We start from the raw sequence: 57,671 nt of genomic DNA, 5'->3' as shown, positions 1-57,671 counted from the left end.
GACTTCCAGTTGACCGGATGGTCCTCGCCGAAGGTGGCGTCGGCCATCCGTGCGATGATCACCGGTTCGGCGAGCAGGTGCTCCGAGACCGGCTGCAGTCGGCCTTGGGTGGAGTGGACCACGGACATGGAGTCTTCCACGGAGAGGAACTGGGCGCCGCCCGGGTGCTTGTCGTCCTTGTCCGTCCGCCCCGCCGTCGGCAGGATCAGCGACGTGCGGCCGTGGACTATGTGGGAGCGGTTCGGCTTGGTGGAGACGTGCACGGTCAGGCCGATCCGCTGCATCCCGGCTTCCAGGGTTTCGGTGTCCGAGCAGGCAAGGGAGAAGTTGCCGCCCATGGACACAAAAACGTCCACCTCGTCCCGTTCGAAGGCTTCCATGGCCTCCACGGCGTCCACGCCGTGGCCGCGCGGGGAGGTGATGCCGAACTCGGTGTCGAGGGCCTCCAGGAGCCATTCCTTGGGCTTTTCCCAGATGCCCACGGTCCGGTCGCCCTGGACGTTGGAGTGCCCGCGGACCGGGCAGGCGCCTGCGCCGGGCTTGCCGAAGTTGCCCTGCAGGAGCAGGACGTTGACCATTTCCTTGATGGTGTCCACCGAGTGCGGCTGCTGCGTCACGCCCAGGGCCCAGCAGAAGATGGGTGGCCTTGGACCGGATCAGCATTCCGGCCACGTCCTCGATCTGGGTCCGGGCCAGTCCGGTGGCCTTCTCGGTTTCGTCCCAGTCCAGCTCCTTGCGGGCGTCGCGGTAGGCGTCGAAGCCGTCCGTCTGAGCGTCGATGAAGGAGCGGTCGACGACGGTCCCCGGGTTCCGCTCTTCCTCGGCCAGGAGCAGGTGGGCGAGGGCCTGGAACAGGGCTAGGTCACCGCCGACCTTGATCTGCAGGTATTCATCGGCCAGCGGCGTGCCGCCGCCCACCACACCGGAGACGGTCTGCGGGTCCTTGAAGTTGAACAGTCCGGCCTCGGGCAGCGGGTTCACCGCCACCACCTTGCCGCCCTTGTCCTTGCACTCCTTCAGCGCCGAGAGCATCCCGGCATGGTTGGTGCCCGGGTTCTGCCCGACGACGAAGATGAGCTCCGAGTCGTGGATGTCGTCCAGCGAGACGGTGCCCTTGCCGATGCCGATGGTGGGGTTCAGCGCCGAACCCGAGGATTCATGGCACATGTTGGAACAGTCCGGCAGGTTGTTGGTGCCCAGTGCCCGGGCGAACAGCTGGTACATAAACGCCGTCTCGTTGGCTGTGCGCCCCGAGGTGTAGAAGACGCAACGGTCCGGCGTGGAGGCACGGACATGCTCGCCGATGAGTTCGAACGCGTCCGCCCAGGAAATCGGCGAATAGTGCGTCTCGCCTTCGCGGATCACCACCGGCTCGCTGAGCCTGCCCTGGTTGCCCAGCCCACTCGGTCTTCGCCGAGAGTTCGGCGATGGAATGCTTCGCCCAGAACTCTGCCCCGACCGTGCGCAGGGTGTTCTCCTCGGCGACGGCCTTGGCGCCGTTCTCGCAGAACTCGGCCACCTTGCGCTTCTTGTCCGACTCAGGCCACGCGCAGCCCGGGCAGTCGAAACCGCCGCGCTGGTTCAGGCGCAGCAGCGACTGCGCCGTGCGGGTCAGCCCGGCCTGCGCCACGGCGCGCTCCAGCGCAACCATCACCGCCTTGACACCGGCCGCTTCCGTTTTGGGCTTGTGGACTTCGAGGTTGGCCTCGTTGATGTCCGCAACGGGAGCGGGCTGCTTGCCGAACTTCACTGGGTTACCTCTACTCCTTGCGGAACCAGGCTGATCCTTTGGGCAACTCAGCTGGGCCTGGTTTAGCCGCCACATGACTCAGAAGGCGTATCACGAATTCGAAAAGCCGCGCAGTCAGCAACACCCTGTACTGCCCAAACCGGCGTGGCCTGAAAGGGGGGGGATAGGAAGACTAGGTGTGGTTCAGTCTGATGCGGCGACCGATGACTGTTGAGGGCTGCGGCTCCAAGGTGCTCCGGTTCGATGGTCATGCCCATTGCAATCACATGGGAGTCGTTCAAAGACTTGCACCACAATGTGGGGCCGGTTGGCTCGGCTAAAAGCCGTGACACCTGGGGCTATTATCGATGAGGACGCCTTACACATTGCGAATCCTGCGCCTTGAGACCCACGGAGACCCGCCGAACGATGCGTGTTCCTCGACTCCTCCGCGGCCCCTGCAGAAATTGCAAGCGTCGTCCGGCTGCGGATCTTCGGCGATGGTGTCTTGGGCACTTAGATGGCGACGGCACGTGGTGTCGGCTGGTAGGCCAGGAACTTCCACTCGCCAGCGTCCTTGATCCAGACTGCAAGAAAGCTATTGTCGAGTGCCTTGCTTGCGCCGAGGACGATGGCGTCCGCGGTCATGCGGCCTACGACAAGGGCGGTATCCCCGACCTGCACAATGTCCTCGATGTGGTGGTCAATGCGACGGTATCTGAGGAGACCGCTGCGGAGTTTAGTCATGTAGTTTGCCAGTGAGTCGCGGTTTCCGCCGGAATGTCCATAGGTTAGATGGTCGTGGCACAGCCCCTCGAAAGTGTTGTAATCGTGATCGAGGACTGCCTGATAGCGCTTTGTCTCGAGGTCCCGGATGGTGGCTTCGGTCGTTGTCGTCTGCAAAATTGTGCTCCTGGGTGTAGGTCGTCCGTGCAGAGGGCTGCCGGATGGACGGGCCCGGCATCTGCCTTGATATCGCTGGAGTCAGGAACCTGGCGGCGCCATCTTTTTGCGCATGTTGCGATTATCGGTAGCACTGGAACGACGTGCTAGATCTCAGACAAGGTGCTCACCGCGCAGACTGCACCTTCGGCGCTGCGCGCCTCGGCACCGTATTCCAGACCATGCGGCCCCGGGACGATGGAGAATGTCTGAGGCTTGGTCATCGGGGAGGCAAGCCTGTACCCGAAGGTCTTCCCAACCAGGTCGATCCCTTCGCGGCGCATGTGTTCACCCATCATCAGAGCCAGAAGAGGCCCGTGGATGACCAGACCGTCGTAGCCCTCATTCAGGCACCAGTCACGGTCGTAGTGAATTCTGTGTGCGTTATAAGTCAGCGCGGAGAACCGGAAAAGCAGGCGTTCGTCGGCTGCTTGCTTCAACACCGGCCCCGCGGGCGGAGCCGGCGGAGTCGGAGCTTGAGGCAGGGAACCCGTTCCCTGAGCGCGGTAGACGATGTCCTGTTCTTCACGAATCAGCACCTCGTCGGCCTGGAAGATCTCGTGGCGAACGGTAGTGAAGGTCAGCGGTCCGGTCCGGCCGGCCTTCTCGACTGATCTAGCCACGGAAATGACCTTTGTTGCCGGCGCACCAACCTCCAGCTGCCCGAACGTCGAGACTCGACCACCGGCGAACATTCTGCGCCGGTCAGGTCCTGGAGGTGCAGGAATACCGAGTGTGGGATGCCCATCCGGCCCGAGCTCACTCTCGCGGTTGCGCTCCAGAAGATAGAGCCAATGCCAAAGCGGAGGGACGGTAGCGCCCAGTCCGAAGGGCATCTCGATGTTCATGACGGCGGCGAGGGATTCCACTGGTTCCCCGGCGATATATTCCGTGCGCTCGATGCGGTCGGTCAAGGTACTTGGTGTCATGTTAGGTCTCTATCTTGGTCGCGTATGTAGGTAGCGGTGAGGGCAGCGATCAGGTTGTCGATGGAGGATGAAGAATCAAGATTCTCCACCGCATCGATCAGCTTCGCGGCCGCTTCCTTGCCGTATGGGCGAAGGAGAGCATGCGCCTTGGCGACGACCTCAGCGTGCGTCATGGGGTTCTTCTCGGAGCCCTTGGCGTCCGTCGGATTCCCGGCTAGGAGAGTGATATGTTCGCCATCAGTCAGTTCGATATCAAGGCGGGGGCCGTCCTCGAGTTGGATCGATTCGTCGAGCACCATCGAGATCTTGGCCAAGATCTCTTGGATCTGGGGCTCCGAGATGCGGGGCCGATCGAATTGTTCCAGACCGACAGAACGGTTATCCAGTGCGACGCTGATCGCGTAGGGCAGGCTGAATTGGGCATCAAACACGGTCTCAATCGGGTCGACGTTGAGCATGTTGATCGCTGTCTCTCCGGCGGTCACGGTGATGGAGCGGACGTTAGAGGGGCGCAGATCACGTTCGGCGATCAGTTTCATCACTGCATCAATCGCCGAGTGGCTGCCTCGACAACATGCGTAGGGCTTCAAATAAGATGTGGAGACGTTGAAGGTCTCCCCAAGACCAGCAAGGACTCGCTCGGGGAAACCTTGGCCGTTCCCGTAAGTGGCATAGATTCCACCCCATGGTGCTTCGAAGATCCGGTGGGGGCCGGTGATACCCGCCCTAGCGAGGAGGGCAGCGTCAATCCCTGATTCTCCGGCTTTGCCCGGGTGCACACGCTTGGTCCAGGCACCGTCCTCGATGAAGGCCCAGATGCCTCCTGTGAATGATCCAGCGATGCCGAGGGCATCGGCGAAGGTGGTCGCGTCAAGCTGCAAGATCTTGGCGCAGGCGGCCGCAGCGGCGAAGGTGCCAAAGGTACCTGTGGAGTGCCAACCGCGGTCGGTGTGGGCGGCGAAACCGCCGATGCCCTGCAAGAGTCGATAGCTGATGTCGTATCCGGCGCAGGCGGCAACGATTAGTTCCTTGCCGCTGGAGCCACTGAGTTCCGCTGCAGCGATCGCCGCGGGTAGAGTCGCCGACCCTGCATGCCCTGGGCCGCCCCCATCATCGAAGTCCCGGGCGTGGGCCGAGGTTCCGTTGGCGAGGGCCGCGTGTGCGGGGTTCAGGCGTTCGGGGGTTCCCCAGACGAGGCTTGGACCGCCGTTCGAGATGCCTGTGAGCGCTTGACGGACGCGGCGTGATTCCTCGGAGGGGACTCCGGCCATGGCCACGGCGAGTGTGTCGAGGATGTGATCTTTGATTCCGGAGACCACATCGCGTGGGAGGTCCTCGTAGCTGGTTCTGGACCAATATTCGGCGAGCCGTTCCGTGATGGACTGCTGCAATTCAGGTGTGAGTTCCATGGAGTACCTTAGCGTCGGGGGCCTAGGTCGACGGTGAGCTGTTTGATCGTCCACCGCCCGGCGGTCTGGCTTATTGCGGATTCGGTTTCGACGACGCGGGCCTGTGGGTAGTGGCGGACGAGGTGACCGACTACCTCTTCGATCTCCACCTTGGCCAGTCCTTGTCCAAGGCAGTTGTGCGGACCCGTGCTAAACGTGAGTGGCTGGTTCCGCTCGCGGCCCAGAACGAATTCACCGGGGTTTTCGAACCGCTCAGGGTCGCGGTTGGCGGACCAGACGGCCACGTGCACGTCGGCCCCGGCGGGGATAGTGATATCGCCGACCTCGATGTCCTCCATAGCAATCTTGCTCACAACGCCGGTTCTCGGATAAAGGCGAAGCGCTTCTATGACTGCGGTAGGAATCCACGTCGGGTCAGCGACGATCTGCTGCCAGACTTCTCGATTGCGCAGCAAATTCCATACCACCAGGCCGATTTGGTGGCCCGTATTCACTGAACTCGCTTCGAGCATCGAGGTTGCCTCGTCGAAGAGTTCCTGCTCGGTGAGCTTGCCGTTGTCGGCGAGCGTCATCAGGTGGGAGAGCATGTCGTTGCCGAGACCGTGGGAGCGCTTGCGTTCCATCAGATTGCTCAGATATTCGAACAGTTCGTCGTAGGCGGCGAGGATATCGGGCTTCAGGCTGGGGTCCCTGGCCAGCAGGGCCAGAGTCCGCTCGGAAAGTTCCTGCACCTTGGGGGCGTCGGTTTGCGGAGCACCGGCGAGATGACAGTAGACCAATGACGGGATGCGGCGATCAATACCGGCGTGAAAGTCCACTGGCTTCGTGTCGTCGAGTTCGCCCACGATGCGCGCCACAATGTCAGCGAGCACATCACGGGTGTTCTGCACTGTCGCGGGGCCCATGAAACGGGCAAGCGGGGTGCGCAGGCGCAGTTGTTGCGCTCCGTCCTGCATGATGATGCTGCGAGCTCGAAAACCATGTACGGCGCCATCGTTGATGCCGAACTCTTCCATCAGGCGCAGGGCAGAGTTCGCGAACCGTGGATTGCGGAGCACGTCGGTGGCCAGCCGGTAGGACAAGACAGCGTACCCCTCGGAGCCGGAAGCGATGCCTCCGTCGGGAAGCGCGCCACCAGGGTGATCGGTCGCGTTTGGGGCGAATAGTTCGAATGCGGGAACGATGGTGGTCATGAGCGCGAAATCGCTCCCATCGGGCAGCACAGGATGACTTCTTCGAGCTCATCCTCGCGCTCCTCCCCGACCTCTGAAAGCAGCTGTTCGAGCGTGCCGTCCTGGTCGATCCGGAATACGTCCGGCATCAGGGCAGCGCAGGTGCCATTGGCATCACAGCGCTGCATGTCCACGTTAAGTTTGATCATGGGGGAGGCCCTTCGTCGGGATCATCAGGCCGAAGCAAGCCCTACGTCTGAGAAGGGATGCGATCGGCCAGGTCGGTGTTTTATCGTCTACCTTGCGGTCCCATGAAACATTTCACAAATACCAATATGGCGCCCTATCCATCTATTCCATGTATGTCCCGAGTCGCACGCTCACCGTTTAGGGGAGGCAGGGGTGTACCGGTTGCCTGAGATTGATCGTTGAAAAACAACGCTGTGAACCGTTCGGCAACCGGAGTCACGACTCCATCTCGTCGCCTCACGATCGCGATGGGCACATTTGGCCATCCCCCGATTACGGGGATCTGGGCGACATCGGGGTGAATCCGGGCCATCTCAACACTGGAAAGGGATACCCCCACCCCGGCACCGACCAGCTGCGCGGCAGTCATGACCGTGGGCACCGGAATGACCCCTGTCGGGTTCGCCCCCGTCGACGAGAACTTGTCGGTCCAGATCCGCCAGAGGATGCGCACCCCCGGGATTCTGGCGGGCAGGATCCATGTAGCGTCGACCAGCGTGGCCACGTCGAGTGGCGTGCTCTCATCGAGCCCCCAGGACTTCGGGGCGATAAGAGTCAGTGGCAGTTCATCGACAATTTTCACGTCGAAATGCACCCCGTTGATGGGCTGGAGTGGCTCCTCGGCCACGACCGGCATGATCGCTAAGTCCAGGGTGCCGTCGGCGAGCCGGTCCAACTGCACCTTGGGATTGGCGTCAGTCAGATCCAGCGTCACGTTGCGGTAAATGGAGAGGAATTCGGAGATCTTAGTGCTGCCGATCCGCCACAGGCACATCGGTTCACACCCCAGCTGGAGTTCCCCAGCCAGCCCTTGGCCCATTGATCGCAGCGTGTCCGAGATCCTGCGCTCCTCGGCCAGCAGGCGCTGACCCGCGTGGTGAAGATACTCGCCGGCGGACGTGAGTTCGATGCCGCGGGGTTTGCGCTCGAATAACGTCACCCCGACCTCCTTCTCGAGCTTGGCCATCGCCATGCTCAACGGCGGCTGCGAGATGCGCAGGGCGTGGGACGCCTCTGTGATAGAGCCGTTCTCAGCGACGGCGATGAAATAGCGAACATTCCGAAGATCCATGCATTGAGCATATGGGAACCTCTACAGATTGGTATTTGATGTATGCCGCGATCTGGGTGACGGTTGAGGTGAGGGCGGTCACGCTCAACTCTCTAAGCACGTCCACAACGGAGGCAGCATGAAATACCAGCAGCAGGTGATCGTGGCCGGAGCCGGCCCTACCGGTCTGCTCAACGCGCTGGGCCTGGCACAGCAGGGACTCGACGTCACCGTCGTCGAACGCGCATCCGGGCCACAGGATGCCCCCCGGGCCATCCTGTACCACTGGTCCACTCTCGACGGTCTTGAACGGCTCGGCCTTTTCGAGGATGCCACCCAGGCCGGGTTCCTCAAGCAGGACTATGCCCATTACGTACGGGACACGGGAGAAACCATCAACTACGGGCTGCAGGCGCTCGAGGGCCGCGTCACCCATCCCTATAACCTCCACCTGGGCCAGGACGCGTTGGCCAAGATCATCTTGCGCCACCTTGAGCAGTTCCCGAATGCGCGAGTGCTCTGGGGACACAAGGTCACCGGGGTCACTCAGGACGGCGAAGTGGTGACCGTCACCGCCGAGCACGAGGGAAATCCCGTGAAGTTGCGCGCTCCATGGCTTATCGCCGCCGATGGTGCAAGCTCCGCTGTCAGGAACGCCCTGGATCTTCCCTTCGAGGGATTCACGTGGCCCGAGCGGTTCGTTGCCGCCAACATCCGGTTCCCGGACGACCGTAGGGGCTGGGCCCAGACCACGTTCTATGTCGACGACGTCTTCGGTGCGATCATCGTGAAAATCGACAACTCGGGTCCGCACGGACTGTGGCGCTACACCTACATGGAAGACGCCGTTCTGCCAGAAGAAGGGGTCGTGGATCGACTCCCGCGCTTCCTCGAGCAGATCTTCGGGCCCGAGGTGGCCGCGGGCACGACGCTAGACGCCATTGCCCCCTATCGCATGCATCAACGCAGTGCTCCGACGTACCGCGTCGGCCGCGTCCTGCTGGCCGGCGACGCCGCTCACGCCACGAATCCCACGGGCGGCTTCGGACTGACCATGGGTCTATTCGACTCCTATGTTCTCAACGAGGCCCTGGTCGCCGTGATCTCCGGGCACGCGGACGCTTCCGTCCTCGATGCGTACGCCGATTTGCGCCGCACCGCCTTCATCGAAAAGGCCAGTCCCCGCGCCACGTCCAACAAAAAATTGATCTTCCACTCTTCGGACCCGGTCCAGAGGGACAAGGACCTAGACCTGTTCCGCCGCATGAGCACCGATTCCAAGCTAGCTGCCGAAGTCCTCTACTTCACCAAGACCCTAGAGACACCCTCGCTGCTGCGAGTCTAATAATTTCTTCCAAGACCACCGAACCAGCCAGCCATCCGGCATCACAAACAGGAGTCGATAACATGCTTCCTCTGAGCGGCCTCACCGTCGTCTCGCTCGAACAGGCAGTCGCCGCGCCGTTCGCAACGCGCCAACTCGCCGACCTGGGCGCTCGGGTCATCAAGATCGAGCGCCCCGGTCCTGGCGACTTCGCCCGCGGATACGACGAAACCGTCAAGGGCATGGCCAGCCACTTTGTCTGGCTGAACCGGTCTAAAGAGTCGGTGGCACTGGATTTGAAGAGCCCCGAGGGCAACCATGCCGTTCACGAGTTAGTGCGCAGCGCCGATGTCTTTGTGCAAAACCTGGCTCCCGGTGCCGCAGCGCGCCTCGGGCTCGGTGCCGAAGCACTGCGTGGCGAGCGTCCTGAGCTGATCCACGTATCGATTTCCGGCTACGGCGCCGACGGCCCGTATTCAACGAAGAAAGCATACGACCTGCTTGTGCAGTGCGAAGCCGGCCTGGTCTCCATCACCGGCGCCGGCCCCACCCCTTCCAAGGTCGGGATTTCGATAGCAGATATCGCCTCTGGCATGTACGCATACTCAGGCATCCTCACCGCGCTGATCCAACGCCAGCGGACCGGGGAGGGGGCCACCATCGAGTTATCCATGCTCGAGGCGCTGGGCGAGTGGATGGGCTTCCCGATGAACTATGCCATGTACGGTGGGACCGCGCCGAAACGCACAGGTGCCTCGCATGCTGCCATCGCCCCCTACGGTCCCTTCACTTGCGGAGACTCGAAGAAGGTTTTCTTAGGGATCCAAAACGAACGCGAGTGGGCCACTTTCTGCCACCGGGTCCTCGGCCGCCCGGAAGTGGCTGAAGACGAGCGCTTCGCTCGCAATTCCCTGCGCGTGGAGCACTCCACGGACCTCACCTCCGTGATCGAGCAGACACTGGCTCGGCACACGGCAGATGAGGTCGTGGACTTGCTCGAGGAAGCAGGCATCGCGAACGCGTTACTACGCGACATGCAGGGGTTCGCGGACCACCCCCAGCTTGCAGCGCGCAACAGGTGGCGGGAATACGACTCACCAGTCGGACCCTTGCGGGCCCTGATTCCGCCAGCTACCTTCGTGGGACAGGAGCCGGTGATGAACCGCGTCCCCGAAGTAGGAGAAGACACCGAGCGGATTCTGACCGAGTTCGGGGTGCTGGAAACTACATGAGCCCGCTAAGCATTCAGGATCCAGTAACTACGCTCCAGAGCGCTCGTTCATTCCTCTTCGTCCCGGGGGACCGGCCCGAGCGGTTCTCGAAGGCAGTGGCCTCTGGGACTGATGTGGTCATCGTCGACCTGGAAGACGCTGTCAGCACACAGAACAAAGACTCGGCGCTGCAAGCGGTCACAGCCTGGCTGTCAGGAACTGGTCATGCAGTGGTGAGGATCGGACGGGACAAGGACGTCGAGGCTTTGATAGGCCTTCCCGGTCTCTTGGGGGTAATGGTCCCCAAGGCCGAGATCCCAGGAGGTCTGTTGCGGATTTCCGAGGCGGTGGAGCGACCCGTGATCGCGCTCATCGAGTCGGCTTCCGGTGTCCTAGCAGCCAACTCTTTGGCAAGTGTCCCCGGCGTGGCCCGGTTGGCGTTCGGAGAGCTCGACCTGGCTGCGGACATCGCAGCACAGCCGAACCAACGCTCGATGCTGCTGGCGCGATCGCTGTTAGTGCTCGCCTCCCGCTCCCAGGGGCTCCCCGGGCCGCTGGACGGCGTGACCGCGAAACTCGACGACGACTCCATGCTGAACGAGGACCTGCACGCCGCTCTCGAGTTGGGTATGTCCGGAAAGCTGCTAGTACATCCGCGTCAGGTCGGCATAACCCACAGTGTTTTCCGTCCCAGCGACGAAGAGGTCAAGTGGGCGCAGCGCGTCGTGGAGTCCGTCAAAGGGGGACAAGCTGTGGTCAAGGTCGACGGTGTGATGGTCGATGCCCCCGTGCTGCTTCGGGCACAAGCCATTCTCGCGCGCGCCGCCTGCAACCCCTAAGCACCACCCGACCACCACGTTTGCGGGCACACGGTGAACTGCAGTTCACCGCCTACCCGCAATCAAAAACCGTCAAAGGCCAATCGAGAACTAAACGCCGCGAGGATCACGGCGAAGGAGGACACATGAGTAGGCACGTCAACGAGCGACCGGTCGCTGTAATCACCGGGGGCGGGGGTGGTCTTGGCAACGACATCGCAGATCGTCTCGCAGATGACGGATTCGACCTTGCACTGCTTGACGTCTCCAAACCAGCACTCGAAACCGCAGCAGCCCGGCTTGGTGCCAGATCCCCCGGCAGCAAAGTCCTCACAATCGCGGGGAACCTGTCCGACGAATCCGTAGTCGGCGACGCGTTCACCCGTATCGAGAACGAGTTCGGCAGGATCGATGCACTAGTCAGCGCAGCCGGAGGCAGCGGCACGGCCATAGTGCGCGAGCTATCCGAACTCAGCGGGCAGATCTGGCGCTCCGTCCTGGAGAGCAACCTAACCAGCACGTTCCTGTGCGCCCAGCACGCCGTCCCGGTCATGCTGAAGCGTGGCTATGGCCGCATCGTGAACTTCTCTTCCCTCGTCGCCGACGGCCTCGATGGCCCTTCCGGAACCGTGGGGGCCCGTCTGGCCTACGCGGCCTCCAAGGGAGGCATCGTCAGCCTCACCAAGCAGCTCGGCAAGGACCTCGGTAGTACCGGAATCACCGTCAACGCCATCGCCCCGGGCCTCATCCTCCCCACGACCGGCCGGGTCCGGGCCACGTTCGAATCCATGGGTGCGGAAGAGAAGACCGCCACCGCCGCCGCCATCCCCGTGGGCAGACCCGGAACCGGTCGCGAGATTGCCGCGGCCGTCGCCTACCTGGTCTCCGAGGGGGCCTCGTTCACCTCCGGCACGGTGCTGCACGTCGACGGCGCCGCATCCTGACCACCACTCACACTGACTCGAAACGGAGAACCCCCGTGACACATCCCCAGCTAGTCATGATTCCAGCCCTAGGCGCCGACTCCCGCCTGTGGCAGCCGGTCATAGACGAACTCGGCGCCGAGTTCGACTGCACGGTCATTCGCGGTGAAGGGAGGACGATTCAGGCCATGGCAGATCATGTCCTGTCCAAAGCCCCGAAGGAATTCATCCTGATCGGGATCTCGATGGGAGGGTACGTCTCCCTCGAGATCGCTCTGCGGAACACCGGCAGGGTGAAAGCCCTGGCATTGTTCAACACCTCGGCCATCGCCGCTCCGGAGGACCGCCGGAAAAACTCGATCGACCTGATCTCCCTCGTGGAATCCGGGGGCTTCCGAACGGCAATGGATCGCACGACTTCGGCGGTGTCACGCGGGATCCCCGAGATCCAGCGCGTCGTGGCAGCGATGACCGAAGACCTCGGCGCGCGGGTTTTCGTCGACCAGCAGCGCGCCGTCATCGACCGTTCGGATCGACGGGCCGAACTCAACACCATCACGTGCCCCACCATAGTTGTGGGCGGCACCGAGGACATCATCACCCCGCCGGACCTGAGCGAGGACCTTGTACGCCGGCTCCCTGATGCGCGCCTTGTCCTTGTCAAAGGCAGCGGGCACTTTACGCCGCTGGAACAACCGGCCGCAGCCGCGGCTGCGCTGGCCGATTTCGTTCGCGCCCAGACAGAACGTGCAGACCAGGATGATCGGAAGATTGCGATCACATAAGTCTTGGTCAGCGGGCACTCTTCAGCGCTGGACGGTCAACGCGGAACCGGAGAACATCCGGGACCTAGGCGGCCCGCGCACCTCCAGGAGCGAGCCGCCTAGACCGTCCCGAGGACGCCGCCGGAATCGTGGCCCGCCTGGGCTCCCCACTCGAACTGCCCGGCCGCCGCTGATCGACGTCGGAATGCTCTATAACTAAGCGCTTGCCGGGAAAGCGGGCGGCGCCTGTTCCCAGCTTCAGGCCTACCACCCGGAGCCTGACCCATCACAGAAGCCCAACAGAAGGGAACCCCCACCATGACCACTGACCTGGGGCCCGAATCGCTCACCGCCGCCGTCATCGACAGCTTCAAGAACACGCCCGACCAGCGGCTGAAAGCCGTGCTGGAAAGCCTCACCCGCCATCTCCACGGGTTCGTCCGCGAAGTGGCCCCCAGCATCCAGGAGTGGGAAGCAGCCATCGAATTCCTAACCGTCACCGGGCAGAAATGCGACGACGTACGGCAGGAATTCATCCTGCTCTCCGACATCCTCGGAATCTCGATGCTGGTCGAGACGATCAATGACGAAGAAACCCCGGACGCAACGGATTCAACAGTTCTCGGCCCCTTCCACATGGTCAAGTCCCCGGAACGGCCCCTGGGCGAGGACATCTCGGCCGAGAGCGAAGGCGACGTGTGCGTGGTCCGAGGACGCATCACTTCGGTCACCGGCGAACCGGTGCCCGGCGCCAGGATCGATGTCTGGCAGGCCAACGCCAAAGGCTTCTACGACGTCCAACAGCCCGGCATCCAAAGCATCGGCAACGGGCGGGGCATGTTCACCGCCGACGAAAACGGCGAGTTCTACTTCCGCAGCGTCATCCCCAGCTACTATCCGATCCCGACCGACGGGCCCGTGGGCGACCTGCTGCACGCCACCGACAGGCACCCCTACCGCCCCGCCCACATCCACTTCATCGTCGCCGCTCCTGACTACAAGAAATTGACCACCCACATCTTTGTTGGCGGCAGCGAATACATCGACTCGGACGCAGTGTTCGCGGTCAAGAAAAGCCTCGTCAAGCCTTTCACCGCCAACACGGATCCCGAAGCAGCCGCCACCCTCGGCGTGGCCGCGCCCTTCGTCGAAGGCGTCATCGACATCGTCCTGCACCCCGAAGCCCGCCCACACGCACCCACCAGCGAAACCATCAAGGAGATCACCCGATGAAGGACTTCCAGTACCAGGCCCAGCCGATGCGCGTCTCCTTCGGAGCCGGTTCGCTCAAGTCACTGCCCGACGAAGTCCGCAGCCTCGGCCTGCACCGGGTACTGGTCCTCTCCACATCCTTCCAGGAGGACCTGGCCCGGGAAGTGTCAGATCAGCTCGGGGAGCTCAGCGCCGGCGTGCACTCCGAAGCCGAGATGCACGTTCCGGTCGAGTCTGCCCACCGCGCACGCGAAGTGGCCACGGCCGCGGGAGCTGACGGGTACGTCGCCGTGGGCGGCGGCTCCACCACCGGACTGGGCAAGGCCATCGCGTTGGAGTTCGGGGCCCCCATCATCGCGGTGCCCACCACCTACGCCGGCTCCGAAATGACCCCCATCTGGGGCCTCACCGCCGACGGTGAGAAAAAAACCGGCCGCGATCCCAAGGTGCTGCCCGCCAGCGTCATCTACGACCCCGAACTGACCCTGACCCTGCCCGTGGGCATGTCCGTCACCAGCGGATTCAACGCCATCGCCCACGCGGTCGAGGCGCTCTACGCGCCCGACGGATCCCCGATCATCTCCCTTATGGCAGAGGAAGGCACGCGCGCCATGGTCAACGCACTGCCGCGGATCGTGGAGAACCCGGCCGACCCGGAGGCCCGCTCAGATGCCCTCTACGGGGCCTGGCTCTGCGGAGCCACCCTGGGAGCGACAACCATGTCCCTCCACCACAAGCTCTGCCACACACTCGGCGGCACGTTCAACCTGCCGCACGCCGAAACGCATACCGTCGTTTTGCCCTACGCGCTGGCCTACAACTCCGCACACGCTCCTGAGGCCGTCGTCGCGCTGCAACGAGCTACAGGAGCGCAGGAACCCGCCGCCTTCTTGCGCCAGCTGAGCCTGGATCTGGGAGCGCCAGCGTCCCTGCGCGAACTCGGGCTAACCGACGCCGATGTCGAAACCGTCGTCGAACAGGCTACCCGCAACCCCTACGCCAACCCGCGACCAGTCACAGCAGACGGCATCCGCACCCTGGTCGCCGCCGCGCTCAACGGCTACGCCGTCTAACAATCGATCCCAGAGCCGCCTGAACGACAACGGACCGGCCCGGGGGTCCTCTGCCTTCCCTGACAGAGCCGTCTACCGGATGGAGCACTGGCCTGCGGACCAGCGTGTCGCGACACCCAACCAGGAGTCGCACCCGGTCTTCAGCGGGCGAGGATTCTCCGCCCGTCCCCTCTGGACGACAGAACTTCAGCCTGCTCCCACTGCACCTGGCCAAGGACCCCAGCCATACATTGGATAGATGGGTAAGGCTGGATATTGGTATTTGTGAAATGTCTCATACGACCGCAAGGTAGACCGTAAGGGCTGCTTCACCCTCATAATCCTGACGAAAGGCGTCTCTCCCCATGATCAAACTTAGCGTGGACATGCAGCGCTGTGATGCCAATGGCACATGTGCTGCCTTGATGCCGGACGTGTTCAGGATCGACCAGGACGGCACGCTCGAACAGCTGCTTTCCGATGTTGAGGAGGAGCGCGAGGGTGAGCTCGAAGAGGTAATCCTGTGCTGCCCGATGGGAGCGATCTCGCGATCATGACCACCCACTCTCAACTCCCAGAATCCAGATAGGAAGTACGACTATGCTCCAGACCGCTACGGACATCGTCATCATAGGTGGGTCCACGGCAGCACTGCGCGCTGCTGAGACCGTTAGTCGCCGGGCCCCGGAACTGGAGATCACCATCATCAGTGCTGAGGTGCATCTGCCCTACGAGCTGCCGCCGTTGTCGAAGATTCCCTTGAAGGATCACCTCGATATCGAGTCTCTCGTTTACCCGGTGGCCCGTGATCTGCGGGCGAAGGGCGTCGATTACCGCCTCGGAGAACGTGCCACGGCCATCGATCCGGTGGGCCGGGTCGTCAGCACTGATACCGGTGAGGTCAGCTACCGGGCCGCTATCATCACGACCGGTTGCGAACCGATCGTGCCTCCAATGTTCCGAGGCCAGCAGGACGTGTTCGTGCTGCGCCGGTTCGACGACTCGGTGGCGCTGCGCAAAGCCGTAGAAGATCGTCATCGTTCCGTGGCCATCGTCGGCGCCGGCTTCATCGGTGGCGAATTCGCTTCGACCTTGATCAGCGACGGCCGCGAGGTTTCGCTGGTCGACCTATCAGCGCACCCCTTGATCCGCTTCGGTGAAGCGGTCTCCGACGTTTATGAAGAACTCCACCGCAGCAGGGGAGTTGCAACGTTCTTCGGCGTGGGAGCAACCGGGACGATCGAGCGGGGTGGCCGCCGGTTCTTGGAGCTCAGCGATGGGCGCGAGGTCGCAGCCGATGTGATTGTCGTGGGAGTGGGCGTGCGCCCGGCCGTTTCCTGGCTGGATTCCTCGGGAATCCAACTGGATAACGGCATCATCGCCGATGAGAATCTCCAGACCGTCGAAGGCGTGTTCGCCGCCGGCGACGCCGTACGCTGGCCCAACGCCCGATTTGACTCAATTATGCGTATCGAGCACTGGACGACCGCCGCCGAGCAGGGACGCGGAGCCGGGCTGAATGCCGTGAATTACCTCAACAATGAGCCACTCGTTCCCTTCGTGAACGTCCCCTTCTTCTGGTCGGATCAGCACGGCCAGAGAATCCAGTGGGCAGGCCACCAGGTGGGAGGCGAGCAAGTGGTTTCCAACCACAACGAGAGCGGCGAGCTGTTCCTCTTCCGCAACGGTGATCTCGTAACCGGTGTCCTGGCCTTCGAACGGCGCCAAGAGTTCGTGCAATTGCGCGCGAAACTCCGCAACCCACTCACATGGGATGTCGCCCTCAGCATTGCTTCGGGCTTCGAGCCCGCGGCCACAGCGGTACCAGTGCCGTGACCGTCCACAGACGCCGCTATGTTTCCTGTCCATGCGGCTCCCTCCTGGAAGGAAACGATGATGACGAGCTCGTCAGCTCCGTACTTACACACTTGAGGGAAATACATCCAGGTTTGGACTACGACCGGGACCAGATCCTACTAATGGCCTACTGACCAGCCGAGACGGACTTGAAGAACGCACGTGGCTCGCCCCGTACCGTCGCGTTAAGGCTCAGGGCGAGCACGGCATCAGTAAGAGCCGGACCATCACGTGCCGGATTCCATAGTGGGGCCGCTCAGCCAGCGTAGGCGCCGAGCGATTCCAAGCCACATCTTCGGCGCCAGGTTGAGGAGCGAAGATCCAATATATAAGCGCTTCCCTTGCGCGCTGGGTCGACATTCGTGTCCATCGCGCCGCCTTCGAATTCGAGCGACGTTTCAGGGATGGTCTTTCGAAATTGCCCGAACAACTTTGGGACAAGCCACTCACCAAAGGAATGGAGGAAGCCCATTGAAATGACCCCATGTTCCGGATCCCTCAGTGTTCGGATGCGATCTGCACGACGGTGCACTTGGGATCCAAAGGATACCGTTTCAGCGCGGCGGTACAACCCACATCAATTCAGGAGCTTTAATGTCAGTCAAAACACCCGGCCGAATGAAATCGGTACTATTTTCGAGTTTTATGGGAACCGCTATCGAATTCTACGATTTCCTTCTTTACGGCCTGGCCGCCAGCCTCGTGTTTGCCCCGCTCTACTTCGCAAATCTGTCGCCAGCAATGGGGATGATCGCATCTTTCGCGACGTTGGCTGTTGGATATCTGGCCAGGCCGCTGGGCGGCTTGATCTTCGGCCCCTTCGGAGATCGCCTCGGACGAAAGAAGATGCTCGTCCTGACGATGCTCATGATGGGTGGCGCGAGCTTCTGCATCGGGCTGATCCCGACCCAGGCAGCAATTGGTCAGCTTGCACCCCTCCTGCTGATCACCCTGCGCGTGATCCAGGGCATAGCCGTCGGCGGGGAGTGGGGAGGAGCGGCATTGATGGCCATGGAGCACTCGACGCGGGAACGCCGCGGGTTCTCCGCCAGCTTCGCTAACATGGGTGGTCCCGCCGGCGCCGCCTTGGCGACCGTCGTGTTTAGCCTGTGCAGCATGATGCCCGAGGAAGCGTTCATGAGCTGGGGCTGGCGAGTGCCTTTCCTTCTCAGCGCCGTTCTTGTGGCCATCGGACTGTTCGTCCGCCTCAAGGTCGCCGAATCACCGGTCTTCCTCGAAGCTCAGCTCCAGGCAGCCTTGTCTCAGGAGCGCCGGCGAAACCCTCTCCTCGAGGTGATTACCAAATATCCGCGCGCCGTCGTCATCGCATGTCTAGGAACGATCATGGCTTTCGCCGTCCAGTCCCTGCTGGCCACCTTTGCCATGCCGTACGCCATCGCTGCAGGCCACAACCGATCCGAGGTTCTCTGGATCAGCCTCGGGACCCAAGTGATCCATGTGTTCACGATCCCGATGTTCGCAGCCCTCTCTGACAGGATCGGCCGTCGCAAGGTCATGGTGACGGGCGTGATCGGGATGATCATCATGATTCACCCCATCTGGTTGATGGTCGCTGCAGACAACCTCCTGCTGCTCTTCCTAGCCTTCCTGATCGGCAACCCAATTCTCCAAGCCATGGTTTACGGGCCCACCGCCGCATACATTTCAGAGATGTTCGGTGCCGAATCCCGCTACACCGGCGCTTCCCTGGCCTACCAGGTGTCCGCTACCCTGGGCGGCGGTCTCATTCCTCTCGCGGCCACCACCCTGCTGGCAGTCCGCGGTGGTAACGACCCGGTTTACGTGTCGGCCCTGGTCGTGGCCATCGGCTTGATCAGCCTGGTCGCGCTGCTTGTGCCTGGTCGTCGCAAAAAGGACAAGACTCAAGGGGAGATCAAGACCGCGGTCCCCGTCGAGTAGTGACAGGAGCAGAGCGTCCCCCGGCTGAACACTGCGCCTGGGGGCGCTCTTCTTTTTACGCTTGCGGCCGCAGACGGGCCAAAGCAGTCGCTCCTTGCAACGTGCGTCCTCGCCCTATCATTTCGGCCCGGCCGTCCCGGACCACCGGTCCTGGGCCGGGAGTGAGCGACCGGCCACAGCGACGATCGGCGGTGTACCGGAGAAGTATCTGTTCGTTCATGATGCCTTCGCCGGTGATGACGACGTCCCAGCTGTTTGCAGGCGACGAAGTCCTGCAGGTCCAGAAGGTACCGGCGCCTGAAACCTGCGGTTCTTGGTAGCAAACGCTGGAAGTTCATTGTCAAAGGACGACGTGAAACCCCTTGCGGACCGGCCTAGCCGGCGGCCCAGGTCTCCGAACTGTCTTCCGCGCTGTCCGTCCCAGGACGCCAGGGGGCAGGGCGGCCTATTGAGGAAAATGATTAGCTGTTATTGTTCATTCGATGAATCATTCGTCCCCTTGGCCAGTCTTTCGCTAGCGTGACCGGAAACCCACGAGGCAATTTGAGTGCGGGAGTTGAAACCGAGTTTCGCCAAAATGCGCTCAACATGGCCCCCTATCGTTCTGGGTGACACTACGAGTTCGGCAGCGATGTCCTTGTTGCTTCGGCCCTCGGCAATCAGAGCGGAAATTTGAGCTTCCCGCTTAGTAAGTGCAGTATCCGCCTGCTCTTCGTAGAGCCCCAGGAACCCCACCCCCGCGTTACGGTGCCCGACGCTTCCCTGTGTGGAGGGCATCATGGCATCTACGGAGGCGTATCCCGTGCGTGCCGCGCTTAGTGCGAGCTCAATTGCTTGCTCTTGCGATGGTTCAGGGCGGCCAGCAAGAATTGCATCGAATTCAGTGGCTCCGAGCTCGCGCCGTACCTGGGCCGCCATCTGCTCGAAGTCCCTTACAACTGGACCGAACGCCGAAATTGCGGTGCCGATTCCACGCCATACAGCCTGGGCTGCATGATAGAGAACAGCTGCAGATTCGTAGTGCCCATTGGAGGCAGCTGTCCAGGACATCTGCTCTATCGTCAGAGCGATGCAAAGACCATCGGGGAAATCACGTTGCGTTTCAAGTGCAGCGATCTGCGACTGTCGCGCTGCGTTCAGGTCCCCAATGTGCCACTGACACAGGCCCATGACTGCGTTGCCATAGGAGCGGGCCCAACGTTCGCCATAAGTATTGCTTACTTCTAAAACCTCGCGGCAGGTAGCGAGGGCTTCCTCTATCCGGCCAGCATACATTTGCGTCCACGCGAGAAGGAACGATGCATAGAGTACCCACGCGGTATCGCCGACTTGGCGGTGGACGGAAATAGCCGCCGCAAAAAGCTCCACAGCCTGCTCCACGTGACCCTCGAATACCTCATATAGGGCCTCCCAATGATCCGCCTGCGCCGCCAGTGCCGGATCCTTCAGGTTCTCTGCAATCACGCGGCATTCTGCGATATGGCGGCGCGCTGGTTCCCTGTCACCCTGCACGAGGCAGATCCAGGCCGCAACCCATAAGGCCCCGCCTCGTTCAGGACCAGGATCAGTTGCCAACTTAAGCATCCGGTCGAGCCACCGTCTGCCGTCGGCAAGGTTTCCTCCCGCCGCCCAGTGGTACCGCAGCAGGGCGGCAAGGTGCAGTCCCGCACGTTCCTCACCGGCGGTCGAGGCTGACCATTCAAGCGCTGAAAGAAAGTTTGCGTGGTCCCGACGCGCTGCCATAAGCCGCTCCGCCTGGTGCGGGCCACACCAAAGTTCAACCGTGGCAGCGGCCCTGGCCAGATAGTGGTCCCGCTGACGTCGGCGAATTTCCGTAGTCTCCCCGATTGATTCAAGAAGCTCTGTACCGTACTCCCGGAATGTCATGAGCTGCCGGTACCGAACGCGGACGCTGCCTCCTGTTTGGGTGTCATAGACTCCCTCTGCGATGACCAGCGACTTAGCAACAAGATGGTCAATCAGATCAAGCACACCGTGGCGCGTAAGCTGGCCGAAGCCGCAGACCTCTTCGGCAGCCTCGACATCGAAGCCGCCCGCGAAGACTGAGAGCCGCGCCCAGAGCAGCCGCTCATCCAAACTGCAGAGTTCATAGCTCCAGTCAACGAGAGCCCTGAGGGTCTGCTGCCGTGGCATGGCCGCCCGACTGCCCCCAGTAAGCAAATCGAAGCGCCGGTCAAGCCGCTCGAGGAGTTGCACGATGGACATTGCGCGTAGCCGGGTGGCCGCCAGTTCGATGGCGAGCGGGATCCCATCAAGCCTTTGGCACAGCTGGGCCACCGCCAGCCTGTTACTCTCGTTTATTTCAAAGTGTGGGTCAACACTCCGAGCCCGGTCTACCAGCAGGCGAACGGAGTCGAAGGTTTCGATCGCCGCACGTTCCGAGGCCGAGTCGATAGGAGCTGCAAGAGGGAGCACGCTGTAGACCTGCTCCCCGAATATGCCAAGAGGCTCCCTGCTCGTGGCGACAATCCTCAACTTCCCAGCGCGGTCAAGAAGCCGGGCCGCCAAAACCGAGACCGCATCCAGTAAGTGTTCACAGTTGTCGAGAACAAGAAGGAGGTGCCGGTCCTGGACAAAGTCGGCAATTCTTTGCAGGGATGACCGATTGGACTGATCCGGGAGCCGCAGGGCGGCCGCAATCTGCGATCCGACCAGAGCGCCGTCCTCGAGCTCAGCGAGCTCGACTATCCAGACGCCGTCGCCGAAAACCTTCCGGGATCGTGAGGCCAGCTCCACAGCCAGACGCGTCTTGCCGACGCCGCCAGGGCCCACCAAAGTCAGAAGCCGCGAGCGTGACATCAACTCGCGTGCCTCGGTGAGTTCGCGGCGTCGTCCGATGAAGCTCGTCAGATTGTGCCCTTCATGGGAACGGCTGATCGGTGCATCAGTACTCATGATCCTCCTGTGATGCACAAAACAATACAGGTATCAGATGGGGTCATCTGACCCGTTTCTATTCAAGCAAAGGCCGATCAGACTGGAAGCAGTTACAGGATGATGCAACAGGAACTTCGATGGGAAGAACGATGAAACGCAGCGGGACCTTTACACCCCAATGCCGATTCGAAGTAAGCAACCAGGCGGCGGCAAACCACACCACCCTTAGGGTCCAGCTGTCCGGATAAAGCCGTCCGCGGTCCCGGAGCCGGGACGGACTGCCGGAATGCACCGAAACGGTGGCCGATGCCCCAGCTTCCTATATCGAAAATTCCTACCATGACCCATTCAGCTACATCCGACCTCTGACTCCTGGTCTCGGGACGTCTCTGCCGTTGACGCGGCAAGGATCAACCCAACCCGTCTTGTCGGTTCTGCGGAGCGTTCCCTATGAGAGAGGCATCATGACAGAGACGTCAATGGTCAAAGTGCTCAAAACCAGTATTGCCGACGCCCTGTGTACCGGTCGAGACCCCGGCTGGCCGACCCACCCTGAGTACAATTTCCAGCAAGATTCAGCAGCTGTGGGCCCAAAAGCTGAGCGTTGCAGGACACTCTCCAGACCCCTGGCATTCTGCAACAAAAGTACACACCGTCCCACGGACCGCTGCCAGGAGCTGCTCGACGGCTGAACATTAGGCCAAGCGGTCCGAAGAATGGACGCTGCCATATAAGTGTTCTTGTTCAATACCTTTATGATCCGCGACGCTGATCAAGCGCCTCACCCTTGCCAAAAGCAGTTGAGCGAACGTCGGTAATCGGCCTCTCTGGGCCGGATTTACACAAACCGCTGCCGCACCTGAAGCCGCTCCGGGCGCTTCCTTTGACGCCCTTAGTCCAAACCTTTCTACAAGTAGGAGAACACATGTCACTCACTGTTGAGCGACCAAACGACCTCGATCGCATGCGCTTCTTCATTGATGGAGCCTGGGCGGAACCGAGCACAGGCCGAACCCAAAACCAGGTAGAGGCAGCCACGGGTGAGATCATCGGTGTAGCCGCACTGGGCTCTGAGGCGGATATTGACGCAGCCGTAAAAGCTGCGCGACGCGCCCTCGATGATGGTCCTTGGGGCAGAAGTACGGCCGCTGAGCGCGCGGTGACGCTACGCAAGTTTGCCGAAGCGCTTGAACGGCGAGCCGAAGACACATCTGTGCTCGTCAGCCGGGAAAACGGCATGCCTATCGGGCTTTCCCAAATGCTCAATGGCGGCGCCCCAGCAGCACTTCTAAGGATCTATGCCGATGTAATAGAGAACTTACTGTTGGAAGAGGTGCGGCCGAGCCAGGCAGGATCAACCATAGTCCGCCGTGAGCCCGTCGGCGTGGTCGGTGCGATAGCACCTTGGAACTTCCCACAGGCATTGGCCATGTTCAAAATCGCGCCCGCCCTGGCCGCGGGCTGCACTGTTGTGCTCAAACCGTCACCGGAAACCGCGCTTGATTCCTATATGTTTGCTGATGCTGCCCGCGAAGCGGGCCTGCCCGAGGGTGTGCTCAACATCGTTCTTGGCGACCGCGATGCTGGCGCTGCCCTCGTGTCGCACCCACTCGTTGACAAGATTGCCTTCACTGGGTCCACGGAGGCCGGCAGGATCATCGGCGCAGAATGCGGACGTCTAATCCGCCGAAGCACACTTGAACTTGGTGGGAAATCCGCGGCGGTCTTCCTCGAGGACGGCAGTATCGAAACGTTTCTGTCTGGGCTGGACAACGCCTCGTTCCTCAACAACAGCCAGACGTGCACCACTCAATCCCGCATCCTGATAGCGCGTTCCCGATATGAAGAGGTCGTGGATGCGGTCGCCAATTTCGCAGACTCATACAAGCTCGGTAACCCGCTCGATCCATCAGTCACAATGGGTCCGATGGCCACCGAAAGGCATCTCGATCGCGTTTTGGGTCACATAGGCATAGCTAAAAATTCCAACGCGCGACTCGTCACGGGCGGCAGTCGTCCAGCCGAGTTGGAACAGGGGTGGTTTATCCAGCCAACCGTGTTCGCTGATGTCGACAACAACGACCGTCTTGCCCGGGAGGAAGTCTTCGGCCCGGTCATGGCGCTCATCCCGTTCGAAAATGACGAGGATGCCATCCGGATAGCCAATGACAGCAATTATGGCCTCGGAGGGTCTGTCTGGAGCGCGGACGAAGACCGGGCGTTATCTGTTGCACGACGGGTACGCACCGGCACGATCGGGCTGAACTACTACACCCTGGACCTCGGGGCCCCCTTCGGCGGTTTCAAAGACTCCGGCATCGGCCGGGAACTGGGCCCGGAGGGTATCAACGCCTACCTCGAATACAAATCGATTTACGGCTCTTCCAGGTACCTGTCTGCATAGGCAAGGCACCTAGAACCCATGACATGCACACCCTGCAGGGACTGCAGAAGAAGGAGTTCGAACACCATGACCAATCCGACAGAGGTCGTTGACGCATACTTCGCCGGAGTAAAGGCCGGAGCCGCCAGCGCGGTAGCAGCACTGTTCGCGCCGGATGCCAAGTTGATCAATGCCGCGGGGACAGTCCGAGGCATGATGCGATAAAGCGGATGTACGAAAACGGACTAGCTCCAGGGCCATGACACCAACGCCTCGGCCGCCGATCGTGAACGGACAGCACGTCGCGGGGAAATAGACCTGGACGCAAACGGAGTTCCTCTCAAGCTCGGTGACTTTTTCACCATCAAAGACGGAAAAATCCAAAGCTTGACCATTTACAGCCTGACACCCAGTGATGCCGGCTTGTTCGACAAGGTGGGCGTGGATGCCGGCACCTAGCGAAGAGGTAGCTGACTGGCAGGAAACATCAGGTTCAGCCGCACCCCAATGCAGTGCAGTTCAGCAATTTATGAGGAGAACATATGAAGGTTGCAGTTTTCGGTCCTGAGCGTCGGGTTGGCATTATCCGGAACGAAATGGTGGTCGACGCCAATGCCGCCTACGCCAAATATTTGGCAGAGACCACTGACCTAGCCCGGCCCCAAGCGCAAGCGGACGCGAACGTCCCTTTCGAGCTAAGTGCCTTCATCTCTGAGGGTGCAGGTGCCCTCGACGGAGCAAACAACGCTGTCGAGCATCTGTGGTCCCAAACAGACGATGACCGCGGTCTTCGGGGCGAGCAACTCTGCTTCAGGCTCGGGGAGGTGGAACTTCACGCCCCGGTTGCCAAAGAGGCGCGTATCTTTTGCGCGTTGGCCAACTTTCATGACCACATGGAGGCCGCCAGCAAGAACAGCTCGGCCGAAGACACTACGGCAGTCCTGGACCGACTCGTCAAGGGTGGGCCGAAGTACTTTCTAAAGGACCACCGCGCGGTATCTACTGACGGACAAGAAGTGCGCTACCCGCAGCGGACACAGCGCCTCGACTATGAGGCGGAAATCGCCATTGTAATTGGCAAGCGCGGCCGGGACATAGCCAGCGATGACGCGCTTCCATACATCTGGGGTTACACATTGCACAACGATTGGTCTGTTCGGGACAACGTCTCGTTCGGCCCTGATTTCATGCATTCAAAAAACTTTGACACCTCTGCCACCATTGGTCCGTGGATCGTGGTGGGGGAGGGGCTTGATCCTCAAGACATCCCCATCGAATGCCGCGTCAATGGCGAGATTAGGCAGAGCGGAAACACCAAATCGATGGTGCACGACTTCGCTGCATTCATTCAGCATGTGTCGGCCGACACGACACTGTATCCGGGTGATCTTGTCAGCAGCGGTACGCCCAAGGGAACTGCCATTGATTCAAGCCAGCAGCAGGCAGACGGATCGCACCCAGAAACGCTGTTCGTCAAGCCGGGAGATGTTGTCGAAGTGTCCTCCAGCCTCGTGGGGACACTCCGGAACCAAGTTGTCAAAGCTACCAAATAAATCTTCGCCCAGATTATGCCGGCACGCATAAATGTGCCGAGGTGCACCCTATTCACACAAGGAAGACATGACATGACCCAGAAGCAACATAGTGTAGGCGGTGTCCTCTATGACCGTCCTTTTAAAATCCGCCGGCTTAACCACTTTGGCATCAGCGTGGAGGACACGGGTGCCTCCCTGGCGTACTACTCAGGCCTGCTTGGGTTTTATCAGGCGGACGCCCTGGACCTTCAGAAGTACGATTCAGGACCCTGGCTCGATGGCCTTGCGGACACGAACATCTATTTCCTCCGCCACAACAGCGACCATCACACTTTCGTCCTGATGCCCCGGCCGTGGGTTGAGCACATGGACTCTCCGGCACGTGGAGACCTTACTATCAACCAAATCACCTGGCAGGTAGGGAGCCTGCGTGAAGTTGTCGAGGCTCGCCTGTGGCTCGAGTCGTTGGGCAACAAGATCGAGCGCTATGGACGTGACCCGGGATCCAATTGGCACACGTACTTTCCTGACCCCACTGGGCACACGAACGAGTTGGAATATGGAATTGAACAGGTCGGCTGGGACGGCCGCAGCAAGCCCGAAGTTCTGTGGCCCTGGGCCAATGAACACCCATCGCTGCCGACGAGGTCCGAAGCAACCGAACTCGCCGCCGCTGAAGCTGACGGAGTAGATCTGACCTCAGGCTACCGGTGGGTGGATGAGCTGCCGAAGACCTTTGACGTCGGCGGAGTCCTTCTGTCCCGGCCGTTCAAACCTGTCCGCATCGGCCCTGTCAGCATCTTTGTCGAGGACGTGACCGCGGCAGAGCAGTTCTACACAGAGCGGCTGGGGCTCACCAAAAGCGAGGAGACCACGGTTAACGGGCACCGGGTCGTATTCCTGCGGGCCAACACGGAACACCATAGCCTCGGGCTGTTCCCTCTGGAACTCCGCAAGGGGTTGGGGGTCAGCGAACATACGACCTTGCTAGCCTTCGGCATCCAGCTCGGTTCCTATGAGCAGCTTCGTGCGGCACGAGCCTTCCTTGACGAACATGGAGTGAAGCTAATTAACCTGCCACAAGAAATTCACCCAGGCATCGACTACGTGATCCATGCGGTCGATCCGGACGGGCACGTCATGCAGCTGTACTACTACATGGAGCAGATCGGATGGGATGGCAGTACACGGCCCGTGGCCGAGCGACGGACCGTGGACCCAGATAACTGGCCAGAGACTCTGACTTCATTGTCCGACACCTTCGGGGGAGAAACATTCTGGGGACCCGTCGGTTGAGATTTTTCAATTGGCCTTCCGCCTGTGGCTGCGAGGCATCTAGGCAGCAGGAGCTCGTGGCCGAGAAAGAAGCGACCTTGGAAAATTACCCGGACTGGAATCGGCTTATCGGAGCATACGTTGAAGTCCGCCGGCAAAAGCAAACCATCAGGTGCGGCGTCGTCGATGATGCCATGCCTGACTCCTCAATTCTGTGGCTCGCAGCCGACGGAATCCACCGGCGGAGCATGTATGAGGCGGTGGAAGGCTACTCCGTCTGGGTGGAACCTCAACAGCTGATCGGTGAAGCCGCCTACCGAATGACTTCAAACCAGCTTTACCCGCAGACGCATTGGAAATCGGGTACGAGGCAGCCCCTACCCAGAATTTTCGGGGTTATGCCGGGGCCACTTCCTACCCTGCTCCGGCCCGAATCATAAGTGGGCAGCGTTTTCCTGGCCTCCTTCGAACGACGGAGAGGACCTGGAAATGCGTAAACATTCATCAACCCTTGGCACGCGCCAAGGTGCCTCTGAGAGGAAAACGGCATGAGCCGGATAGTAATCAGCGGAGCTTCAGGAGACCTGGGGCGCCGCGTAACAAAGCTTTTGTTGAAAAACATCCCGAACATAAATCTCACTCTCGTGACCCGGACGCCGGAGAAGCTGTCCGATCGGGCAGCCGAGGGCATCCGTGTTCTGCAGGGGGAGTATCAAGACCGTGAGTCCCTGGATTCGGCCTACCTTGGAGCTCAGACGCTGTTCCTCATTAGCGGACTGAACCTTGGACGCAGGATTTCGGAGCACCGCAACGCCATCGCCGCCGCCCAAAAGGCAGGCATCCGCCACATCGTCTATACCTCGGTAAGCGGGGTGCAGCCTAACAACCCGGCAATGTCGGCCAAAGATCACTATCAGACGGAACTCGATCTCCGGGCTTCAGGTCTCAATTTCACTTTTCTCCGCAACGCCCTCTATTCCGAAATTGTCAGCAGCATCCAAGTCGCGCCGGCGGCTGCAACTGGCCGGTTGGAAATGGCGACTGGCTCCGGTTGCCTGGCACCAGCGGCGAAGGCCGACGTGGCAAGGGCAGCCGCCGCCGTACTTCAGGATCCGCAGGAACATGAAGGAGCTGTCTATGAAATAACCGGGCCCCAGCTACTGAGCTACGACGATATTTCGCGGATCGGATCCGAGATCTACGGCACTCCCATTGCGTATACACCGGTGACACCGGCCGAGCGGCAGGCCTTCTTCGATTCGGTAGGCATGCCCAGAACCTACGACCCGAGCATGCCGCCAAATCCAGATGGGCACCTATGGGCCAGCGACGAGCTCGTGACAGCAGACATGGCAGTAGCACAGGGATATCAAGCCGTTCTCTCCCAACACATCAAGCAGATCACGGGACAGGAGCCCGAAACGCTGCGATCCGTCATGGAGCGCGTGAAAGCTGTGCGGTACGACCTCATCGAAGAAACAGCCTGATACCAGCTTCCCCGCTCACGCCCCAACAAACCCCTGAGCCCGTTGGAACTCAACGAATTATGCGCCAAGCCAACTGCTCAAATCACAGAAAGAAGTTTCATCGTGGGAGACACCAACGCAACGCAGAGTGTAACCATCAGTGACGTGCCGGCCTACCCGGACGTTCCAACGTATTTGAATGTATTGGGCAGTCTTCACATATGGGAAGGGGATGGGTGGAAGGCCGAATCGCTGTCGTGGAAAAAGGGCGCCTACATCGCTTCTAATCTAAGCGGCCTACCGGAAATAACTTTCAGCGGTCCTAATGCTCAGGAATTCCTTTCCCGGCTGAGTATCAACAACGTTTACAAATGGCCGATCGGAACCTCAAAGCATCTCGTGATGCTGGATGAGAACGGGTTCATCGCCAACCACGCGCTGACTGTCCGGGACAGCGAGGACTCATTCCGCCAGTTCGCATCCATGCCCTGGCCCATGTATAAAGCACCGGATCTGGGCATCGACGTCAATATCAGCCTCAGGAACATTTTCCTGTTCCAAGTCGCCGGGCCCACGTCGCTTCAGGTACTAGAGCAGTTTCTAGGTGACCAGGTGCGGAGCCTCAACTTCTTGGACGTCAAGAAGGTCAAGGTCCCTGGCATCGATGAAACAGTCGAAATTGAGCTGTCCCGGATCGGGATGTCCGGCACCCTTGCCTATGAATTGCGGGGACCCATCGAGCAAGGCCCTGCAGTCTTCGACGCCGTTTACCAAGCGGGCAAGCATTTCGGGCTAAAGCGCCTCGGTTGGCGGACCTACGTCGTCAACCACACGGAAGGCGGGTTTCCCCAGCAAGGGTGCACCTTCCTGCCCGCGGCCTACGCCGACCCCGGATTCATCGCCCACCCCGTCTTTGGTGCCGGGACGCCGGTCTCAAATACGCCGGGAGGTCTGCCGGGCAGCCTCAGCCCGGCTGACATGAGGGCACGGCTGAGGACGCCATATGAGGTGAACTGGGGATGGATGGCGAAGTTCGACCACGACTTCATAGGCCGTGCAGCGCTGGAGACGGAGGCGGCCAATCCCCAGCGCAAAACCGTAGTGCTGAAGTGGAACAAAGAAGACATCCTCGACGTATTCGCCTCCCAGTTCGAGGCCGGGGAAGAATACAAACACTTCGAATTCCCAACCACACCCCAATCCCCGGCTGGTGGACATGCTGACATGGTTACCAAAGACGGTCAGCCGGTTGGAGTCTCATCGCTGGCTGTGTACTCGTACTACTACCGCGAAATGATCTCGCACACGACCCTGGACCTGGACCAGGCACACATCGGCAATGAAGTCATCGTGCACTGGGGTGATCATGGGTCCCGAATCAAATCAATCCGTGCAACAGTCGAGCGGTTCCCGTACCTGGACCTCCCGACGAACAAGGACTACGACATCAGTGCCGTTCCGGCCAACGTACCCGTCCCATAAGTAGACCTTTGTCGCCCGGCCTGCCGGGCGACAAAGCCTCGCGGTTTCCTACGCCCAGAAGTTGAGAGCAGAAGAATGACAACCTTGCCCATAAGTCGTCGGCCCGAGACCAAATCAACGTCCGACGCCACTTTCCTGAAAAAAGAAACGATAGGCCGTCTCCTAATACAGTGTCCAGATCGCCCGGGGATCGTCAGCGCCGTCAGCAGTATCCTCACGGACTTCGGCGCGAACATCATCTCCCTGAACCAGCATTCGACCGATCCCACGGGCGGCGTGTTCTTCCAACGCAGCGAGTTCCACCTTGAGCACTTCAGCGCCAAACGCGCCGAGTTGGAGGAACAGATAAGGGCGAAAATCGAGACTCCCTACGGCGCAGAGTGGCAGCTCACCAGCGCTGCACAACGAAAACGCGTCGCGATTTTCGTGTCCAAGACCGACCATTGCTTACTTGACCTGCTGTGGAAGCAACGAAGCGGTGAACTGCAGATTGACATTGCCATGGTGATTTCAAACCATTCAGATCTTGCAGAGGATGTTCGCTACTTCGGCATTCCCTTCGTTCACGTCCCTTCGAACGCGCAGGACAAAAGCGCTATGGAGAAGACTCAGCTAGAACTGCTGCGCGGAAACGTCGACCTCATTGTGCTCGCCCGGTACATGCAGATCATCTCCGACAAGTTTCTTCAAGATGTCGGCGTCCCAATGATCAACATTCATCATTCGTTCCTCCCTGCCTTTATTGGAGCAGGCCCCTATCAAAAGGCAAAAGACCGAGGAGTGAAGATGATCGGCGCAACCGCCCACTACGTCACGGCCGACCTCGATGAGGGACCTATCATCGAGCAGGACGCTATCCGCGTAGACCATGCAGATTCCGTTCAGGAGCTGATGAGGAAGGGCGCTGACGTGGAACGGCGCGTGCTCACCAGGGCGGTCGCGTGGCACTGCGACGACCGCATTCTCCGGCATGGCAACCATACCGTCGTCTTCTAATCCCGGTAGCCTGCATCCCGCCAGTAACGCTCGTCGAGTTTTTGAGATAGTTTTCGTTGTTATTGGTTAGGCGCCCAGGGGTTTCTGGACGCTGAGATGGTATGCGGTGTGGGCGGTTATTGGTGGTCTGCCGCCGGCCCGGCTGTTGGGTCGGCGGCGGTTGTACCTGCCCTCGATGTAGTCCATCACGGCGGGCCGGGCAGCGAGCCGGGAACCGAAGAGGTGGTGGTAGAACTCGGTTTTGAGGTGGGAGAAGAAGTTCTCCGCGACCGCGTTGATGCTCCTATATTTGTCAACCCGCAACCACGCCGGTCGCCGGCGTGGGTTTGAGCAGGTATAGATCTCGCGGATGACGTAGCGCTTGAGGCAGGCGGATCATGTCGAGTTTGGATTTCCCTTCCGCGGTTCTACCGGTGACGTTAGCGATGGTGGGGTCGTGGCATTTCATCCTCACGATCCCCGTGCGGTAGAAGGCTGCGTTGAGTTGCCGGGTGTCCGCCGCGGTTTAGGCGGTGCCGGCCGGGGGTCATTCCGAAGCGGTGGAGATAGGGCTCATGCCCGCGAGTTTGGCGAAAGCTGCCTCGGAGCTGATGCGCTCGGGGTTGTCTCCTGCCACTATCAGGACCTCGGCCGCTGTGTCGGGTCCGATCCCGTATCAACCGGGAGTTTTCGGCCAAAGCCTTCTGGTGCTCATCCCACGCAACCGGGCCCCGGTCTTCAGGAGGAACAGAGGCGTTTGTCGGCGTTCCCGCTGCCGGTGAAGAGCCCACGGCGTGATCCCCAACACCCGGCTAAATGACGGCCTCAACGAACCAAAGAGCTACGGCGCCAACAGGCGACCACGAGCACATTTTCAGCCCGGGACAGGCGTCCCGCAGGGGACACACAGGCTAAAAGTCCAGGTCACCTCCGAAACAGGGCCAGCGCACGGGCCTCGTAGACGCCCCTTCGGTAGTCAGATAGTGCCGAGGATGTCCGTACGGGAGTATTGAGGCTCCAAGTTCAGGTGTGCGATGGTGGCCGTTCAGCTGCGCACATCCTCGCCGATGGGCGGGGTGTCGCTGGGCTGGCATTAGAAACGGTTGCACCAGTGTGCTTCGATTCAATCAGCTATTTCCAGCGCGCCCACCGGATTTCCAAATTGTCGGCATTATTCTTCCTCGGCAAACCAGGGCTCGGTAGGTCCACTCTCGTGCGCATGCTTCTGGGCCTTTCCAGCCAAGTGGTCCACCCGCTGGTACTCGGGGACCTGAAGGCGGAACATGTTGCTGCCGTCTAAGCGTTGGCGGCAGGTCATCCGGCACGGCCGTGGCGGTGGGCCTCTAAGTGGCGCTTACAGACCCGGCCGCGATCATGCAGGGGAAACTGCAGGATTTTGTGAAGTCACCTCCATCCTCTTCCGCGTGTACTCTGCGACGACAGTTTGGGACGTTTACGACGAACACTCTGTTTGCTCCGACATAAACGCATTTTCCAGGTGAGAACTCGACGATCAATCGCTGCGGTAGGATGCCGAGGCTTTTTCTATTTCCCCTGCATGTTGATCTATCCATTCGATCAGGGACAGCAGCTTGTTTGATAAGCCCCAACCCAGGGGTGTCAGGGAGTACTCGACATGCCTCCGTTCGTCATCAATTACCCTGCGCTCGACTAGCCCGTCCCGCTCCAGAAGCCGGAGGTTCAGCGTCAGCATGCGCTGCGAAATCGGATGCGACGGATCCAACGCTTCGAGTAATTTCCTGATTGTAGAGGGACGGTATGGGCCTGGGCGTGTGATCATGAGAAGCCAATTTCGCCAGTAATTGCCCACGTGATCAATCACGGTCACGATGGGATTGTTACGACTGGAACCGTAATGTTCGAGCTGGGCGCAGAAATATCGGAAGTGTTCTGCTTCCATCGAACTTTTGTGGTCCTCGCCCAAGGAATCCAGTACGGCTCGGACCCTCGACATTGCATTCGTGGCTGCGATTCCTTCCTTCCCAGCTGTTGTTACGTTGCCGCTTAAGGCAGCGGAACCGCGAACGTTTTCCTGACGCGCTGAGCAGTCTAAGTTCCGGACAGGTGTGACAAAGTCAGTAGGCAATACCTGAGCCAAAAGCGTTGGCTGGAAAGCGCCTGGAAACGTTTCGGTATAGTCTTCGATTCTGTCCCAGCCCAAGCGGAGCAAGTACGTGTCAGGGTTGTGGACGTTTCGAAGAAGGCCGGCCTCTTTGCATACGGCTGCCTCCAACAGCAACTCTCTCGTTGCCGTGAAGTCTGCTATGAACTGGTCAGCGGCATCGGGGTCGACTCGAAGTTCGATGTTTTCATAGATCATTACGGGCCTCGTCGTTGAGAAAATTCATCCTGTCAGCTGGGTTAGGCTCGGCAGGGCTCCTCCCAATGGCTATTCAGACGAAAGTCGCCAGATTAAATAGCCCGTCTTCTCGGGGAGATCTGAGGTGAGCGGAATAGCCTACGTGTCTTCCTGTCACCGGGGTTGGAGTTGCGGCAATTCCTATCGGCCAGCCGTACGCCAATTTTCATACGTCATGGCGTGATATCAGTGATCGCCAGGCAGCTCTGCTTCGCGGTTAACGCATGGCCGATGCGTCCTGGCCTTCAAAATGGATGACGCGTGGTGGCGCAATGCAATGAGCGGTCAGGACCCGGGCCACTTCCTTGGCTTGGTAAGTGTCACGGAAAGTCTCGGTGTGGTCTTCTATTCTCTTCCAACCCACCCTAAGAAGATAGGTGTCCGGGCTGTCAATGCTTGGGAGCAGCTCAACGGAGTGGCATCCCCTTGCAGCGAGCAACAAGTGTCGCACCCCGGTGAAGTCGGTCAGAAACTGACCGGCAGTGGTTGGATTGATGTGGAGTTCGGCATGCTCATAGATCATTGGGGCTCTCTCATCGGGTTAGATCCTGGCTGTGCTGGCCGGCTGCGCAATCGGGGGAGGTGCGACCAAGGGTGAGGCCCAAGTTGGGTCTGGCTGCCGCACGTAGCGCCTGCCGCCTAAATTCTTACACATGATGCGTCATGTGCATGGCCCTGCCCAATTTGCCGTCGACTCGGAAAGGACCAGTCGTTGGCGACTTCGCCCGCGCACTGGTAATCGAGGGCAACGAGCGGACCTACACGCTTTCCTCGAGGTACCACCCAGACCACGGGTAGGTCACTAGACGCAGTGATGGGCCGTAGGGATGGAAGGTGACAGCGGCGAGTACTGGTTCTGCGCCATGCTCCGGGTCAGAGCTCGGGCTGACGATTTTGTCAATGAAAGTGCGGATGGTGCCCATTAGGTACTCCTCATTGAGTGGGCGAATTGGGATGTTCCCAGCTTGCGCCCGCCACCCGTATTCCACAAATACCAAGAAGGAGCCTCTCTTATACTCACCGCATATATGAAGAGGGCTGCCGGCCTCAGAAGGGCCGGCCGATGCGGACTCAATCAGCGCGAAGGCCTCTGCTTCACGCTGCCTGGTTCAGGGGCTGCGAAGAGACTGACGGTCCCGGCTGACAACCCACGATGCGATTTGCGTGCGCGAAGTGAACCCGAGTTTTGCCAGGATGTGCTCAACGTGCCCGCCGACCGTGCGGGGGGAGACCACGAGTACTCCGGCTATTTCCTTGTTGCTGCGACCCTCGGCGACGAGTGCCGCGACCTGGGCTTCCCGTTTTGTCAGCCCCGGGCCACCTTGATCGCGGTAAGCGGCTAAGGACTCCATCCTCGCAGTGCCTTGGCCCGTGCGTCCTCGTGCACCCGAAGACCCCTCGACCGCAGGTGAGACGTATGCTGTTCGTGCGGCAGTCAACGCCAAGTCAAGGGCCTGCTCCAGAGAGAGCGCAGGGCGGCCCTTGAGGATGGCCTCAAATCGCGACTCTCCAAGTTCTCTCCGAACCTGGGCGGAAATCTGTTCGAAATCGGTCTCGAGCGGCCCGAATGCGGAGATGGTCGTGCCGATTCCCTTCCACACCGCCTGGGCTGCATGAAAGAGAATGGCTGCAGACTCATAGCGCCTACTGGAGGCAGCCGTCCACGACATTTGCTCGATTGTCAGGGCAATGCAAAGCCCATCCAGAAAATCGCGTTGAATCTCGAGTGCGGCGATCTGTGACTGCCGAGCAGCGTCTAGCTCGCCAAGGTGCCATTGGCAGAGTCCCATGACGGCGTATCCGTATGCGTGACTCCACCGTTCGCCATGCTTGCCGCTTTCCCCTAGCACTTCAAGGCAGGAAGCGAGGGCTTGTTCTGTTCTACCGGCATACATCTGGGCCCAGGCGAGAAGGAACAGTGCAGTAAGTGCAGAGGCCGTATCACCGATTCTGCGATGGACGATAATCGCTGATTGAAAGAGTTCCATGGCGCGCTCGAGGTGGCCCTCTAAGACCTCGCCTAGCGCTTCCCAATGATCCGCATGGGCGGCCAACACCTGGTCACCCAGTTGGTTTGCGATGGCGCGGCACTCAGTGAGATATCGCTGCGCAGGTTTCCTGTCGCCTTGGAGCAGGCATACCCACGCAGCAACCCAAAGTGCCTCGCCCCGTTCTTTGCTGGGCTCGGTTGCCAGCTGGAGCATGCGGTCGAGCCAGCGCCGGCCGTCGCTGAGGTTGCCACCGGCGATCCAGTGATACCTGAGCAGGCCTGCGAGGCGCATGCCTGCAACTTCCTCTCCGGGTGTGGATGCTGACCAGTCCAGGGCAGAAAGAATGTTCGCGTGCTCTCGCCGGGCAGCAGCAAGCCGGATTGCCTGGTCTGGCCCGCACCAGAGCGCCACCGTTTCAGCTGCCCGGGAGAGGTAGTGGTCGCGCTGGCGACGGCGCAGTTCAGATGACTCGCCGATCGCATCAAGCAGTTCAACACCATACTCACGGAAGGTCATCAGCTGACGATACCGCCGCCTCTCACCCAACGCATGGGGTTCTTTCTGATTTTCGACGACGACGAGTGACTTCGCGACCAGATGATCTACCAGGTCGAGGACATCCCCACGGCCGATCTGGCCGAAGCCGCAGACCTCTTCGGCGGCCTCGACATCGAACCCGGCTGGGAATACAGCGATGCGGGCCCACAACAGCTGCTCGTCAGGGCTGCAGAGTTCGTAGCTCCAATCGATGAGCGCCCTGAGGGTCTGCTGCCGGGGTATCGCAGCCCGGCTTCCGCCTGTAAGAACGTCGAAGCGACGGTCGAGCCGCTCAACAAGCTGAATGACGGACACGGAACGCAGCCGGGCTGCCGCCAGTTCGATGGCGAGCGGGATCCCGTCGAGCCGTTGGCACAGCTGGGCGGCCGCGGTCCGGTTGGCCTCGGTAATTTCGAATTCAGGGTCGACGCTGCGCGCCCGGTCCACCAGCAGCCGCACAGACTCGAAGGCTTCGATTGCACCGGCTCCCGTTGCCGATTCGTCGGGCGCGGCGAGTGGTGGCACTTTGTAAACTTGCTCTCCCAAGATGCCCAGAGGCTCCCGGCTTGTTGCCAGCACCTGGAGTTTTGGGGCGTAATCAAGGAGCCTTGCGGCAAGTGCGGACACAGCGTCCAGAAGATGTTCACAGTTGTCCAGAACAAGGAGGACATGGCGCTCCAGGACGTAGTCCGCGATCCTGTCGACGGGGGAACGGTTGGACTGGTCAGGGAGCCTGAGCGCAGCGGCGATCTGGGATCCGACCAGGGAACCGTCCTCGAGGGCTGCGAGCTCGACTATCCAGACGCCGTCGCTAAAGGCCTTCCTCGACCGTGAGGACAGTTCCATCGCCAGCCGCGTTTTGCCTACGCCCCCGGGACCAACCAGCGTCAAAAGCCGGGAACGTGACATGAGCTCACGCGCCTCGGCCACTTCGTGGCGTCGTCCGATAAAGCTCGTCAGATTATGGCCGCCGTAGGAACGGTTGACCAGTGCTTCGGTACCCATGACCCTCCTGTGATGCAGAAAACAATACAGGTAGTCAAAGGGGTCATCTGACCCGTTTTTCTTTGCTACGTGGAGACCAGACTGAACGCAGTCAGAAGCACTTCGGAGCAACTTCGAGAGGAACGACGATGAAACGCAGAGGCATATCGACAACGCCTTGCCAGCGGGAAGTCGGACGTTCGGATGCCGACAACTGCACCGCCATCCGGTTACCCGTTGCGGACCAAGGTTCCGGCGGTCTCCCTGTCCTCTCGGACCGCTGGTCTGCGGAGCAGCTCTGGCCGGACTGCCTTGATTCAGAAGTCAAGGAATTGGCTCCGATCCGTTGTCCGACGTACTGAAGTTCCTAATCCCGACCTCAGTGGACTGGACTCTCGCCATGTCACCCTCACCTAAGAATGAGGCCTGATAAGGGCATGGCAGCCCAGTTCGCTTGGGTGGACTATCCATCAACACATCCCACTATGAAAGAGGCACCATGACAGCGACGTCAATCGCCGAATCGTCAGATATCCATGTTTCCGATGCTGAGTTGGTGGGTCGTGCCACTGATTTGGTGCCACTGATCCGGGAGTTTGCCGGGCAGGGTTCGGAGGCGCGCCGGGTGGCTCCGGAGGTGGTTTCGGCTTTGGAGGAGGCCGGACTTTTTCGGATGCTTGTGCCCAAGCGCTACGGGGGCTTTGGGGCCACGTTGCGTACTGCTGTGGAGGTGACGAAGGAAGTTTCCCGTGGTGATGGTTCCACCGGGTGGGTCACGACGCTGATGATGGTCGGCACCGGTTTCGCCTCGACATTTTCCGAGCAGGCCCAGGAGGAAGTGTTCGGGCAGAATCCGTCGGCCAAGGTGGCGGGTACCTTTAGCCCGGGTAGTAAGAGTGAGCGGGTCGAGGGTGGTTATCTGATCAGTGGCCGGTGGCCGTACTCCTCGGGTTCCTTCGCCGCTGATTGGGCCACCCTGGGTGTCCTGCTCGATGGTGACGATCCCATGGCGCTGGCCCTGGTTCCGGCAGAGGCGTGGACCATTGAGCCAACGTGGTTCGTCGCCGGGATGAAGGGCACTGGCAGCGACACGATCGTGGTGGAGGACCACTTCGTGCCCGAGTACCGGGTGCAGCGCCTGAGCAACATGCTCAGCTCGAATTTCCTCAGCCCGTTCAAGGACGACCGGATGGCGAACGTTGCCTTCAACGCCGTCGCTGCCGCGATCCTGATCGCACCGCAGATCGGCCTGGCCCGGCACGCACTGGAAATCACACTGGCTAAACTCCCCGGGAAGCCGGTGGCCTACACCATGTACGATAACGCGAAGAATTCCCCCACGCATCAGCTCGGAGTCGCGAAGGCGGCCAGCAACCTGCACATCGCGGACTTGCTGCTGAACCGGATGTGCCTGGACATCGACACTGCAGCCGACACCCGCACGCTGCTGGATCTGCAGACCCGGGCCCGGATCCGCAATGACACCGGCGTCATCGCCGAGCTGATCGGGCAGGCAATCGATGCGCTGATGACCGCCAACGGCGCAGGCTCATTCGCCGAGGCCAACGTCCTGAACCAGATCTGGCGGGACTCCGAAATCGCGGCCCGACACGCCTTCGTCACCCCCGAAATCGGCAAAGAAGCCTACGGCCGGGTCCTGATGGGCCTCGAGCCGACCATCAACCTCTAAGGCAGGGCACAGACCATGTCCACAACAACCATCCCCGCAGCACCCGCCGAGGACCCGGCACTGACCTACCGGCGGGTCCTCGGGCACGTCCCCACCAGCGTCGCGGTAGTCACCGCCGGCACCAGGTCCGGGCCCGTCGGGATGACCGTCGGCTCTTTCACCTCAGTCTCACTGGAACCACCGCTGATCGCATTCTTCGTCGATAAAGCATCCAAGACCTGGCCCCGCCTCTACGAAGCCAACTACTTCGGCGTCAACATCCTCGGCCAGGACCAGAGCGCACTCTGCAAAGCATTCTCCCGCCGCGCTCAGGACCGCTTCAACGAAGTCAACTGGACCCCGTCGGACCGCGGCGTACCACTGCTCGATGACGCCATCGTCACCCTCGAATGCACACGCTTCAAAATCGACCTCATCGGCGACCACTATCAAGTCGTCGGACGCGTCGAATCCCTCGAACTCCGCGCCACAGATCCACCCCTGATCTTCCTCCGCGGCAACTTCCTCAACCTGAGCGTCTAGTGACATGGACCGGGTGGACCCTTATACACCTGGAGTATGGATGACCAAATATTCCTGTCCTTGTTGAATGTGCGCAGGGGCGGCCAAGCTGGTAGCGCCATCTGACCCGCTTGGTGAAGGCAGCCAAGCGAACGAGTCTTTCCACCACCACACTTCAGCAGTTGCTAGACGGCTGCTCCATCGATCGAACGCCCCACGGCTGCGCCGAGCGCCGTTCTGATTGAACCTTCGTCCCTACATCCGTATTGAGCTAGGAGAACACATGTCACTCATCGTTGAGCGACCGAATGACCTTGACCGCAAGCGCTTCTATATCGACGGAGCGTGGGTCGAACCCAGCAGTGACCGTACCCAAGACCAGGTTGAGGCCGCCACCGGCGAAGTCATCGGAGTAGCTGCCTTAGGCTCGGAAGCGGACATCGATGCGGCTGTGCGGGCGGCGCGACGTGCCCTCGACGAAGGTCCGTGGGGCCGAACCACTGCGGCTGAGCGTGCGGGTGTGTTGCGCAGGTTCGCAGATGAACTGGACCTGCGCTCCAGCGCCACGTCCGAGCTCGTCAGCCGTGAAAACGGCATGCCGATTGGGCTGTCGCAGATGCTGAACGGTGGAGCCCCGGCCGCGCTGCTGAGAATTTACGCGGATGTTGTTGAGAACCTCGCGCTTGAGGAGGTGCGCCCGAGCCAGGCGGGCTCAACGATTGTTCGTCGTGAGCCGGTCGGTGTCGTCGGTGCCATCGCACCGTGGAACTTCCCACAGGCGCTGGCTATGTTCAAAATCGCACCCGCCCTCGCGGCCGGCTGCACTGTTGTGCTTAAGCCGTCGCCCGAGACCGCGCTGGACTCCTATGTCTTTTCCGATGCGGCCCGGGCCGCCGGCCTGCCGGACGGTGTGCTGAACATTGTCCTGGGGGATCGTGATGCAGGCGCGGCGCTCGTTTCGCACCCGCTGGTGGATAAGATCGCGTTCACCGGATCCACCGAAGCAGGCCGGATTATCGGCGCTGAGTGCGGGCGTCTGATCCGCCGTTGCACCCTTGAGCTGGGCGGGAAGTCCGCGGCGGTCTTCCTCGAGGACGGGAACGTCGATACGCTGCTGGCCGGACTGGACAACGCCTCCTTCCTGAACAACAGCCAGACCTGCACGACACAATCGCGCATTCTGATCGCGCGCTCCCGGTACGCGGAAGTCGTGGACGCGATCGGGGGCTTTGCGGACTCGTACAAGCTCGGGAACCCCCTCGATCCATCAGTCACGATGGGCCCCATGGCCACCAGAACGCACCTTGAACGGGTTCTGGGCTATATCGAGATGGCCAAAACGTCCAACGCCCGACTGATTACCGGTGGCAGTCGCCCGGCCGGCCTTGACCAGGGGTGGTTCGTCCAGCCCACTGTCTTCGCTGATGTTGACAACAGCGATCGTCTTGCCCGCGAGGAAGTCTTCGGCCCTGTCATGGCGCTCATCCCGTTCGACGACGACGAGGACGCGGTACGGATGGCCAACGACAGCAATTATGGGCTTGGGGGATCGGTGTGGAGCGCCGACGAAGACAGGGCGCTGTCGATTGCACGACGCGTACGTACCGGAACGATCGGACTCAACTACTACACACTCGACCTGGGTGCACCATTCGGCGGGTTCAAGGACTCCGGCGTCGGCAGGGAGCTGGGCCCGGAAGGAATCAACGCGTACCTCGAATACAAATCGATCTATGGCTCGGCCAAATACCTTTCGGCCTGAACAGAAGACCAGTAGGAATCAATGACATGCAACCGTGTACGGGTTGCGCCAGAAGGAGTTCGGACTGCATGAATAATTCAGCCCAGATTGTCGCTGCATACTTCGCAGGAGTGAAAGCCGGCGACGCCGACGCAGTGGCAGCGCTGTTCGCACCAGATGCGCAGCTGACCAACGCAGCAGGCACGCTCAACGGTGCCGATGCGATCAGGCGGATGTACGAAAAGGGGCTGGCGCCAGGTGCGATGAAACCGAGTCCCCGCCCGCCGGTGGTGGACGGAGATCATGTGGCCGTGGAAATAGACCTGGACGCAAACGGGGTATCCCTCAAACTGGGTGACTTCTTCACCATCAAGGATGGGAAGATCCAAAACCTCGCCATCTACAGCCTCACCCCCACTGATGCCGGTCTGTTCAACAAGGTGGGAGTAGATCCCGGCCCGTAATTGGCTGGCAACCATCTCCTGACGGCCATGATCAGGTTTGCCGGGCACAGCAAACAGTTTCAACAATTGATAAGGAGAACACATGAAGGTGGCAATTTTCGGCCCCAATCGCCGGGTCGGCGTCATACGGAACGACAAGGTAGTCGATGCCAACGGCGCCTACGCTAAATACCTGGCGGAAACGACGGAGGTAGCCCGACCTCAAGCACAAGCCGACGCTGACGTTCCGTCGGAGCTTGGTGCTTTCATCGCAGAGGGAAAACGGTCCCTCCAAGGAGCCCAGGCCGCCGTCGACTATCTCTGGACCAAGGCGCAGGACGATCGCGGGATCCTCGGCGAGCAACTCTTCTTCGGGCTAGGCGAGACGGAGCTTCACGCTCCGGTGGCCGGAGGATCGCGCATCTTCTGCGCGCTGGCAAACTTCTTCGATCACATGGAAGCCGCCAGCAAGAATAGTTCACGCGAAGACACTGCCAGTGTCCTTGACCGGCTGGTCCAGGGTGGCCCGAAATACTTCCTGAAAGATCACCGGGCGGTATCCGCTGACGGACAACCAGTACGCTACCCTGCCCGAACCCAACGCCTGGACTACGAGGCCGAAGTCGCCATCGTGATCGGCAAACGCGGACGCGATATTGGCAGGGAGGACGCGCTCCCATACATCTGGGGGTACACCCTGCACAATGATTGGTCCGTCAGGGACAACGTGTCCTTTGGTCCGGACTTCATGCACTCGAAGAACTTCGACACCTCAGCCACCATCGGTCCCTGGATCGTGGTAAACGAGGGGCTCGACCCCCAAGACATCCCCATCGAGTGCCGCGTGAACGGCGAGGTCCGTCAGAGCGGCAACACTAAATCGATGGTGCATGACTTCTCCGCTTTCATTCACCATTTGTCGGCGGACACGACCCTGTACCCCGGCGATCTGATCAGCAGCGGAACACCAAAGGGAACCGCCATTGATTCCAGCCAGCAACAGCCGGACGGATCCCATCCGGACACGCTTTTCGCCAAGCCAGGCGATGTGGTCGAAGTCTCCTCGAGCCTCATCGGCACACTCCGGAACGAAGTCGTCAAGGCGAGCAACTGAGACTTCGGACCAGGCAGCAGCTACGAGCCCGATATGTCAGCTCGGAAACCAAGCAGACAGGAAGAAAATCATGACCCAGCAGCAGCATAATGTGGGCGGTGTTCTCTACGACCGCCCCTTCAAGATCCGCCGGCTCAATCATTTCGGCATCAGCGTGGAGGATACCGGCGCCTCGCTGGCCTACTACCGGGACCTCCTCGGGTTCCAGGTGGCGGACGCGCTAGACCTTCATAAGTACGACCCTGGCGTGTGGCTCGACGGCCTGGCCGACGCGCACATCTATTTCCTCCGCCATAACAGCGATCACCACACCTTTGTCCTGATGCCCCGTTCATGGGTTGAGCACATGGACTCGCCGGCCCGTGGCGATCTCACGATCAACCAGATCACCTGGCAGGTCGGCAGCCTGCGTGAAGTGATCGAGGCCCGGCTATGGCTGGAGTCCAAGGGTAACAAAATTGAACGATATGGACGTGACCCCGGATCCAACTGGCACACGTACTTTCCAGATCCCACAGGGCACACCAACGAACTGGAATACGGCATCGAGCAAATTGGCTGGGACGGTCTCAGCAAGCCCGAGGTCTTGTGGCCCTGGGCAAATGAGCACCCCTCGCTGCCCACTAGCTCGGAGGGAAGCGAACTCGCCGCCGCTGAGGCTGACGGAGTAGACCTCGCTACCGGATACCGCTGGGTAGACGAGCTGCCAAAGACGTTCGACGTCGGGGGCGTGCTCCTGTCCCGCCCGTTCAAGCCCGTGCGCATCGGACCGGTGAGCATCTTCGTCGAGGATGTCGCCGCCGCAGAGCAGTTCTACACCGAGCGGCTCGGCCTCGTGAAGAGCGAGGAAACCATGGTCGACGGTCACCGCGCCGTATTCCTCAGGGCAAACACGGAACACCACAGCCTTGGCCTCTTCCCGATGGAACTCCGCAAGGTCCTGGGAGTCAGCGAACACACCACCTTGCTTTCCTTCGGCATCCAACTCGGCTCGTACGAACAACTACGAGCAGCCCGGAGCTTCCTCGAAGAGCGCGGGGTGAAGCTCCTGGACCTCCCGCAGGAGATCCACCCCGGCGTGGATTACGTCATCCACGCCGTTGACCCTGACGGGCACGTCATGCAGTTGTACTACTACATGGAGCAGGTGGGCTGGGATGGATCCACGAGGCCAGCCGCCCAGCGGCGGGCAGTGGACCCCGACGTCTGGCCCCAAACACTGACCCCCCTCTCCGACACATATGGAGGAGAAACATTCTGGGGACCACTCGGCTGACACCGAGCAAACTTCTTCACGACAGTTTCTGGCAGAGTCGCCAGGAAAAAACACTAGAAAGGAGGCCCTGAATTGGGCCGTATCATCATCAGTGGGGCATCGGGGGATCTCGGACGCAGGGTCACGGAACTGCTCCTGGCAGCTGACCCACTTACCGAACTAACCCTCGTATCGCGTACCCCCGAAAAGCTCTATAAACACAACGCCCCGGGAATCCGTGTCATGCGCGGCGACTACCAGGAACCCGAATCCCTCAATGCTGCCTACAGTGGCGGGGATGTACTCTTCCTCATCAGCGGACTCAATCTCGGACGTCGTGTCTCAGAGACTCGAAACGCCATCGCCGCGGCCAAACATGCCGGCGTCCGCCATATCGTGTACACATCAGTCGGGGGCGTACAGCCTAACAACCCTGCTCTTTCGGCGAAGGACCACTACCAGAGCGAACTCGACCTGAGAGGTTCAGGCCTCGATTACACGTTCCTGCGCAATGCGCTCTACTCGGAAATCATCAGCAACATCCTCGTTGCACCTGCCACAGCAAGCGGAGTAATGGCTCAGGCAAGCGGCGACGGGCGTCTGGCGCCGGCTGCTAAAGCCGACGTGGCCCGAAGCGCAGCCACTGTATTGCTTGAAGCTGACAAGCACGTTGGAGCGGTGTATGAGATCACCGGACCCGAGCTGTTGACCTTCAACGAAATCGCGCACATGGGTTCTGAGGTGCACGGAGCTCCCATCAAATACATGCCGATCTCGGCTGACGAGCGTCTCGCGTTTTTTGACTCCATTGGCATCCCACGAACCTACGACCCCAGCATGCCGCCCAGCGCGGACGGGCACATGTGGGCCAGCGACGAACTGGTCACGGCCGAAGTCGCAATCGCTGAGGGATACCAGACGGTTCTTTCAGGGCACGTAAAGATGATCACGGGACGCGATCCCGAACGGCTCCGGTCAGTGATGGAAAGCGTCAAGTCGGTGCCCTATGACCAGATACCCCTAGAGGTCTCGTAGCAGCCCATTTCTGCATCCATATAGCGAGAAGAAGGCTTCGCTCCAGGTCTTGGAGCGAAGCCTTCTCTATTCCCCACTAAATATTCGTGGGCCATCAGGGAAAAGTCACGGAAGGAGTCGATGGCGTTGCAGCACTGCCCAAAGTGGGACCGTTTGATTGGAGTTTTGGTCCAAATCCGCTGCGGGAACCGAGTGGTCAGGACCGGAATCGTTGACGACGCGATGCCGGACTCGTCATCTTTGGTTGGCAGCCGAGGGCATCCACGCGCGCAGTATGTACGTGGCGGCCGAAAACCACACATTGCCCTTCGGGCAAGAGCTTCAGCAAAAACTGGCTCAAAACTGCGCGTGAACTCGCCGCGCCTTGAGTCACTCCCGCCACACTGGCCACATGAAACCTACAGCGCCAGCGCGCATCGTCTGGATCCTGCTCGCGGCCCTGATGAACCACAGGAGCTGACGGGGGAGAACACCTACCGTATGACTTCTGCCCGTCTCTACGGGCCCGAGGGCTAGGAGACTGGTGAATTAGCGCGTCTCTGGCGTCGCTGTCCGGTTCCTTGGCTGGGCGGGTGCGAGTGCCTTTCGTTGTACGGGGTGCTGCGGCTTTCTGAGCGGGGCAGCGGACGTCCGGATTGGTGCTGGTGAGGGGCTCCATGAGGAATGCTGGCATCGTGGGTGGTAGCCGGTCCTTCAGGCCAGGATCCAGCTTCCGTTGCTCTCGCGGAGCCCCAGGTTGAGGAGTCTGCGCAGGTTTCGTCCCGCCATCCGCCGGCGCAGCCAGGCGTTGTTCCGTGTGATACCGCGGTGGGGAACGCGGCGGTTGCCAGGCGACGGACCGCTCAACCATGGGCCGGTGCGTGCGGTAAGCGTCCTGGAACGCCGGATCCGCGGCGCGTTGACGGTGTTCACGCTGCAACGCGTCGTGCTCGTGGAGAACGAGCTTGCGTCCCCGCGGGGAGGTGGTGCACCGGTCCCGGAAAGGACAGCCCGTGAAGGCGGCGCCGAACGTGACCCGTCGTTTGGCGGTGATGGCGCGGGTGATGTTGTGCGGACAGGTCACGGTGAACCGTAGGCCGAATCTGCCAGGACGTCCAAGCTGGTGCCCGCGATCGTGGAATCCATGAAGATCAGCAGGGCACCGACGGCCGCGTCACTGTTCTCCGGTCCGGAGGCCTTGGTCAGCTCAGCGGCGGTGATCAGCCCGGTATCGGGCTCGATGACCATATGGGCCTTGAATCCGTCCTGCTGCCGGGACTGGGTCTTATGCGCGTGACGGGTATCCGGGTCCACGGTGGAGATCATCCGGTCCGGGGGGACCTTGCCGGCGATAGGCCACCGACCGTTGGGTCCCGTCCGAATCCTCGGCCGGTTCCACCTTCTACCCGATGGGACGACCAGGATGCCAGGACAGGCTTGTTTCGGCGCGCTCGTCACTGACGCGTGGCGGCTGGCGGCGCTAGATCCCAAGCCCTGACCGGCAAGGCCCAAGGCCTGGGGATCCACAGCCGCGCGCTCGGCCACCGGCTTCATCGACTTACGCCACCCGTCCCATCAGCCCCTGTAGATACCGCGGGCCCTTCGCCCGCTCGTCCTTATGACCCAACACGCGGAAACCTCACGTAGTCTTCCAACTCGACCCGCAGCCCTATCTCTTCTGTACGCACGAAACGAAACTATCAGGCCAGAAACGGACCAAAAGCCTCATCACCGAAAAACCTCGCAAATACTATTCGGCAATTCGCTTGCCTATTCTGGTAATGCTGATTTCTACCTTCGCTGAACCCTCATCGCAAGGGGAACCCGCTGTCCAAGGTCCCCGCGAACGATCAACCACCGCCATTGAGAAGCGCGAGGAGAATACATCACGATGCACGACATCCCCCGCCCAAACGATCGCTGCAAGTCCATGAACTCCCCGTAATTGTGGTTCCTAGCAGCCGTTGCTGGCGTGTAGCCAGAACTTCTTCCAGCGCTTGAGGATTTCAATGGGAACAAAAAAGTGCCTAATTGTGGGCTGTTCGTGCCACGAGTAAAGTCTGAGGCATTCAGATCATACTCAATGAAGAGGTGCAATTAATGCCTGGAAAGCTTGATTTAGATCCCCTATTCTCGCCGTTGCACATAAACGGGAAAACGATCCGGAATCGTTTCGTATTGCCGGCGATGCAACGGAAAACGCGCGATTATGCGCCGACGTCTGGCATGGCTGATACCCTGAAAAACTGTGCTGAGGATGGCGCGGGATTAATAATTGCCGAAGGGGCCGCACCAGATCATCCTGCTGCGTACTGGCAGCCGGTGTTCGGCATCATCGGCAACGAGACCGTGGAGGGTTGGCGGCGCGTCGCTAAGGCCGTAACGCAGACTGGCGCCGTTTTCCTCATGCAACTGTGGCATCCGGGTGCGTTGCGCCTAGTCGCTGACGGAATCCCGAACCCATTTCCAAACTATCCGTCGCTAAGCCCGTCGGGCCTAGTCCAGGAGGGCCGCACAAACGGCTTGGGCATGACCAGGCAGGATCTGGCGGACACCAAGGCAGCGTACGTTCGGAGCGCCATCATCGCCCAGGAGGTGGGTGCGGACGGGATTGAAGTCCATGGCGCGCACGGCTACCTCTTGGACCTCTTTCTTTGGCACGAAACGAATCAGCGCGATGATGAATATGGCGGGAAGACCCTGGGAGAGCGAGCCCGCTTCCCTGAGGAGATCGTGTCTGCGATCCGTGAGGCAACGGGACCAGACTTCATTATTTCCTTCCGGTTCTCACAGTGGAAGGAAGTGGACTATGGGGCCAGGATTGCGGATCATCCAGATGACCTTCGACCACTCATCCAGCGTCTTGAGCGCGCTGGCGTGAACCTGTTCCACGTATCCACACGCCGTTTTGATGCACCTGCATGGCCAGAATTGGACCCCCAGCGTAGCTTGGCGTCGTGGGTGAAGACGATGACTGATCTGCCTGTCATCGCCATCGGCAGTGTCGGCCTGAGTACTGACCTGGCCCAGGACATCTTTGACGATCAAGAACCGGAACTTCAGGTCGAACAGGACCTTAGTCGCGTTCGTGCAGGACTGAACGCCGGTGACTTTGACTTGATCGGGGTAGGCAGGGCGCAGATCGCGAACAATGACTTCGTCGATCGCGTTCGTAAAAACCAGTTGTCCGACCTTCGAAACTTTCGTAAGTACATCGATCTTAGCGAAGCTTACGAATCCTACGTGCACGAAGGTCAGCTTGTGGACCAGTCGAGAAAGACCGGCTAGCAGAACGCCGCCGTGACGGCGAGAATCGTCACGGCTTATGGCGGCCGGAGAACGCCCGTTCCTGTGATCGACAGCCTCGAACCCTCATTTGGCTGCATTGTTCCGCCGAGCGGCTTACGGCCATCCGATGGAGATGTCGGTCACCGATAACTGAACTTCCGAAGCTGTTATCTTCTTCGTGGATGTCCAGAACGACCTCTATAGACCCGGGAACGATATCGTCCCACCTGTCACTGGTCCGGCCGGTCCTGGAATCTGAGCAGGATTCCTTTCTTTGTATGCGACCGCCGCCGGATCAGTTTCGTCTGTTCGCTGGCCAGTTTGCGGTCCACAATTTCCTGGCTCATCGGCATCAGCAAATTGGTTTGTCACCCCTGATCACAAGCTCCCGGTCGCGGAGCAGCGACGCCGAGCACCAGCCAGTTTGGGCGGAGGCCAGGTCCGTGGAACGGCGTTCTGCCGGGCGTGGGTCTGACGATCTTCAGGACCAGGGAATCCTGCGGGCGGACTTGGTCCAAGCCAAGGTGTTCGCTCTTAGGTCAGGGCCGGAATTGAACATATGCAGCATCTCGTGCCCAGGGCCGGATTATCGGCAGAAACAAAGGATCCTAATGTGAAAATATCGACCACAAGCCCTACGACAATTCAAGAGCAACCGAAGCTCGACGGCTGGCGCGCAGCGGGACTAATCTCTACGCTGATCGTCGCCACGGTGACCTTCCAGCTCACCGCCAGCATGGTCACCCCGGCGCTTCCTCAGATGGCTGCCGCCTTCGGTGAGGGCCCCGCCGGTGCAGCCCCCCTTCAATCAATGTTTTTCCTCGCCGCCGCCATCGCTGTACCCGTCATCGGACGTTGGAGTGACTTCATTGGCCGCCGCGCTGCCATGCTCATAGCCCTCACGATCGTGGTCGCAGGCACTGTTCTTTGCATCCTGACTCCGACGCTGCCACTCCTCATCGTGGGGAGAATCCTGCAGGGAGCAGGCGGCGCCATGTTCACTCTTGCCTACATCGTCCTCAACGAAAACCTGCACGCCCGGGTCTTTGGGGTATCGCTGGGCGTTGTCGCCGCCATCAGCGGTGGCGTCGGCGGCCTTGACGGCTTCATCGGCGGTCTCATGACCGAAAGGCTGGGCTTCAGATCCATTTTTGTTGTAGTGCTGGCCGTGGCAGTAATTGCCGCCGTGTGCATTGTCAAAGTAGTCCCGAAGGGCCGACCTCAAGGCGTGCGGGGCAGCATGGACTGGTGGGGCGCCGGCTCACTGTCCGTGTTCCTGATATTCCTGACCTATTTCGTCTCTGAAGGTTCCTCCGCCGGTCGGACCGCTCCGATCGCACTGGCTCTTCTCGCCGGGACAGTAGTGTCGTTCGCCGTCTTCTGGGCTATCGAAAGGAGGCGCAGCCACCCACTCATCGCCATTCGCTACCTGCGTTCTCGTCAATTCTGGCCTGTTATTGCCACCAGTATGCTGGCCCTCGCTGGCATGTTCGCCATGCTTAACTTCACCGTGGTGGTTCTCAGCCAGGACGTCCAGAATGGCTTCGGGCTAAGCCCCTCCCTTTCAGCATTGTTGTTCCTGGCCCCGCCCGCTTTGCTGGGTGTCTGCACTGCCCCACTGGCTGGTTGGATCGCCGACCGCCGCGGATGGCTCTTGACCTTGCGGCTAGGGGGCGGCTTCAGCCTGGCCTCTGGCATCGTGGCAGCCGCCTTCTCCGACAATCTCCTTGTGGTCGTACTCGCCGTGGCTGCCCTCGGTATTTCCTATACCGGCTTTCTCTTTACCAGTATTAACGGACTTTCCGTCGTGCTTTCCCCCAAGGATGCCCCCGCTGCCCTGCCCGGCCTTACCGGTGCCAGTTTGGGCACCGGCGCCGGTCTCGGGGTCGTCCTCGTGCAGCCCTTGACAGCCCAAGCGGCTTCCCTCGGCTATTCCCCGGCCTTGTGGGTTTCAGTCGGCATCACAGCGGCCGCCTTCCTCGTTAGCTTTTTCGTAGCGGCACCCAACCGCGAAAAGGCCTGAAACTCGACTGCCATGCGGTAAGTCGATCCGAGAATAACAGGGAGTCTGATAGTGGCCAGCCACGGCTGGTGCCGATAGCATACGTAACTTCGGAGAATTCTGGCCGCAACCACGGGCGCCTTCCATCGGACCCGCTCCGGAATTTGGTATGCGAGCCTGTCTCCGCTGCTCATGGCTGAACTAGGAGCTTGGGTTGTGGGTGTTGGTACCCGTCGCAGGTCTTCCCGGTCCCGTCCCTCGTGGTGGAGGGATGGTGGGGTTCTGGTTAGGCGATTTGGAGGGAGCGGATGGAGTTACCGAACCGCATCCGGTCGATGGCGGTGACGGCCGTGGTGGGATCGTTGGCTGCACCCAGGGTCAGCAGCAGCGGGACGAAGTGGTCCGCGGTGGGGTGGGCGACGGCCGAGCCGGGGCCTCTGGTTTGGTAGTCGGTGAGCGCGTCGATGTCACCAGTATTCACGGCGTTTAGGGCCCATTCATCGAAGGCTTTGGTGTGGCCAACGAGTTGGGGTTGGCGGTAGGCGGCGAAGCTGTGGGTCATGAACCCGGATCCGATGATCAGCACGCCTTCTTCACGGAGCTGCTTGAGGCGCTGGCCGAGCTTCAACAGCGTTTCAGGATCCAGGCTGGGCATGCTTAGCTGCACGACCGGGACGTCCGCTGCCGGGTACATGGCCATCAGCGGGATAAACGCGCCGTGGTCCAGGCCCCGGTTGGCGTAGTGGTGGATGGTCGTCGTATCGGACAGGGTTCCGGCGATCCGGTTGGCCAGGGCGGTCGCGTCAGGGGTTGCGTACTTGAGGGTGTAGTAGTGGGGGTGGAACCCGCCGAAGTCATAGTACAGGGGTGTGCCGGCGGTGATGCCGGTGATTGCCAGTGGTGCGTTTTCCCAGTGCGCGGAGACCACCACGATGGCCCGGGGTTTGGGCATGGTCTGGGACCAAGTGAACAGGTCGTTGAGCCATTCCGGGTCGTCCAGGGTGGGCGGCGCGCCGTGGCTGACGAACAGAGATGGCAGCGGGCCGTCCTCGGGCTGCCATGCCGTTTGGGCCTTGGCCTGGGGCAGGACACGGGCGTAGAGATCGTCATAAGCCCCGGCAGGGCGGGCTGGGTTGAAGGGGTCGGTGGTGCTGGTCATGACGGGGGGTCTCCCTTTCAAGGTTCCGCTGCCGGGAATGGCCGGTAGTGCTGGTGAGTGGGCGGTTGTTCGGTTACTGCTGGTGGGGCTTAGAAGGCCCAGGTGCCATAGCGTCCGACGGCCACGATCAGGGCCAGGGCGGCGAGAACGACGTTGATTACTGCCATCTGCTTTTCGCCCCGCTTGAGGTGGGTCATGATCGCGCCGACCATCACGATGGCCAGGCCGGTGGCGGCCACGGGGACCAGGAAGGTCGCGATCCCGGTGACTGCGGGAAGGATCAGCCCAAGGGCGCCGAGGACTTCGGCCAAGCCAATGGCCTTGATCGCGCCGGGTGCGAAGTCTTCGGTCCACCCCATGCCGGAGGCAGCAAGCTTTTCCTGCGGTTGGGCCAGCTTCATGGCCCCGGCGGCGAGGAAGGCCAGGCCGAGGACGGAGGCGATGATCCAAAGGGTGATGCTCATGGCGGTTTTTCCTTTTTCTGAGTTCGGGTGCGGTTGTCTGGTCTACGGCGGGCCCGACTTCCGGGACTCGCTTCAACCTTGAACTAAACAGTAGATCAATTAACTTCAAGATGCAAGCAATTTTTTACAGTTTTTACTTCAAATGTGAACTCATGGGGCTGGTATGCTAGTGGCCATGGAGACCATAGTCAGTGACGAAGTAACTGCCGCCAACGGGGGACAGTCGCCCCAGGACGAGGCCCGGTGGCTGAGTGAGGAAGAGCGGGCGACATGGCTGGCCTTCGCCAGTGTGCTGTTCCGCATGCCTGTTGCCCTTGATAACCAGCTGCAGCGCGACGCGGGCCTTAGTCACTTCGAATACACCGTCATGTCTGCCCTGTCCGAGGCGCCGGAGCGCACGTTCCGGATGAGCAGCCTCGCGGCCATGGCCGAATCAGGCCTGCCCCGCCTGTCCCAGGTCGTTGGCAGGCTGGAAAAGCGCGGCTGGATCACCCGCGCCGCTGACCCCGCCGACGGGCGTTCCACCCTTGCCACTCTCACTGAACAGGGCTGGAACAAAGTCGTTCAAACAGCACCCGGGCACGTCGAAGAAGTCCGCCGGATCGTTTTTGACCCCCTTACCAAGGCCCAACAAAAGCGCCTCTACGAGATCAGCCGCCGCATCATGAACACCATCGACCCGGAAGACCGATGCTTCCGCTAGCAACTCCGGCTGCTGGTGCAGTCGGCTCCGAGCTGTTGGATGCCCTCACAATAGTCTGGCCCTCCCGCCGGAGCAGGACGACCTATGCGCGCAGGAACATCACAGTGCGGTCATGGGAGCGGACTCCGTCGTGCTGGGACATTGCTGGGTCAGCCACCGGCGGTAGGTCATCGCGAGGCGATCGTTTCGGATCAGGCCCCGTTACAGGAGGGAAATCTTGGAGGGCCACTGGTCAAGTTCGCGGGCAGCGGTCGTGATGGTGCAACCTAAGGCAGTGCGCCTCTGGCGCAGATCAGCATTGTTAGGGGCTGGCTGAGGGTTAGTGATCTGGCGATAAACTTCCCGGGCTGCGTAACGTTTGAGGCATCGCATTATCTCCACACCCTTTGCTGCCCGTGTGAGAGAGTCGAGATCGTCCAGATCGCCGATCTCTACGCTTTCTCCGAAGAGTAGGTCGAAGTCGTGGGGCCGGCGTGAGTGGAGGACAACTCCTTCGTAGCGGCCTCCAAGGTGTTCGCGCATGACGCGGCCCATCCGACTGCCGCCACCTGTGTACAGGATCCTGGCCACGATATGGTCCTTTCTTGCTCGCCGCGCTCTTGTACGGGCTGTCGGCGTCCGCAGGGACGTCATTGACTCTGAGTCAGTCCGCGCCGCCGCGTCAGTTGCTGCGGAGTGGCTTGAAGTAGGAAGGCCTTTAGCGCGCAACCGCGGTGGATCAAATCAAGATGACACGGCCGGACTATCGAGAGTGCAAACTGCCTCTGTTGTCCGGTCTGATCAGATCTGTCAGTTCCCACGTCGTTACTGACAGTAAGCGTTCCGCGATCCCTTCCGACCAGTAGTCCTGGCGCTCGGCCGGGGGAGCCGACCGGGTGTCCAGTATGGAAGTCATCGGTCCACCTCTGATGCGGTGCCAAGATGGATCTGCGGCGCAGGCAAGCAGATGCGGAATTCCACGCCTTCCGGGGTAAAGGATGCAGTCACAGCAGATTCCTAAAAGATTCGATCCGTTTCGTACTGATTGTAAGGCGCCTCACACTTCGATGCAAAAATCCTCAGGCGCCTAGGCGATGTCGGGAATGCTGAATCGCGCAGAAATAATCGTGTACGTTTCGTATTGCATGGCGTTGCCCGTATGGTTGACCTATGGCAGTCAGAAGTCAAGAAAGTCGTCGGGCCGTTTTGGAAGCAACCATGAAGTTGCTCGAAGATTCGGGGCCCACCGGATTTACGGTTCAAAAGCTCTCCATTGAGCGCATTGCCCGCGAGGCCGGCGTCAGCAAGACCACTATCTATAGGTGGTGGTCGAGCAAGGTTGCCGTGGTTATCGACACATTCCTGGACAATCACGTCGCGCGAACCCCAGTGCGCGAGGATGTGCCCGCGATCGATGCGCTTCGTGAGCACATGGCATCCCTTGCGGAGGTCTACGCAGGCAATGAGGGTCGGCTAGTGGCGCAACTCATCGGGGAGTGCCAGCAGGACGAGGCAACGATGGCTGAATTCAAGCAGCATTTCTGGACCCCGCGCGCGCTGGTCGTTACGTCACTGGTTGAGCGAGCCATAAGCGAGGGGTCGATGCGCAAGGATCTCGACGCCCAGGTCGTTACGGAGCTGCTGTATGCCCCCGTGTACTTCCGCCTGCTGTTTCAATCGGGCCCCCTTGACGCCAAGGCCACGGACTCCATCCTGCAGACGGCTCTTGAGGGGCTTGCCGCAGGGTAGCGGCCTCGAGAATTCCTTGGTTCTATCCGGGCCCATGGGCCCCGATGAGCTCAGTGGCCTAAGAAACTGACCAGGCAACCTTTTGGGCCCGCGAAGACTCCTTGTGCCTGGCATCCAATATCTTCGCGACGTGTTGCACACTTTCCGTCTTCCCACTCCACTTTGATCCCGCGTTACCGGCGAGCGTCGGCCGGTTCTCGGTACCACTCGACGCTTGTACAATACGATACGGATCGTATATATTTGGACGAAGTGGATGCAAGACCATGGTCCGTGCCCGTCGGGAACGTGGACAACGTCCCGGTCCGTACCGTCCTTCCTGGCCCTTGCGGGCGGCCGGTCGTGCAGGCGGGCCACAAGGAAAGGAAACATCATCGTGAACACCGCCATTGCGCCAAATGACGCGGTTGTCGTCGCCTACCGCAGGACACCGATCGGACGCGCCCGCAAGGGGTCGCTGGCCGGTGAGCGACCCGAAGACCTCGCGCTGGCAGCCATCCGGGGCGCGCTCGCGGCGGTGCCGCAACTGGACTCCGCCGAGTTTGCGGATGCCTATGTGGGTTGCGCGGTCCCGCAGGGCGCGCAGGGCGACAATATCGGACGGAGAGTCATGGTGCTTGCGGGAATGGATAACGTCCCCGCGGTCTCGGTTAACCGCTTCTGCGCCTCGTCGTTGCAGGCCACCGCGATGGCGGCCCAGGCGGTGCGGGCGGGCGACGGGGACGCGTTCCTGGTCGCGGGCGTAGAATCCACCAGCTCCATGCCGCCCGTGGTTGAATTACCCCACCCGGCCTTCGCGGACTCAGCACGGCGTGCCGATGGCATCTTCGAATCCGGCCAGCCGTGGGTCGACCCCCGGGATCACGGTCGGCTGCCTGATGTGTACCTCTCCATGGGCAAGACCGCCGAGTTCGTGGCCCGCCAAACCGGCACCACACGCCGCGACCAGGACGAATGGGCCTTGGAATCGCAGCTCAGGGCGGAGCGGGCGATCGAGTCCGGATACTTCGCCCGCGAGATCGTCCCGGTGACCACGACTGCCGGCACCGTGGTGAGCACGGACGACGGCCCGCGCCCGGGTACTACCCTGGAGGCACTCTCCGGCCTCAAGCCGGTCTTCCACGAGTCCGGAACAGTCACCGCAGGAAACGCCAGCCCCCTTAACGACGGAGCCTCGGCCTTGGTGGTGATGAGCGCCCGGCGCGCGGGCGAACTCGGGTTGAAGCCGCTGGCCCGCATCCTGGGCAGCACTGCAAGCGGCCTCTCGCCGGAAATCATGGGACTGGGTCCGGTGGACTCGTCCCGCCGCCTGCTTGAACGCCTCGGACTGTCGATCGGGGACATTGACATTATTGAGCTGAACGAGGCCTTCGCCGCCCAGGTGGTACCCGTGGTGCAGAAGCTGGGTGCAGATCCGGAGCGGGTCAACCCGTTTGGCGGGGCGATCGCCCTGGGCCACCCGTTCGGTGCGACCGGCGCGCGGCTGGTCGGAACCCTCATTAATGGACTGCAAACCAAGGATGGGTCGCTCGGCCTGGCCACGCTCTGCGTGGGCGGCGGCCAAGGCATGGCCATGATAGTGGAGAGGCTGTCGTGAACCAGCCAGCGCTCATTGCCGAGCCCGCCCGCTCGATGCTCGCCGCCGACCGAAGCCTGGAAGGCCTCGGGATACACGTGTTGCATGCCAGCGAGGGGCGTGCGACGGCGGTCCTGACGGTCACTCCCGAGATGGCCAACGGGCACGGGATTGCCCACGGTGGATTGGTCTTCGCGTTGGCAGACACCGCGTTCGCCATGGCCGCGAACACGTTCGGCGCCGGAATCGCGACCGCCGAGGCTTCCATATCCTACATTTCCCCGGCTCACATCGCCGACGAACTGGTCGCCTCTGCCGAAGTGGCTTTTCATGAGGGCCGCCGGATGATTGTGGATGTGGTGGTGCGGGCGGGGGAGCGGACCGTCGCCATCTACCGCGGAACGGGCAGGGCACTGCGCCCTACGGACTGAGGCTGTCAGGGCTGCCGATAGGAAGCGGCCAGACATGCGTGTGTGCCCGGACTCCGACTTGGGGTCCGGGCACACACGTGTCTGTACCAAAGATTGCCGCACCGGACCCCCGATTGCGGGTGGGGCCCGGCGAAGCGGAGCTGTCAGCTCTTGGAGGCCTTCGCCGCTCCCGGCGGTCGCCAGCTTGTCGGCGATGCCCATGAGGACCGGGGAGCCGGTCGCGGCAATCAGCGGGCCCTGGACCGGACGCTGCAGCTTTATCGAGACAGGTTCCTTGGCCCCCGCGAGAACCGCTTCGCGTCCCATGGTCGGGTTCTTGTGGCACCGCACCGGCACGTTGAAGATCAGGCGGCGCAGGCATGAGTTGTCGTGGTCACCACCACACAATCTCATCCTGTCGTCCCTGGAGGACCTTGTAGGGGAATTCCGGATCGGCCAGCATCTGCCGGGCCAGCATGATTCCGTCGGCGAACCCGGCGGTGATGGCGTCTGCACACTGTTGCGGGTCATAGGTGCTGCTGAGAAGCAACGGAACCTCGGGCAGGGCGGCGCGGAATGCCTGTGGCTCTCCGTGCTCCAGGATTGCGCCCGATTTGGAGGTGACGTTGTTGTCCATCGACTCGTAGTTCGCATCGCTCAGGGCGATATATCCAAGCTCTTCCTTCGCAATGATCGCGGCGACCTCCGCGAACCCTTCGGGCCCCTGGCCATCGGGAAGGTGGTTGTTGTTGCTCATCCTCAGGCCCACCGGATAGTCGGTTCCGACCTCGGCGCGAATCGCCCGAATCGAGTCGACGAGGATGCGGGCGCGGTTCTCGGCGCTGCCGCCGTATTCATCAGTCCTCCAGTTGGTGCGCGGTGAGAGGAAGGAGGAATAGAGGTAGGGCATGTGTGCGCCCAGCTCGACGCCGTCGAAGCCGGCCGCCTTGGCACGCCGCACCGCGGCGACGGTTTGCTCCTGGGCCTCAAGGATTTCCTCCTTGGTGATCTCCTCCGGCGTCGGGTTCGTTCTGCCGCCGGGAATGTAGAAACCGTGCGGCAGGCGCGGTGCGGCCATGCGAACGGGCTTCGGGCTCGCAGCCCTTGTGGGCCGGCCCTCGCCCGGCACACCCATGGCGCCGAAACTGGGGAAGATCTGGGCGAATACTTCGTGCTCGTGCACGGCATCGACCATGCGCCGCAGGCCCGGACGGAATTCGTCGCGGTCGAAGCGCATCAGGGGCTGGAATGGTGCTTCCTGGTTCCCACGCTCTGCGGCCACGCCGCCACCGATGATCAGCAGCCCTGCGCCGCCGCGGGCCCGAGTGGTGAGGAACGCGATTGTCTGGTCGCTGGGGTGGCCGTCCTTCGTGGGCTGGAGCCCTGCCATCGGGCTGAGGACATAGCGGTTCTTGATGGTCAGGCCGTCGATTTTCCAGGGTCTGGAAAGCACCTCGGCGACGGTAGCAGTCTCGGGGGATTTGTTCTCCTTGGATTTTCAATGAAACCAGGATGAAATGATTCATCCGTGATTGCGTTCGGGTCGTTTTGTATCGGGGGCGGACTTAGCACTCAGAACCGGTCGCGGACGTGACGTTCCCTGCCGTAGAGCGAAACCACGGCAAGAATGATGATCCCGAAGATGATGCGGCTCTGCGCCTCGGAGAGTCCGTTGCTCACGATGATCGTGGACAAAAGGGTGAGGGTGAGCGCGCCGAGCAGCGTCCGGGTGTAGCTGCCGCGGATCGAGCCGAAGATGGTGCCTCCAACGAGGACGGCGGCGAGGCCCGAGAACAGATATGGCTCCCCGATGGTTTGCGACCATCCTGAGCCGTAGGAGGCAATGAAGACGCCGGCGATCCCGGCCAGGGCGCCTGAGGCGGCAAAGACCAGGGTCCACACGCCCGAGGTGCGAATCCTTGTTAGCCGGGCGGCCCGGAAATTGACTCCCGTAGCATGGAAGCGACGTCCGGCCGCGGTGCGGTTGAGGAAAATCCACATGCCCACCCCGCAGAGGAGCACGATCAGGATGATCGGCGGGAACGGCATGCCGAAGGTGGTTCCCCGCAAGCTCGCCAAAGAACGCAGCGCCTGCGGCGGGGCTGAGGAATAGCC

Annotated in this window: 49 protein-coding genes and 2 pseudogenes (2 of these 51 cut by a window edge); 31 read left to right on the top strand and 20 right to left on the bottom strand. The window is 61.0% G+C overall.

The annotated features are described in order from the left end of the window. From AB4Z38_RS05625 to AB4Z38_RS05595, 7 genes and pseudogenes are all read right to left on the bottom strand, one after another. Positions 1-1,750: pseudogene (locus AB4Z38_RS05625) on the bottom strand (FdhF/YdeP family oxidoreductase); it reaches 549 nt to the left of the window's first position. Positions 1,751-2,245: 495 nt separating this feature from the next. After that, on the bottom strand, positions 2,246-2,632 hold the full coding sequence (locus AB4Z38_RS05620; RefSeq protein ID WP_441428811.1) for a nuclear transport factor 2 family protein: 387 nt from the start codon (positions 2,630-2,632) through the stop codon (positions 2,246-2,248). 146 nt (positions 2,633-2,778) lie between these two features. After that, positions 2,779-3,600 carry a mesaconyl-C4 CoA hydratase gene (locus AB4Z38_RS05615; RefSeq protein WP_441428810.1) on the bottom strand — a complete coding sequence of 274 codons (822 nt, stop codon included), beginning with the start codon at positions 3,598-3,600 and terminating at the stop codon, positions 2,779-2,781. Continuing rightward, the gene (locus tag AB4Z38_RS05610; RefSeq protein WP_441428809.1) at positions 3,597-5,009 is read right to left on the bottom strand and encodes an MmgE/PrpD family protein; all 1,413 of its coding nucleotides are present in this window, start codon (positions 5,007-5,009) and stop codon (positions 3,597-3,599) included. Before AB4Z38_RS05610 ends, AB4Z38_RS05615 begins: the two co-directional genes overlap by 4 nt. An 8-nt stretch (positions 5,010-5,017) precedes the next feature. After that, positions 5,018-6,232: a cytochrome P450 gene (locus tag AB4Z38_RS05605; RefSeq protein WP_441428808.1), complete on the bottom strand. Its 1,215-nt coding sequence runs from the start codon at positions 6,230-6,232 to the stop codon at positions 5,018-5,020. Beyond that, positions 6,199-6,390: a ferredoxin gene (locus AB4Z38_RS05600; RefSeq protein WP_441428807.1), complete on the bottom strand. Its 192-nt coding sequence runs from the start codon at positions 6,388-6,390 to the stop codon at positions 6,199-6,201. The genes AB4Z38_RS05605 and AB4Z38_RS05600 overlap by 34 nt, the downstream gene beginning before the upstream one ends. A gap of 134 nt (positions 6,391-6,524) precedes the next feature. After that, positions 6,525-7,502 (bottom strand): LysR family transcriptional regulator, encoded by a 978-nt coding sequence (locus AB4Z38_RS05595; protein ID WP_441428806.1) that lies wholly within the window; start codon positions 7,500-7,502, stop codon positions 6,525-6,527. Positions 7,503-7,620: 118 nt separating this feature from the next. Here AB4Z38_RS05595 and AB4Z38_RS05590 point away from each other — a divergent pair, with 118 nt between their 5' ends. The 10 genes from AB4Z38_RS05590 (at position 7,621) to AB4Z38_RS05545 (ending at position 18,562) form a co-directional block, all read left to right on the top strand. Beyond that, entirely contained in the window at positions 7,621-8,826 is a 1,206-nt protein-coding gene (locus AB4Z38_RS05590; RefSeq protein ID WP_441428805.1) for an FAD-dependent oxidoreductase, read from the top strand. Positions 8,827-8,888: 62 nt separating this feature from the next. Next, entirely contained in the window at positions 8,889-10,037 is a 1,149-nt protein-coding gene (locus AB4Z38_RS05585) for a CaiB/BaiF CoA transferase family protein (RefSeq protein ID WP_441428804.1), read from the top strand. Beyond that, on the top strand, positions 10,034-10,855 hold the full coding sequence (locus tag AB4Z38_RS05580; protein WP_441428803.1) for an HpcH/HpaI aldolase/citrate lyase family protein: 822 nt from the start codon (positions 10,034-10,036) through the stop codon (positions 10,853-10,855). The genes AB4Z38_RS05585 and AB4Z38_RS05580 overlap by 4 nt, the downstream gene beginning before the upstream one ends. Before the next feature lie 125 nt (positions 10,856-10,980). After that, positions 10,981-11,778, top strand: a complete 798-nt coding sequence (locus AB4Z38_RS05575) for an SDR family oxidoreductase (RefSeq protein ID WP_441428802.1) — start codon at positions 10,981-10,983, stop codon at positions 11,776-11,778. A 35-nt stretch (positions 11,779-11,813) separates the two neighbouring features. Continuing rightward, positions 11,814-12,542, top strand: a complete 729-nt coding sequence (locus AB4Z38_RS05570) for an alpha/beta fold hydrolase (RefSeq protein ID WP_441428801.1) — start codon at positions 11,814-11,816, stop codon at positions 12,540-12,542. 297 nt (positions 12,543-12,839) lie between these two features. Beyond that, a complete protein-coding gene (locus AB4Z38_RS05565) occupies positions 12,840-13,754 on the top strand; it encodes a dioxygenase family protein (protein ID WP_441428800.1) in 915 nt (304 codons plus the stop codon). Beyond that, positions 13,751-14,806 (top strand): maleylacetate reductase, encoded by a 1,056-nt coding sequence (locus tag AB4Z38_RS05560; protein ID WP_441428799.1) that lies wholly within the window; start codon positions 13,751-13,753, stop codon positions 14,804-14,806. The genes AB4Z38_RS05565 and AB4Z38_RS05560 overlap by 4 nt, the downstream gene beginning before the upstream one ends. A gap of 344 nt (positions 14,807-15,150) precedes the next feature. Beyond that, on the top strand, positions 15,151-15,342 hold the full coding sequence (locus AB4Z38_RS05555; protein WP_441428798.1) for a ferredoxin: 192 nt from the start codon (positions 15,151-15,153) through the stop codon (positions 15,340-15,342). Between the two features lie 43 nt (positions 15,343-15,385). Next, positions 15,386-16,621: an NAD(P)/FAD-dependent oxidoreductase gene (locus tag AB4Z38_RS05550; RefSeq protein WP_441428797.1), complete on the top strand. Its 1,236-nt coding sequence runs from the start codon at positions 15,386-15,388 to the stop codon at positions 16,619-16,621. 666 nt (positions 16,622-17,287) lie between these two features. Further along, entirely contained in the window at positions 17,288-18,562 is a 1,275-nt protein-coding gene (locus AB4Z38_RS05545; RefSeq protein WP_441428796.1) for an MFS transporter, read from the top strand. A 468-nt stretch (positions 18,563-19,030) separates the two neighbouring features. On the opposite strand, the gene AB4Z38_RS05540 is transcribed toward AB4Z38_RS05545, so the two are convergent. Further along, on the bottom strand, positions 19,031-21,478 hold the full coding sequence (locus AB4Z38_RS05540) for a LuxR C-terminal-related transcriptional regulator (protein WP_441428795.1): 2,448 nt from the start codon (positions 21,476-21,478) through the stop codon (positions 19,031-19,033). 946 nt (positions 21,479-22,424) lie between these two features. On the opposite strand from AB4Z38_RS05540, the gene AB4Z38_RS05535 reads away from it, so the two are divergent. The 7 genes from AB4Z38_RS05535 (at position 22,425) to purU (ending at position 30,597) form a co-directional block, all read left to right on the top strand. Continuing rightward, the gene (locus tag AB4Z38_RS05535; protein WP_441428794.1) at positions 22,425-23,864 is read left to right on the top strand and encodes an aldehyde dehydrogenase; all 1,440 of its coding nucleotides are present in this window, start codon (positions 22,425-22,427) and stop codon (positions 23,862-23,864) included. Positions 23,865-23,930: 66 nt separating this feature from the next. Beyond that, positions 23,931-24,068, top strand: coding sequence for a hypothetical protein (locus AB4Z38_RS05530; protein WP_441428793.1), 138 nt, complete (start codon positions 23,931-23,933; stop codon positions 24,066-24,068). 317 nt (positions 24,069-24,385) lie between these two features. After that, positions 24,386-25,396 (top strand): fumarylacetoacetate hydrolase family protein, encoded by a 1,011-nt coding sequence (locus AB4Z38_RS05525; protein WP_441428792.1) that lies wholly within the window; start codon positions 24,386-24,388, stop codon positions 25,394-25,396. A 72-nt stretch (positions 25,397-25,468) separates the two neighbouring features. Continuing rightward, positions 25,469-26,674 (top strand): VOC family protein, encoded by a 1,206-nt coding sequence (locus tag AB4Z38_RS05520; RefSeq protein WP_441428791.1) that lies wholly within the window; start codon positions 25,469-25,471, stop codon positions 26,672-26,674. A gap of 527 nt (positions 26,675-27,201) precedes the next feature. Continuing rightward, entirely contained in the window at positions 27,202-28,140 is a 939-nt protein-coding gene (locus AB4Z38_RS05515) for an SDR family oxidoreductase (protein WP_441428790.1), read from the top strand. 102 nt (positions 28,141-28,242) lie between these two features. Then, positions 28,243-29,601, top strand: a complete 1,359-nt coding sequence (locus tag AB4Z38_RS05510) for a hypothetical protein (RefSeq protein WP_441428789.1) — start codon at positions 28,243-28,245, stop codon at positions 29,599-29,601. A 75-nt stretch (positions 29,602-29,676) separates the two neighbouring features. Further along, positions 29,677-30,597, top strand: a complete 921-nt coding sequence (purU, locus tag AB4Z38_RS05505; RefSeq protein ID WP_441428788.1) for a formyltetrahydrofolate deformylase — start codon at positions 29,677-29,679, stop codon at positions 30,595-30,597. 66 nt (positions 30,598-30,663) lie between these two features. On the opposite strand, the gene AB4Z38_RS05500 is transcribed toward purU, so the two are convergent. Together AB4Z38_RS05500 and AB4Z38_RS05495 are read right to left on the bottom strand one after the other, a co-directional pair. Beyond that, entirely contained in the window at positions 30,664-30,900 is a 237-nt protein-coding gene (locus AB4Z38_RS05500; protein ID WP_441428787.1) for an IS3 family transposase, read from the bottom strand. A 223-nt stretch (positions 30,901-31,123) separates the two neighbouring features. After that, on the bottom strand, positions 31,124-31,246 hold the full coding sequence (locus AB4Z38_RS05495; protein ID WP_441428925.1) for a transposase: 123 nt from the start codon (positions 31,244-31,246) through the stop codon (positions 31,124-31,126). Between the two features lie 441 nt (positions 31,247-31,687). Between AB4Z38_RS05495 and AB4Z38_RS05490 the strand changes: the two genes are divergently transcribed. After that, entirely contained in the window at positions 31,688-31,876 is a 189-nt protein-coding gene (locus tag AB4Z38_RS05490; protein WP_441428786.1) for a hypothetical protein, read from the top strand. A 213-nt stretch (positions 31,877-32,089) separates the two neighbouring features. Here AB4Z38_RS05490 and AB4Z38_RS05485 read toward each other — a convergent pair whose 3' ends face one another. From AB4Z38_RS05485 to AB4Z38_RS05470, 4 genes are all read right to left on the bottom strand, one after another. Beyond that, the gene (locus tag AB4Z38_RS05485; protein ID WP_441428785.1) at positions 32,090-32,917 is read right to left on the bottom strand and encodes a winged helix-turn-helix transcriptional regulator; all 828 of its coding nucleotides are present in this window, start codon (positions 32,915-32,917) and stop codon (positions 32,090-32,092) included. 256 nt (positions 32,918-33,173) lie between these two features. After that, on the bottom strand, positions 33,174-33,479 hold the full coding sequence (locus tag AB4Z38_RS05480; protein ID WP_441428784.1) for an antibiotic biosynthesis monooxygenase family protein: 306 nt from the start codon (positions 33,477-33,479) through the stop codon (positions 33,174-33,176). Positions 33,480-33,714: 235 nt separating this feature from the next. After that, a complete protein-coding gene (locus AB4Z38_RS05475) occupies positions 33,715-33,879 on the bottom strand; it encodes a hypothetical protein (RefSeq protein ID WP_441428783.1) in 165 nt (54 codons plus the stop codon). Between the two features lie 186 nt (positions 33,880-34,065). Continuing rightward, entirely contained in the window at positions 34,066-36,489 is a 2,424-nt protein-coding gene (locus AB4Z38_RS05470) for a LuxR C-terminal-related transcriptional regulator (RefSeq protein ID WP_441428782.1), read from the bottom strand. 478 nt (positions 36,490-36,967) lie between these two features. Between AB4Z38_RS05470 and AB4Z38_RS05465 the strand changes: the two genes are divergently transcribed. The 7 genes from AB4Z38_RS05465 to AB4Z38_RS05435 all read left to right on the top strand — a co-directional run bounded on the left by AB4Z38_RS05465 (position 36,968) and on the right by AB4Z38_RS05435 (position 44,247). Next, positions 36,968-38,158, top strand: coding sequence for an acyl-CoA dehydrogenase family protein (locus AB4Z38_RS05465; protein WP_441428781.1), 1,191 nt, complete (start codon positions 36,968-36,970; stop codon positions 38,156-38,158). A 15-nt stretch (positions 38,159-38,173) separates the two neighbouring features. Then, complete coding sequence (locus AB4Z38_RS05460; RefSeq protein ID WP_441428780.1) at positions 38,174-38,680, top strand: flavin reductase family protein; 507 nt, start codon at positions 38,174-38,176, stop codon at positions 38,678-38,680. A gap of 262 nt (positions 38,681-38,942) precedes the next feature. Next, positions 38,943-40,421: an aldehyde dehydrogenase gene (locus AB4Z38_RS05455; protein WP_441428779.1), complete on the top strand. Its 1,479-nt coding sequence runs from the start codon at positions 38,943-38,945 to the stop codon at positions 40,419-40,421. Between the two features lie 68 nt (positions 40,422-40,489). Next, positions 40,490-40,864 (top strand): nuclear transport factor 2 family protein, encoded by a 375-nt coding sequence (locus tag AB4Z38_RS05450; protein WP_441428778.1) that lies wholly within the window; start codon positions 40,490-40,492, stop codon positions 40,862-40,864. 82 nt (positions 40,865-40,946) lie between these two features. Next, complete coding sequence (locus AB4Z38_RS05445) at positions 40,947-41,957, top strand: fumarylacetoacetate hydrolase family protein (protein ID WP_441428777.1); 1,011 nt, start codon at positions 40,947-40,949, stop codon at positions 41,955-41,957. Between the two features lie 70 nt (positions 41,958-42,027). Further along, positions 42,028-43,233, top strand: coding sequence for a VOC family protein (locus AB4Z38_RS05440; RefSeq protein WP_441428776.1), 1,206 nt, complete (start codon positions 42,028-42,030; stop codon positions 43,231-43,233). A 72-nt stretch (positions 43,234-43,305) separates the two neighbouring features. Continuing rightward, entirely contained in the window at positions 43,306-44,247 is a 942-nt protein-coding gene (locus AB4Z38_RS05435; RefSeq protein ID WP_441428775.1) for an SDR family oxidoreductase, read from the top strand. Positions 44,248-44,443: 196 nt separating this feature from the next. Here AB4Z38_RS05435 and AB4Z38_RS05430 read toward each other — a convergent pair whose 3' ends face one another. Continuing rightward, the gene (locus tag AB4Z38_RS05430; RefSeq protein WP_441428774.1) at positions 44,444-45,310 is read right to left on the bottom strand and encodes a transposase; all 867 of its coding nucleotides are present in this window, start codon (positions 45,308-45,310) and stop codon (positions 44,444-44,446) included. A gap of 2 nt (positions 45,311-45,312) precedes the next feature. Next, positions 45,313-45,625: pseudogene (locus tag AB4Z38_RS05425) on the bottom strand (transposase); the annotation flags it as partial. A 701-nt stretch (positions 45,626-46,326) separates the two neighbouring features. On the opposite strand from AB4Z38_RS05425, the gene AB4Z38_RS05420 reads away from it, so the two are divergent. Continuing rightward, positions 46,327-47,514, top strand: coding sequence for an oxidoreductase (locus AB4Z38_RS05420; protein WP_441428773.1), 1,188 nt, complete (start codon positions 46,327-46,329; stop codon positions 47,512-47,514). A 613-nt stretch (positions 47,515-48,127) separates the two neighbouring features. Then, positions 48,128-49,537 carry an MFS transporter gene (locus AB4Z38_RS05415; protein WP_441428772.1) on the top strand — a complete coding sequence of 470 codons (1,410 nt, stop codon included), beginning with the start codon at positions 48,128-48,130 and terminating at the stop codon, positions 49,535-49,537. 265 nt (positions 49,538-49,802) lie between these two features. Here the strand turns inward: AB4Z38_RS05415 and AB4Z38_RS05410 are convergent, their stop codons facing one another. Beyond that, entirely contained in the window at positions 49,803-50,675 is an 873-nt protein-coding gene (locus AB4Z38_RS05410) for a DODA-type extradiol aromatic ring-opening family dioxygenase (protein ID WP_441428771.1), read from the bottom strand. A gap of 89 nt (positions 50,676-50,764) precedes the next feature. Continuing rightward, complete coding sequence (locus tag AB4Z38_RS05405) at positions 50,765-51,139, bottom strand: DoxX family protein (RefSeq protein WP_441428770.1); 375 nt, start codon at positions 51,137-51,139, stop codon at positions 50,765-50,767. Positions 51,140-51,314: 175 nt separating this feature from the next. Here AB4Z38_RS05405 and AB4Z38_RS05400 point away from each other — a divergent pair, with 175 nt between their 5' ends. The 4 genes from AB4Z38_RS05400 (at position 51,315) to AB4Z38_RS05385 (ending at position 55,577) form a co-directional block, all read left to right on the top strand. Continuing rightward, positions 51,315-51,842 carry a MarR family winged helix-turn-helix transcriptional regulator gene (locus AB4Z38_RS05400; protein WP_441428769.1) on the top strand — a complete coding sequence of 176 codons (528 nt, stop codon included), beginning with the start codon at positions 51,315-51,317 and terminating at the stop codon, positions 51,840-51,842. Between the two features lie 1,197 nt (positions 51,843-53,039). Beyond that, positions 53,040-53,570: a TetR/AcrR family transcriptional regulator gene (locus tag AB4Z38_RS05395; RefSeq protein ID WP_441428768.1), complete on the top strand. Its 531-nt coding sequence runs from the start codon at positions 53,040-53,042 to the stop codon at positions 53,568-53,570. Between the two features lie 376 nt (positions 53,571-53,946). Further along, positions 53,947-55,167 (top strand): acetyl-CoA C-acyltransferase, encoded by a 1,221-nt coding sequence (locus AB4Z38_RS05390; RefSeq protein ID WP_441428767.1) that lies wholly within the window; start codon positions 53,947-53,949, stop codon positions 55,165-55,167. Then, positions 55,164-55,577, top strand: a complete 414-nt coding sequence (locus tag AB4Z38_RS05385; RefSeq protein WP_441428766.1) for a hotdog fold thioesterase — start codon at positions 55,164-55,166, stop codon at positions 55,575-55,577. The genes AB4Z38_RS05390 and AB4Z38_RS05385 overlap by 4 nt, the downstream gene beginning before the upstream one ends. Positions 55,578-55,950: 373 nt before the next feature. Here AB4Z38_RS05385 and AB4Z38_RS05380 read toward each other — a convergent pair whose 3' ends face one another. Together AB4Z38_RS05380 and AB4Z38_RS05375 are read right to left on the bottom strand one after the other, a co-directional pair. Beyond that, entirely contained in the window at positions 55,951-57,009 is a 1,059-nt protein-coding gene (locus AB4Z38_RS05380) for an oxidoreductase (protein ID WP_441428765.1), read from the bottom strand. Positions 57,010-57,128: 119 nt separating this feature from the next. Next, positions 57,129-57,671: the 3' portion of an ABC transporter permease gene (locus tag AB4Z38_RS05375; protein WP_441428764.1), read on the bottom strand. Its footprint extends 489 nt past the window's final position; 543 of the gene's 1,032 nt are visible here — the last part of the coding sequence; its start codon lies beyond the right edge, outside the window — the gene reads right to left on this strand; the stop codon is at positions 57,129-57,131.

Origin of the sequence: Arthrobacter sp. 2RAF6 (assembly GCF_052115205.1) — a bacterium.
Taxonomy (GTDB): Bacteria; Actinomycetota; Actinomycetes; order Actinomycetales; family Micrococcaceae; genus Arthrobacter.
The sequence above is the reverse complement of the archived record's forward strand: the minus strand, read 5'-3'. Positions and strand labels throughout refer to the sequence as shown.

Bases quoted from the DNA above. Each gene is read 5' to 3' on its own strand.
- AB4Z38_RS05590 (WP_441428805.1), top strand. From the start codon at position 7,621: ATGAAATACCAGCAGCAGGTGATCGTGGCCGGAGCCGGCCCTACCGGT.
- AB4Z38_RS05445 (WP_441428777.1), top strand. From the start codon at position 40,947: ATGAAGGTGGCAATTTTCGGCCCCAATCGCCGGGTCGGCGTCATACGG.
- AB4Z38_RS05595 (WP_441428806.1), bottom strand. From the start codon at position 7,502: ATGGATCTTCGGAATGTTCGCTATTTCATCGCCGTCGCTGAGAACGGC.
- AB4Z38_RS05545 (WP_441428796.1), top strand. From the start codon at position 17,288: ATGGGAACCGCTATCGAATTCTACGATTTCCTTCTTTACGGCCTGGCC.
- AB4Z38_RS05395 (WP_441428768.1), top strand. From the start codon at position 53,040: ATGAAGTTGCTCGAAGATTCGGGGCCCACCGGATTTACGGTTCAAAAG.
- AB4Z38_RS05530 (WP_441428793.1), top strand. From the start codon at position 23,931: ATGACCAATCCGACAGAGGTCGTTGACGCATACTTCGCCGGAGTAAAG.
- AB4Z38_RS05540 (WP_441428795.1), bottom strand. From the start codon at position 21,478: ATGAGTACTGATGCACCGATCAGCCGTTCCCATGAAGGGCACAATCTG.
- AB4Z38_RS05450 (WP_441428778.1), top strand. From the start codon at position 40,490: ATGAATAATTCAGCCCAGATTGTCGCTGCATACTTCGCAGGAGTGAAA.
- AB4Z38_RS05515 (WP_441428790.1), top strand. From the start codon at position 27,202: ATGAGCCGGATAGTAATCAGCGGAGCTTCAGGAGACCTGGGGCGCCGC.
- AB4Z38_RS05485 (WP_441428785.1), bottom strand. From the start codon at position 32,917: ATGATCTATGAAAACATCGAACTTCGAGTCGACCCCGATGCCGCTGAC.
- AB4Z38_RS05440 (WP_441428776.1), top strand. From the start codon at position 42,028: ATGACCCAGCAGCAGCATAATGTGGGCGGTGTTCTCTACGACCGCCCC.
- AB4Z38_RS05400 (WP_441428769.1), top strand. From the start codon at position 51,315: ATGGAGACCATAGTCAGTGACGAAGTAACTGCCGCCAACGGGGGACAG.
- AB4Z38_RS05600 (WP_441428807.1), bottom strand. From the start codon at position 6,390: ATGATCAAACTTAACGTGGACATGCAGCGCTGTGATGCCAATGGCACC.
- AB4Z38_RS05520 (WP_441428791.1), top strand. From the start codon at position 25,469: ATGACCCAGAAGCAACATAGTGTAGGCGGTGTCCTCTATGACCGTCCT.
- AB4Z38_RS05535 (WP_441428794.1), top strand. From the start codon at position 22,425: ATGCGCTTCTTCATTGATGGAGCCTGGGCGGAACCGAGCACAGGCCGA.
- AB4Z38_RS05565 (WP_441428800.1), top strand. From the start codon at position 12,840: ATGACCACTGACCTGGGGCCCGAATCGCTCACCGCCGCCGTCATCGAC.
- purU (WP_441428788.1), top strand. From the start codon at position 29,677: ATGACAACCTTGCCCATAAGTCGTCGGCCCGAGACCAAATCAACGTCC.
- AB4Z38_RS05580 (WP_441428803.1), top strand. From the start codon at position 10,034: ATGAGCCCGCTAAGCATTCAGGATCCAGTAACTACGCTCCAGAGCGCT.
- AB4Z38_RS05575 (WP_441428802.1), top strand. From the start codon at position 10,981: ATGAGTAGGCACGTCAACGAGCGACCGGTCGCTGTAATCACCGGGGGC.
- AB4Z38_RS05410 (WP_441428771.1), bottom strand. From the start codon at position 50,675: ATGACCAGCACCACCGACCCCTTCAACCCAGCCCGCCCTGCCGGGGCT.
- AB4Z38_RS05420 (WP_441428773.1), top strand. From the start codon at position 46,327: ATGCCTGGAAAGCTTGATTTAGATCCCCTATTCTCGCCGTTGCACATA.
- AB4Z38_RS05475 (WP_441428783.1), bottom strand. From the start codon at position 33,879: ATGGGCACCATCCGCACTTTCATTGACAAAATCGTCAGCCCGAGCTCT.
- AB4Z38_RS05610 (WP_441428809.1), bottom strand. From the start codon at position 5,009: ATGGAACTCACACCTGAATTGCAGCAGTCCATCACGGAACGGCTCGCC.
- AB4Z38_RS05405 (WP_441428770.1), bottom strand. From the start codon at position 51,139: ATGAGCATCACCCTTTGGATCATCGCCTCCGTCCTCGGCCTGGCCTTC.
- AB4Z38_RS05470 (WP_441428782.1), bottom strand. From the start codon at position 36,489: ATGGGTACCGAAGCACTGGTCAACCGTTCCTACGGCGGCCATAATCTG.
- AB4Z38_RS05455 (WP_441428779.1), top strand. From the start codon at position 38,943: ATGTCACTCATCGTTGAGCGACCGAATGACCTTGACCGCAAGCGCTTC.
- AB4Z38_RS05460 (WP_441428780.1), top strand. From the start codon at position 38,174: ATGTCCACAACAACCATCCCCGCAGCACCCGCCGAGGACCCGGCACTG.
- AB4Z38_RS05585 (WP_441428804.1), top strand. From the start codon at position 8,889: ATGCTTCCTCTGAGCGGCCTCACCGTCGTCTCGCTCGAACAGGCAGTC.
- AB4Z38_RS05615 (WP_441428810.1), bottom strand. From the start codon at position 3,600: ATGACACCAAGTACCTTGACCGACCGCATCGAGCGCACGGAATATATC.
- AB4Z38_RS05560 (WP_441428799.1), top strand. From the start codon at position 13,751: ATGAAGGACTTCCAGTACCAGGCCCAGCCGATGCGCGTCTCCTTCGGA.
- AB4Z38_RS05550 (WP_441428797.1), top strand. From the start codon at position 15,386: ATGCTCCAGACCGCTACGGACATCGTCATCATAGGTGGGTCCACGGCA.
- AB4Z38_RS05555 (WP_441428798.1), top strand. From the start codon at position 15,151: ATGATCAAACTTAGCGTGGACATGCAGCGCTGTGATGCCAATGGCACA.
- AB4Z38_RS05525 (WP_441428792.1), top strand. From the start codon at position 24,386: ATGAAGGTTGCAGTTTTCGGTCCTGAGCGTCGGGTTGGCATTATCCGG.
- AB4Z38_RS05465 (WP_441428781.1), top strand. From the start codon at position 36,968: ATGACAGCGACGTCAATCGCCGAATCGTCAGATATCCATGTTTCCGAT.
- AB4Z38_RS05480 (WP_441428784.1), bottom strand. From the start codon at position 33,479: ATGATCTATGAGCATGCCGAACTCCACATCAATCCAACCACTGCCGGT.